This is a genomic window from Shouchella rhizosphaerae, assembly GCF_036700015.1.
Taxonomy (GTDB): domain Bacteria; phylum Bacillota; class Bacilli; order Bacillales; family Bacillaceae_D; genus Shouchella; species Shouchella rhizosphaerae.
In genome coordinates this window covers 2,183,447-2,241,117 of the sequence record NZ_CP144921.1, presented here as the reverse complement: position 1 = coordinate 2,241,117, position 57,671 = coordinate 2,183,447, and the positions used below count along the sequence as shown (strand labels likewise).

Genomic DNA, 57,671 nt, shown 5'->3' with positions numbered 1-57,671 from the left:
CACAAGCTCCGCTTTCGGGTTCGCGTCTACTTGTTTTGCAATCATTTTAGACAGCGCAAAGCCAGGGCGAATGTAAGGCACCCATACAAAGCGGTCACCAAATAGCTCTTCTGCCAATTCGCGGCCATTTTCAGCACAACATAGGCTAATGATGGCATCTGGGTGAGTGTGGTCGACATGCTTAAATGGCAGAAAAGCGTGAAGCAGCGTTTCAATCGACGGGCGCGGGTGACGAGGGTCGATTAGGCAATGCCCCAAATAGGCGACCATCTCCTCATCTGTCATTGCTTCCCGTTCTTTCAGCGGCAAGACATCGTCAAGCCGCAAGCCCGTAAAGTTGTTTGCTCCCATTGTAGCCAGATCAGAGCCACTGCCTTTGACCCACATAACGTCAACTTCATTGCCGCGAAAGTCAATTTCAGTCGTTTTCATCGACGTATTGCCGCCGCCCCAATTGCAGACAGATCGGTCGGCGCCAATCAAATTGGAGCGGTACACCAACTCATCGAGCCCTTGACACAATTTGCTTGCTTCTTCCACATTCCACAGATGTTGTACCATGACGATCCCTCTTTCTAGTAAATTAGCGTTGCTTCGCTTTTTCGCTTTCACGCTTCAGTTGGACTTGCTGTTCGTATTCCTTGACGACATCTAGCCACTCGGTTTCTGTCGGCACTCCTTGGCGTTTGCAATACTCATCCCACATGTCGCCAAACGGATACGTTTTTAGCTGTTCTTGCATGGCTAAGCGCGACGTGAAATCGCCTTCATCTTGCAACTGCTTTAAATGGCGATGGGGCATTAAGGCTGCATACAATAGCGCCTTTGCCATATTGCGCGTGCCAATGGCCCAGGCAGCGACACGATTAATGCTTGCATCAAAAAAATCAAGACCAATATGGATGTTGCCAAGAGCATCGTTACGGACTAGTTCAATCGCAATTTCTCGGAGCTCATCGTCAAAGGTGACTACATGGTCACTATCCCAGCGGACAGGACGGGAAACGTGCAATGCCAACTGATCGTGGAATAACAACATCGCTGATAGTTTGTTAGAAACGACTTCTGTTGGATGAAAATGACCGGTGTCAAGCAAATACAGCTTGTTGTTTTGGTTCGCATAGTTTAAATAAAACTCGTGTGACCCGACAACGTACGCTTCTGAACCGATGCCAAACAATTTGCTTTCAACGGTATCAAGAACAAGCATTGGGTCGTATTCGTCTGCATAAATCGCATCTAAAGACTCTTTTAAACGCTTCCGTGGCGTTAGCCGATCACTAGGCGTATCTTTATAACCGTCTGGCACCCAAATGTTTACTAGCGATGGCGTCCCCAACTGTTCCCCAAAATAGGCAGCAATTTTCCGGCATGCCTTACAATGGTTAATCCAAAATGTGCGGATTTCCTCATCTGGGTGGGCAAGCGTCAGTCCATCAGCAGCCTTAGGATGGCTGAACACCGTTGGGTTGAAATCAAGGCCAATGCCTAATGATTTCGCCCATTTAACCCACTTTTCAAAATGCTCAGTCTTCAATTGATCGCGTTCAATTGGCACGCCATCCGTTTCGGCATACATGGCGTGGAGATTGACGCGGTGCTTTCCAGGAATTAAACTTAGCGCTTTTTCCAAATCACGCCGCAGCTCTTCACCATTCCGCGCTCTGCCCGGATGATTCCCCGTTACATCAATGCCTCCAGACAACTCGTTCGCAATCACCTCTGTTCCATGAAGGTCATCTCCTTGCCAGCAGTGGACAGAAATGGGCACTTGTTTTACTTTCGCGAATGCTGCCTCGACATCTATACCTAATTGTTCATATTGCACTTTAGCGCTTTCAAATCGACTCGACACGTGCGATTCACTCCTTTGTGGTAGAAAGTAAGTAACAGGAAACGCTGTCCTGACTAGTGCACGACCTTCCTCTATGCGAGAAAGCTCTCCGTCTGCAATCGCTTGCACAAGCAGATTGCCAACAGCAGTTGCCTCAGTTGGACCAGCGATCACCGTTTTGTTCGTCCGGTTTGCTAAACGTTGGTTAATCTCCTTGTTCAGCGCCCCGCCGCCAATAATATGGATTTGCTCATATGGCTTTCCTGAAATAGCTTCAATTTCGGTTACAGCTTTGTCATAACTGGCAATCAGACTATCATAAATACACTTAGCCAAATCACCTGGCGATTCAGGAACAGCAAGCCCCTTTTCACGGCAAGCTTGTTGAATTTCCTCGATCATGTTTTCTGGCTTTAGAAAACGATGTTGATCGACATCCATTTCCCCGGTATACGTTGACTCACTCGCTGCTTGCGCCAGTTGAGAAAAGCTCCAATGCCCAGGGAGCAGCCTTTGTACTTCTTGGATCATCCATAAGCCCATGATGTTTTTTAAAAAGCGAATACGGGAGCCAACGCCGCCTTCATTCGTAAAATTGGCAGCCATCGCCTGCTGGCTACATATCGGCGTGCGGTTTTCAATGCCGATGAGCGACCACGTGCCTGAGCTGATGTAAACCGATGTTTGTTTTTCTGGGAGCGCCGCAATGGCTGAAGCTGTGTCATGGGTAGCGGGCACAATGACTTCGAGTTGGACGCCCAGTTCTTTTTCCATGCTTTCTGTCAAAGAACCGATCTTTGTGCCAGGATGCTGCAATGGCTGAAACATTCCACAAGGCAAACCGAACTCTTTCAGTAGTTGTCTATCCCAATCCTTTGTATGGACATTGACTAACTGGGTTGTCGTTGCGTTCGTATACTCATTGACTTTCACACCTGTCAGCAAAAAATGAAAATAATCGGGCACCATTAGAAATGCATGGGCTTGCTCAAGCAACTCCGGGTTTTGTTTTTTTAACGCCAATAGTTGGTAAAGAGTGTTAAAAGGCTGAAAAGCAATACCCGTCCGTTCGTATAATGCCTTTTTTCCGTAAGTCTCGATCACACCTTCCATCACCCCGTTTGTGCGCGGGTCACGGTAGGAGATAGCGTCTGTTAACCGCTCGCCTTTTTCATCGAGAAGGACAAAATCTACCGCCCATGTATTCATGCCAATGCTAACTGGCTGTAACCCTGATTGAACTGCCACTCGTATGCCTTTCTTGATTTCGCCAAACAAGTGGTCAACGTCCCAACAATAATGGCCGCCCATTAATTGAGCCTGATTGTCAAACCGGTAGACCTCTTGTAAATCGATGCCAGCCTCGCTTATTTTGCCGGCCATCACCCTGCCGCTTGAGGCGCCAATATCAACGGCCAGCCGATATTCCCCCAATGTTCCTCCCCCTTTCTCGCTATAGAACGATTACTTGTATCTTACGTGTTTGTCACGGAAGCCACTATAGCGTCATTCACCAAAATACTGTCGTTATTTGCAAATATTGAATCAATTAGACTGGTTGAAAACGCATGTTAGATAGGGAGGTCTGAAAAAGGAAGATAGGAATAGCACAGAGGGTTCATGAGTAGGTGACCGAGACAAACGGCGACGGGTCAAGCGCTTGTCTTCGGCCAAACGCATCATTGAGGAGGCGATGACGCGTGTTTTTTTCGATAAACGAGAGGAGTCGTATGAAAATGCTTCTTAAAAATTTGATAGAAATAGCTGAAGTTGTCATAGCCAATTTCTTGCGCAATAACGGATACAGGTAAGTCCGACTGAACGAGCAACTCCTTTGCTATGTCCAGTCTCCTTTCTTGTAACAGCGCTTTAAATGTTTTTCCCGTCTGCTTCTTGATGACTTTGCTAAGCAAGTAATGGGGCTGGTTCAGCCGTTCAGCAAGCTCATATAGAGAAGCGTGTTTGTACTGCTCATCGATATAAGCAAACGTTTGCCGAATCCATTGGTTGTGCAAAGACAGCTTTTGCTTTCCATCTAATGTATTCGCTTTCTTTGCCAACTCAATCATGAGCATGCCGACATACAACTTAATGGACGCTTGCGAATAAGCGTCTGGCTCCATCATTTCCTCAACCATTTTCCTCAGCAGTTGTTGCACAGACGCTTCTTTTGCACATTTAAAATAGAGGAACTGTCCTAGCGGTTCGCTACCATGAATGCTGTCGATGAGGAATGAATAAAACGGCCCTTCCACATTTAAAAAGGAGAAAATGTAATTAAAAAAAGACGGCTGAATAATAAAATTAATAATGATATCTTCTGTACCGCATGCCTCGATCTCGTGTTCAATATGCTGGTTTAATACAACCAGCTCCCCTTTTTGCAATTCGACTGCACGATCGCCAATCGTTTGCTTTAAACTGCCGTTATAGACATAATTCATTTCAATGTAGTCATGCCTGTGTGGAGGAAAATCAATAAAGCGCGTATGCTTGCGGATCATGATTTCTGTCCCTGGGGCAAGAAACTTATTGGCTTCAATAATAAATTGTTGCTTTGATGTATAACGTGCTTTCATTACACGCCGATATTCAAGAATGTCTTTTTCTTCTTCTGTAAGCGGCAACATTTTTTCAAGCAACCCCACCATTGGTCCTCCTTTTTCGTCTTGCTTGTCTAGTCTCTGAAGTTATGGACTACTATCTACTGGTCTTGTATCTGCTTTGTTCCTCGCCACGCCTAGCAGCATTTGTTCAATCATGCCACTACCGCTTTGCTGTCCTCGTATATATATGACTTGGCCCTTTTTAAATCAAATTCAACAAAGAAAAAGGAAAATCCTTCTTTTATTGGATATGAACTCAAACGCCACCATGAATATATATTCGTTTTCGGCAATTAAACTATTGATAAATACAAGGACAACGTTTAATATAATAAGAATTAATGCATTTTTATACAAAAATCTTATGCAACAGGAGCACAACAGACGATGAAGAAAAAAGGAATGACTACTACTGACTTCTTTGGACTGGCATTCGGCAGCATGATCGGCATCGGTTGGGTGATCTCTGTGCCCCAATGGATGGCCTCGGCAGGAAGCCTAGGCGCAATCATTGCCTTAGCAGTGACAATACTGCTTGTCATTCCAATTGGCTTTGTTTATGGAGAGCTCACGTCCAGCCTAAAATTAAGCGGTGGCGAATTTGCCTATACCCATTATGCACTTGGCAAATGGCCAGCATTTATTTGTGGCTGGTTTCTGATTTTAGGCTACCTTATTATCTTGCCATGGGTTGCGATTTCCGTGCCACTCTTGTTCGCTTACGTTTTTCCGCTATTAAACTCGTATCCCCTTTACACGCTAATGGGACAAGTCGTCTATTTGCCCCACATTCTGCTCAGTTTAGCGATGATCTTCGGTCTATCCTGGTTGAACTACCGTGGCGCGACATTGTCAGCACGCTTTCAAACGATTGCTACAGCGATGATGCTTGTCACATTCCTTGCTTTTTTAGGTGGCGGCTTTTTCCTAGGCGATCCTCAGAATGCAGCACCTTTGTTGCAGACAGAAAATGGGCATGCATTTAACGGCATTATTTTGGCGGTCTCCTCGATTCTATTTTTTATGAATGGCTTTGATACTGTTTCAAAAACGGTTGACGAGGCTGAAGCAAGCATTAACTACAAAAACTTAGGCAAAGTCACCGTCGGGACAATCCTTTTAGGCGGTGGGCTGTATATGGTTATTGTTCTTGCTTCTGCCTTTTTAATGCCTGCCTCTGAAATGGGGGAAATGGGGGCGCTCCCTCTTATCCATGCATTAGAAGCCCGTTCAGGTTCAATGTTGTTGCCGCTTATTGTCGTATTTGGCGTGCTGCTTGGCGTCATTACGACTTTCAATGGCTTTTTACTGGCCGGAAGCCGTCTGATTCAATCATTTGCGGCTCGCGGTTTTATCCCTAAAGGATTTGCAGCAAAGCATACTCGTTATAAAACGCCTCACAAAACGGTGTGGGCAATGGCGGCCTTTTCTATTGTCGGAACCTTATTTGGCAGTGGCGCCCTACTCCCACTCGTTATTATGGGAGGAATTGCTTTTCTCATTGCATGGTTTTGTATGGCATTTGCGGCCGTCACCATTCGCCTCAAACAGCCACATTTACAAAAACCATATAAAATGCCAGGCGGCATCTACATGGCTTATGCTGCTACGTTTTTTTCGGCGGTCTTGCTAGCCGCAATGCTGATTCCTGGTACGCCGATTTCGATGGGCATGACGGAGTATATCCTCTTTTTCATCTGGCTCGCAGCTGGAGCTGTCCTTTATGTTTGCTACACACGCCGAAGTGTTCCAAACAAGGTAGAAGTTACACATCTAGAAGATAAAGGAGTGCATCAAGCATGAAACCATATTCTACTTTTGGCATTGTCGGTTTCCCTTGGGATGGAGGGGCCTCCCTTGGACGGCCTGGGTCTCGGTTTGCTCCAGAAAAAATACGAGAAGCCTTTGCCTGGTTTGCCAATCGCATCGAAAACAACCAAGTGTACAATGTAGAAAAGCGAAAAACGTTCACATTGCCGAAAAACGCGTTAACCGATTATGGCAATATTGAAATTGCTGCCTACAGCACAGACCAAACGTTTGCACAGGCAGAGGCAAAACTGAAAGCAGTGCTTGCTGATCATGCCTTTCCCTTTGTGCTTGGCGGCGACCACTCGATTTCCTATCCGCTCATTAAGGCGCTGCACGACCAGAACCCTGGAAAACGGATAGGCATTATCCAGTTTGATGCCCATCTTGACCTCGTTGACGAATCCCCTGTCCAAGGGAGGTTTTCACAGAGCAGCCAAATGCGCAGAGCGATTGAGCTTGAACATGTTTCTGCTAAAGACATTGTCCAAGTAGGGGTACGCAGTTATAATTACCCTTGGTACGCCAACTATTTAAAAGATATCGGCATTCACCAAATTACCGCGCAGGAAGTTCACCAGTCAGATCCGTTGGCCATTGCCGAACAGATTAAATCCGTAATGGAAAACGTCGATCTTGTTTATTTAACATATGATATGGATGTTCTCGATCCGGCATACGCACCAGGAGTCGGCGCCAACGAACCAGGCGGGCTGACGCCAGTTCAAAGTTTCGCGATTCTAGATGCGTTGTACCCCATCGTTGATGCGTTTGATATTGCAGAAGTCAATCCACTGTATGACCATCAAGACATCACTACTGCTATGGCGGCGCGCATTATGTTTGATTGTTTTGTCGCTAGGATGGAATGTGGGGAAAACGCTCAAACATAAGCAACAACAGCGATTTAAACAAAACAGGTTTAAATCGCTGTTGTCTTTTATACAAACAAACTAATTAAATTCCCGTCTGGGTCTTGGACAATCGCATAACGTTGCCCCCAAAAGGCATCCCATGGCTCTTTATAGCCAACATAGCCTTTGTGGACAATCTTCGCATAAAGCTGGTCCAGCGCTTCCCTGCTTTCACAACGAAAGGCCAGCTCAACCCGGTGCCCCGTTGGCTCTTCCCAGCTGCCGTAAATTCCCTTTGCCATTTCCAGCTTATCAAACGCCAGGCGAACCCCTTCCTGGTCAATTTCAACGTGCATGTCGTCATTGTGCGTTTCCGCTATTTGAAAGCCAAGCAATCGGTAAAAATCAAGCGCTTCTCTCATATTGGCAACCACAATTCCGACCATATCTAATTTTATCGTCATAACAAATGACTCCTTTCAATAGGCTATAAGGCCATTATTGCCTATTATCCCAATCGGAGCTTGAAAAAACCGGACAACTTTTAACGATTTGTTGCTTGGCACGCGATTTGTGCCATTACTGTCTGTGGGGCCAATCCGTAAAAACGCTTAAATTGATTCGACAAATGGGCATGGTCGGCATAGCCGTATAATAGAGCCAAATCAGCAAGACGTGCATGGACGTTTTGCTGCAAGCCTACTAACAAACTTTGGAATTGGACGACTTCCAATACTTCTTTCGGGGAAACGCCAAGCTCATGGGCAAACGTACGGCGCACAGTCCGCTCACTGTAATGTTCCATTTCTGCAAGCTTACGGACAGAGAGCATACCTTTGTTTGCAAAAATATGACCCATGCAGCGCTCAAACAAGCGTTCCGGTCGATATGCCTTATCTAGTTTTTTTCGTAAGACCGCCTCAACGACCGCAATTCTCTCCTTCATATCGCGGGCTTGTGCGATCGTCTCGGCGATTTCAAAGGCTGGATTCCCCCATACTAGCTCTAGTTCAATGCCTCCGTCTCCAAAATCAGCAGGGTGGTGGCGCAATAATGTATGGACCGAATCCGAATAGAAGCGGATTCCGAAAGAAAAGGTTGGCTCTGTCAACGGCAAAACGTCAAATCGATTCATAAAACCGGCCACAAATGCCTGTGCGTTATTGTCAGTGATCGAAACAATTAAATCGACGCATCCATCTGGAAGAATACGATTGGTGTCGCGCTTTCCCTCCTTGGAACGAGCTCGTCCAATAACAGGCCACATAGGCGGATAAATCAAAGCTTGGCGCATACTCAGTATACTGGTAGCTATCATCGCTTTCTTGCTGCAACCATGGCGCCTGAACAGGACGAAACAAGCGCATACACGGATCCCTCTCTTCCAACGTACATGTAGTCTGCTTCTTGCCTTCATGATACAGTGCCTTTCAGCCAAACCAAAGATTACAAAGCTTTCACTAATCCGCCGTCGACGAGAAACGCTTGTCCAGTCACATACGTATTAGCTCCAGAGCAGAGAAAAACGGCATGCTTGGCAAACTCCTCTGGTTTGCCGTAACGCCCAAGAGGGATGCTTTTTTCTGAAGCCTGTTTTACGTCTTCGTATGACATTTGCTTTTCTTTTGCGGCTAAACGGTCAAGGCTTTCAACCCGGTCCGTGGCAATGCGCCCTGGACCTAACGTATTAATAAGAATGTTGTCTTTTGCCAACTCTTGCGCTAGGCTTTTGGCAAGGCCTAGTACCCCCGCGCGGAACGTATTTGACAACAGCAAATTGTCAAGTGACTGCTTTATCGATGAAGACGTGACATTCAATATATGGCCACCGCCTTGCGCCCTCATGTATGGCAGCACGCCACGGATGGCGCGCACGTAGCTTAGTAAGTTTAATTCGTAAGCATTTTGCCAGTCGCCATCTTCAAACTGGTCAATTCCCCCAGCTGGCGGGCCTCCAGAATTGTTAATTAAGACATCGATAGCCCCGTGTTTTTCGTTTGCAAAAGCCAGCGCTGCCTCAATATCTTCTGCTCTAGTCATATCGCAGCGGCAACACGCAATCTGGGGATTGCCTGTATGCGCCTGTATTTCTCCAACTGCTGTCTCCAATGCGTTAATATCTCGGCTAGCTAGAACAACGCTTGCTCCTTCTGCCGCAAATTCGCCAGCAATCGCCCGACCAATTCCTTTGCTTGAAGCAAACACAAGTACCGACTTGCCTTTGACGTTTAAATCCATATCCATGCCTCTCCTTCCCCATCGGTGATTTGGTTTCATTTTAATGTCAGTTCATTCACTTTTCAATCTGTTATCATCGGACTTGTTGGCTATTCATTAAACGTTTGATTAACTCATGCCAGCGCTCCCTACAATACTTGACGCCCTTTGCTCTCTATATTCTTCATTGACAGGGGCGCTCCTCCTTTTTTGAATGCGGAAAAACCTTGCACGTTGCGCGCAAGGTTCAGCCTGTAGATAACGGGTTTCCCGCAAGCGTTTTCTATTTAGGATAATGGTGCCTACTTATTGGCATTTATAAGGTTGTTTCAATTGATTCAACCGTCACGGACCCATCATCATGCATCACGGTGCCTATTGTAATCGCTGCCCCGTGCTCAAACTCCTTGTCAAGATCACGTTTTTGCAATTGTTTTGACAAGTCATAAATGACTTCTTGGTGGGGGATGTAAACAAGGATGCTTTGCTTGTTTTCTCCTGCATAGCCTAAAAAGGTTGCGTCCACAAACTGGGCACGTTCCCCTTCATCAGGGGTGTATGTAATAAAGAAGGTTGAAACTTCATTCTCGCCATTTTGTTCTGTAAAGTAGATGCTTAAAACCATGCCAGTACGCACGGATTCAAAACTTGACTCCAACCCTTCACTAAGGACAAACCATTTTGGTCCATACTCGGTTTCAATGGCAAAGCGATTTCCGTTAATTTCGACTACTTGGCCATGATTGTTCCATTGGATGATTTCCTGATTGGCCGGGCTCTCTTGCTGGTCTAAATTATTGCTTTCATTCTCTTGTTCACCAGTTTCATCTTGTGATGTTGATTCTGTTTCTGCCACGCCGCCACCATCCTTTTCTGCCTCATTATTGGTATTAACTGCAAGGCCTTCCAATTTATTTGAATAAGAATCATCATTTATCGTATCATTTGTCGTTTCTGTGCCGTGGCTACTCGAATCATCCTCTCCAGCAAGTGTTGTTGTTTCTTTTGAATGTGTTTGCTTCTGCGCTGGTTCCGCTTTGTCCAACTTGTTATGTTCAGATGTTGCTTCGAGACTACCTGTTTCATTATCGGTTTCGACACTTTCTTCATATGTAGGTTCACTGGTTGTTTTAAATCCATAAACATTCGTTTCTACGTCACCATCTTTAAGTGTATATAAAAATGTACCTGTATTGTCGGTTCGCTTCTCGACTAGTGAGGCCAGCAGCATTTTATACGCTATTGGCGATTGCCTAATGGCAGGAGCTTCTAAAAAACTCCCATGGGCCGCAATGGCTACTTGTTCAACACCAGTTCCAATTGTCGGTAAATCAGCAGAAGCCATAGCCGAACTTTGGGAGCAACCTGCCATTCCAATTGCTACAGAGGACAAAACACCTGCTTTCGTTCTTTCCATGCGTTGAACCCGCTTTTTTTGTTTATCCGTTCGGGCTGTTTCCACCCTAGATAACGTGGACATTCCAATCACTCCTCCCGTATTAAAGTCGCCTCTTAGTAGTAGGTCATAACTTCTTCTTTCCACCAAGCAATATAGCCCGAAATTAAAAGGCTTTCAATAGTCCAGAGTCCATAGTCGTATAGCCCAGCAAGCAAAACCGCTCATTTCGCTCGGCATCAGTTTGAATATAATGACTTTAATTACAAAATATACCTATAAAACTTTTTAATTGAAGTAAATTAAAGGAAATACCAGGTCCTAAATACCCACTTACCTTCCACATCAACTTGCCATCAAGCATGATCGTTCAAGCCTAAAGACTCTTTTCTGACTATATCTCTTCTTTACGCCAGATTAAAGAACGTACGTTCCTCTAAATGAAGGAATTTAGACTCATTATGCACCTCGTTTTGTGCTCTTTTTGCGCATACCGCTAACGTTTCCAGACCATAAAACAGTCTATTCTGGCAATATATTTTGTTACAAGAAAAATCCACTCGCTTAATTCAGGTATATATACTCAGGTCTTTTATCATTAGCGGGTATTTTTTCATGGAAAATATAAAAACTAAGTAAAAATTCCTGAGTTAAATGGCTATATTGTGATGGCAGTGTCTTTCTCATGCTTTAGGACTGCACTAGCTTTGGGCCGTACTTTTCCAACAGACGTTGTTTAGACATAAACACGTACATCGGGGAAGGGATTTTCCGTGATTTAGTAGGAAATTTTGACATAGACAGCAAAAAAATTGGATGTTGCGATAACCTTTTTAACCCCTTATAAAAGCGATTTCGAATAGGGTGTGCTTCAAATCCGAGTCGTTCACAGCCCCTGTTTAACATCGTTACGCCAATAATCCCTTTAATGTCCTCCACATTTTCTTGCCTCTCTATGTAAAAGGCGAGAGGAGGCATCGATTCTTTTACTTTTTGCACTAAAACTTTTGCCTTTTTTAAATCGTTATCAATAGTAAATAGTTCTTTAATTAAGCGGACATTATGCAAGTGAATTTTTACGAGCACATCATTTTTGCAAATTTCCTGTCCATCTGCCAAACAAACTTTCGGCCCTTTATAGCGAATTTGCTTGATTCGAAAAACGGTTGTATTGGTTTTCGCACTTTCTGGATAATGAAGCCGGGAAATATAAAAATAAATTGGATCAAGCACACTCCAAGTGGATAAAAAGTATAGTTTAAGTTTCATCACGATCTCCTATTTGCCAATGGGGTCCTTTCAGACATTATGATGCGAAATAGGAAAGATGAATATAGATGGGAAATTTAGGGGATGATGCAGCCTTCAAACCACCTATGTTTACTCGCGCTCTAGTATAGCTTGGACAATCTTTACGTCATTTTTCAATCGCCAACAAAAGCCTAATTTCTCCAAAGAGAAATTAGGCTTTTCACCTAAACAAAGACAGCCTTTTTACAAGCTAATCGCCCGTTTCCGCTCAGAAGACAAATAAATGCCTTCCAACATTTTCATTAATGCTAGCCCATCTTCGGCAGGAGCAGGAGAAGGAGCGCCAGTTAAGCACGCTTCCACAAACGCATCCACTTGTTTTTGGAACGCACTGTCAAAATGGAACGTGGGATGATCCAATTGCGGCTCAATGTTTAAAATCGTATTTTGTTCTTCAGCTACAAGGGTTAGTGCTGGTTCTAGCTCAGCACCGCCTTTCGTTCCGAATAACTGCATGGAAAGGTGGTCTTTTTTGGTATGAAGGGAGTACGAAACGTCAACCATAAGCGAGCTGCCATTTTCAAACGTTATTAAGGCATTGGCTAAATCTTCAACTGTATTCGTGGCTGCATCGTAGTCAGCTGTTTTATAGAACGAAAGGTGCTCAATGTTGCTGCGGTTTCCGAGTTTATCATAGACATGGCCCGTTACTCGTTCAACGTTTGGCCGCCCCATTAAGTACCAGCAACAGTCAATGATGTGAACACCTAAGTCAATAAGCGGGCCACCTCCAGACAGCTCTTTGTTCGAAAACCACCCGCCAGGATTGCCGACGCGCCGCAACAGTGAAGCCTTTGCGTAATAAATATCGCCAAGTTTTCCGTTATCAATGAACGCCTTCAGCACTTGAGTATTTGCCCCAAAACGGCGAACATAGCCGACTTGCAAGATCGTGTTCGCCTCCTGTGCTGCCGCTTGCACTTTTTTGGCCTCGGCGACAGTCAGCGCCAGCGGCTTTTCTACAAGAACATGCTTTCCTGCTCGGAGCGCCGCCACAGCCAAGTCTGCATGTGTTTTATTCCAAGTGCATATGCTGACCGCATCGACATTCGGATCGGCAAAGACATCATCTGCATCGGTAAATACGTTTGCAACGCCATAGAGCGCCGCTTTTTCATAGGCACGCCCTTCATTGACATCACACAAGCCATACAGCTCCGCGTTTGCATTGGCTGCGTACGATTTTATATGCATGTCAGAGATTGTCCCTAAACCAATTACTGCTACACGCATTCATTGCTCACCTCCTCTGCCGTTACTTTCCAGCCGTCTAGTGCCACTTCATTCCACAAACGCTTGACGTTATTCATAGCGATTCTCGAGCCGGTAAAGCAATCTTCCATCCCTTCAAATTCAACAGCGATGTAGCCATCATAATGGTGGACTTTTAGTAGGCGGATAATTTCTCGGATCGGCAATTCGCCGTGGCCGACGATGGCACCGCGCAAATAATTGCCGTTTACTGTTCGAAACCATGGCCCTTCCCCGGGATTCTCGTAGTATGGGCGCACGTAGAAATCTTTAAAATGGACGGTCGCTGCATCAGGCAAATTTTTACGGATGCCAACAAGCGGATCTTCGTCTGCACAAAGAAAGTTTCCAATATCAAGTGTCGTCTTAAAGTTGTCGCGATCAACAGCGCGAAGCAAGCGCTGGACACGGTCACTTGACTGGACATTGAAGCCGTGATTTTCAATTGTTGTTGTCATGCTATACTGTTTGGCATAATCAGCAATCAGCTGGCACCCTCGAACCATTTCCTCAAAGTGGTCGTCAAAATAATGGACTGTCCGCTGTTCCGGCGGGAGCGAAAACGCTGTCACGTCATGGCGCAAAAGCTTAATGCCCATATGATGGACGACATCGACATGTTTTTGGATACGTTCAACTTCTTCCTGAAAAGCTCGTTCCGTCGGCTGGATGAAATTGGCTGGCATGCAGTAGGCTGATAACTCAATCCCTGTTTCCGCTGCTTTGTCTTTCAACTTTGTCGCCAATTCGTAGTCATCTACAACCGAAAAGCCATAAGGGACGAGCTCCATATGGGTGCCGCCATTGTCGGCTACCCACTGAAGGGCATCCACTATTGTGGTGCGCCCATCTTTTAACGCTTGCAACAGGCTGTATGAACTCAATCCTACTTTCATATGTTTTACACACTCCTTCAAATGGGTTGGTGCTTCCCGGCAAGGCCGTTAAACGTCGCTATTCACTCCGCGTTGTTTTACAACAAACATTTCCACTCCCTTATCAAAAACGTCAAAGCATTGGTCCCATTCGTATATTTCGTCAAAAATGGCTTAATTCCCTGTGGGAAATATTTGCTCTCCTTTTACACTTTTTTGTGGTTTAGAAATGGCGCTGTTCATACAGTTGCGCATCTTCGTTATTATTTCGATATGTGCCCAATAGTTAGGCATGGTAGTTCTCTTTGAACAGCTCCAATTCGTTTACCGTACATAGCACGCCGGGCCTTTTCGCCATTCTTTCACACGCTTCTTTTGTGTCAATTGGCCAAACAATGAGCTGATAGCCACGCTCCTTGCACTGATCGGCAAAGGCCTCTGTATAGAAACGAAGTTCCATTGCAATAGAGGACGCCTGTATTTGTTCCATATAAGGAAACAATGCTGGCGATGCGTCACTTTTGATTAAGCCAATTTCCAAATCGGGGGCAACCTCCCTCAACGTCTTCATTGATTCGTGGTTAAATGAATTGACGTAGACGTCATTGGCCATTCCTTTTTCCTCTATTAATGCGGCTACCTTCCTCTCTAACCGGGGATACATGTTCTCGATTTGCTTTAACTCGATTGCGACTTTCACGCGCCCTTTTGCCAAGTCTAACACTTCTTCAAGTGTCGGAATCCGTTCGTTGCCGCTCGTTTTTAAACGGCGCAGCTCTTTTAATGTATAGGCATTAATTAGGCCAGTGCCATTGGTTGTGCGATCGACGGTTTTATCATGCATAATGACAGGCACTTCATCACGGCTTAAGTGAACATCTACCTCAATATGGGAAAATCCAAGATCTATGCTTGCTTCATAAGCGGCAAGTGTGTTTTCAGGATACTTTGCGGAATAGCCTCTATGGGCAATTGCTTGTACGTCCATCTTCTTTCCTCCCTTTGTCTTCTCATGTTTATGGTTTAACCGCGTTTTCATTACCCTTTGATGGAACCAATCATGACACCTTTTACGAAAAAACGTTGCAAAAATGGATACAACACCAACATTGGCAAGCTGGCTACGACAACAACCGCATATTTTAAGCCTTCCACTGTTAAGGCGTGGTTGTCTAATGTCGAATCGCTCACTTGTACCATTTCAGACAGTTGATCTTGGATCAGCATTTCCCTTAAGAACAGTTGAAGGGGAAAAAGATTTCTGTCCGTTAAATAAATCAATGCGTCAAAAAAAGCATTCCACTGGCTGACGCCGTAAAACAAAACCATGACCGCAATCACGGGCTTTGACAACGGCAACAATATCTTGATTAAATATTGGATGTTGGAACAGCCATCCAACTCTGCCGATTCCCGCAGTTCATTAGGGATATTCTGGAAGAATGTGCGAATAATAACGACATTGTACACCGATACTGCCCCAGGCACGATCACTGCCCAAATCGTGTTCAACATCCCTAAATCACGGACGAGCAAATAGGTTGGCACCATTCCCCCGCTAAAGAACATCGTAAAAACAAGAAAAATCGTCAACACGTTTCTGCCATAAAAGTCTTTTCGTGATAGCGGATAGGCGACCATAATCGACAAAAGCAAATTGAAGGCCGTTCCTAAAGTCGTATAGAGAAAAGTATTGCGAAACCCTATCCAGACGTCTTCATTTTGAAACACGCTTTTATAGGACTCGATCGTTGGATCGATTGGGAACAACCACAAATCCCCCCTTAAAATGGCTGCTGGATCGCTAAACGAAGCACTAAGCACATAAACGAGTGGATACAAAACGATTAATGTAATAAGCGCCACACACATGTAAACGGCTATACCAAAAAGGCGATCGCCTGTGCTTTGTTTCATGTACATTCCTCCCCTACCACAAACTCGTTTGGCTTGTTTTCTTTGCTGTGTAATTGACAAAAATCAGAATAAAAAAGTTAATCGCTGATTCAAATAGACCGATTGCTGCCGAATAACTGTATTGGGCGCCTGCGATTCCTGTTCGGTAAATATGGGTAGCGATCACGTCAGATGCTTCCATGTTGAGCTGGTTTTGCATTAAAAATACTTTTTCAAAACCAACGCTCACAATGCTCCCTGTCTGCAAAATCAGCAAGATGATGATCGTCGAGCGAATCCCTGGCAAGTTGACATGCCAAATTCGCCTTAAGCGGCTAGCGCCGTCGATTTTAGCGGCTTCGTGCAGCTGTGGGTCAATGCCGGCAAGAGCAGCCAAATAAATGATCGAGCTCCAACCCATTTGCTGCCATACATCGGAAAACACGTATGTCGTTTTAAACCATTCAGGCGAAGTCATAAAGGCAATTTCCGAAATGCCTAACAAGCCGAGAATCTGGTTAACGAGGCCATTAGGTGACAGCAGTAAAAACAGCATTCCTACGATAACGACAGTCGACAAGAAATGGGGCGCATACGTCACTGTCTGGACAAAACCCTTTGCTTTTTTATAACGAATTTCATTAATGAGCAAGGCAAGAATAATCGGAATTGGAAAGCCAATCACTAAGTTATAGAGGCTTAAGCCGATCGTATTTCCGATCAAGCGTTCAAAATAAAAACTTTCAAAAAAACGAATAAAGTGTTCCCATCCGACCCACGGGCTTCCCCAAATTCCTTCGGCGGCGATAAAATCTTTAAAGGCAATTTGCACGCCATACATAGGGTAATACTTAAAGATCAAAAAATAGACCACAACCGGAAGGACAAGCAAATAAAGATCCCAGTTGCGTTTGATCCCGTTCCATCTTCTTTTCGGCGGCGTTTTCAGCGGCTTTTTTACCTGTTCAATGCGATTTTCCACAAACAGTACCCCCTAAATAATGCTAGCTGACACGGCGACCGCGCCTGCATGAAGCGCGTTTTCCATTTCTTGCTTTGTTTTAAACAATCCGCCGGCTACAATTGGCACGGTAGTCATCTCAACTAATTCCTTTATGACCCTCGGCATTAACCCAGGCATCGCTTCTACTGCGTCAGGCTTGATTTTGTTAACCGTTTGTACAGCCTTTTCCATTGCTTGTGTGTCAATTAAAAAAACACGCTGAATCGTCTTTAACCCACATTTTTTCGCCTGGATAATCGATTGGCTCCTTGTGCTAATGATGCCATCAGGTGCGATCACTTCGGCGATGTAACGCATGCCATCAGGCGTGTGGCTTTCTATTCCAGAAATCAAATCGACATGGACGAACACTTTTTTGTTTTGTTTCTGGAAACAATAAACTTGGTCAGGCAGCAAATGCATCTTACCAGTAAGTAAAAAAATCGTGTCCACATTCGAATTGCGGCACCTTTTTTCTTGTTGGCTGTCTGTCAGTGCATGAATAAACGGTTGCGTAAACATACGGCTTTACCCCTTTATTGTTTGATAGATCTCTTGAACAGATGCATAGACACTAGTTGGGTGATGAGCCGTACCGAATAGCTGGTCTTTTGTTGTAACGCCTGAATAGACTAAAATGGTATCGATTCCTAATGCATTGCCGATCCCAATATCACTTAATAGCGAGTCCCCTATGATTACTGCATCGTCTATCTTTCCTTCCATTACGCGCAATAGCGCTTTTTGCATCCAATAAGATGGCTTGCCGACTGACACTGTCTGGTGGCCAAACCTTGGATGGTCTAGCAATCGGGCCAAAGAGCCCGTATCAATTAAAAACCCTTTTGGATGCGGGCAAAGTAAATCTTCATTGAGCAAAATAAGACTCGCCCCGTTTTGAATGAGCCAAAGTGCTTCTTGCAATTGGCGGTACGTCAAATCAGGCGACATGCCAAGCACCACAGCTATTTGCTCTGGCCCGTTTCCCCTTTCACAGTCACCTATATGCAAACCTAGTTCAAAGAGCTCTTCTCTAATCATGTTCGAACCGGCCACATAGAGTTTCCTGCTTGCCAAGCCATTCGAGTGCACGTATTCGATTAAGCCCATAACGGGGGTAAGCAACTGGTTATACGTAATCTCCAGCCCTAACTTTTGCAAATCAGCACTTAGTACTTTCCTAGAGCGAACAGGATGGTTCGTTAAAAAATAAACATGCTTGCCGTTGGCGCATAAAGCATCGACTAGCTCCTTTGCCCCTGGCAACAACATGCCCCCATGGAGCAATGTCCCGTCTAAATCAAAGAAATAATGGCTGTATTTGTCCATGCCCATCCTCCTTTTTTCCACAACAAAAAACCCTAATAAACACTGGTACACGTAGCTTAGGACCAGCATTTACAAGGGTTTTCTCATCGTCTCCACCCACATATTCAGTTTGTACCTTTCCCTTTTAGTATAAAAAAGGAATGTTAAGACAGAGTGAATCTGTCATTAAGATTTAGAGGCCCGCTATTAAACAGGCACTTACGAGTTGTCCTTTTAAAATAATTGAATGCGCTTCCTTTGTCAATGTCCAATCATTTAATTTGCTTATTATTTACAATTTTTTAATTGACATTCGCCTATGTTTAGCAGATAATATGGCGTAACAACAGTTCATATACGGGTGGAGTCTTTCTGGAGAAAACCCTAATTAGCGCCAAACCATGGCGTTAATTAGGGTTTTTCTGCGTATATGAGCGAACTTAATTGATTGGGGGACATATCGTTATGACGAAAAAGCATTGTTTGTTGATTGCCGTGGCCGCATTAGGAGTAGCCACAACAGCATGTGCAGACGCTGGCGAAGATACAGCGACAGAAAGCGAAAACAAAGACATCGTTAACGAATCAGGGTTTCCGATTGTGAAAGAGCCGATTGAATTGACGTTTTTTACTGGCAAATCAGAACCAAACTCCAACAACTTTGAGGAAACATATGTATGGAAAACGTATGAAGAAATGACAGACATGAAAATCAATTTTGAGCTTGCCGCTTTCGATGGATTAGCGGAAAAACGAAACTTGCTATTTGCAAGTGGCAACTACCCTGATGCCTTTTATTCTGCCAGGCTGACCGCGAGTGATTTGGCGACGTATGGCGAGCAAGGCATTTTAATCCCGTTAGATGACTTAATCGAAGAATATGCGCCTAACTTTAAATCAGCGTTAGACAAACATCCCGATTTACGCAAAGGACTAACGATGCCAGACGGACACATTTACTCGTTCCCGTCCTATTACGACCCCGATTTTTTGCCGATGCTGATTGGTGTGCCGCTATGGATAAACGACGAGTGGCTTGACGAACTAGGGATGGAACGGCCAACGACGACGGACGCGTTTTATGACTATTTAACGGCAGTAAAAAACACGCCAGAATTAGCTGAAGGAGAAGTAATTCCATTTTCAGGAACAAATATGACAGAAATTCGCGGACAGCTTCAAGGGGCTTGGGGATTTGGCAACCGGGGTGTTGGCCATAAATTTATTGACGTCGACCCAGAAAATGAGGGGGAACTGCGCTTTTTCCGTACCGATCCGAAATACAAAGAGTTTCTCGAATACTTGAATAAACTATATACGGAAGAGCTGATCGATCCTGAAGTTTACACACACGATAGCGCTCAACTGCTGGCAAAAGGAGCTGAAGGACGAATTGGCGCTGTTATAACGAGCAACCCAGAAACATTAATGAATCAAGATCATTATTCTGGCGGTGAGGCGTTAGAAGGCCCACACGGTGATAAGTTGTACAGCCATGTCAAACCACCTCTTGTCCATGTCGGCGCATTCGCGATTACGGACAAAAATGAGCACCCTGAAGCGACCGTGCGGTGGATCGATTACTTCTTTGGCGAGGAAGGCGCTACGTTTTATTTCATGGGCAAAGAAGGAGAAACGTACACGAAACAGGAAGACGGCTCCCTAGAATATACGGAAGAAATCACCGACAACCCTGATGGTTTGACGCAAGACCAAGCATTGGCATCGTACATTACTTGGCTTGGCGGCAGCTATCCTGGCTATGTGCAAGAACACTATTTTAAAGGCTCAGAGTCGCTGCCCAATTCAATTGAAAATGGTGAAAAAGCCGCCGCAAATGCCCCTGAAGAAATTTGGAATGCTTTTAACTACACAAGAGAAGAGCAACAATTCCGTGATTCCGTCGGCGCTGACCTTGAAACATTCATCAACGAAACAGAAGACGCTTTCATCACTGGCAGAAAACCACTAAGCGAATGGGACGATTATGTCGCCCAAGTTGAAGCGATGGGCTTGGAAGAATATATGTCGATCCAGCAAGCTGCCTATGAGCGGTACCAAGAAGTCGATTAAATGACGCCTACGGCGGGGCTTAAGTTGTTTTTAATACAGATTGTGGCCAATCCCGTTTATTGCTGATCAGCGAAACAGTTGGTATGCTTTCTTTAACGACCATAGCTTTGGCAAAGAAAGAAGGCACTGATGGATGGAATCTGACCGCACATGGAAAATTTGGCGAACATATGGGTGGCGGGCCACACTTTTAATCGGAACAGAATTCTTTTTGACGTTCAGCTTTTTTATGTTTGTTCCTTATATTTCGTTGTACGTCACTGGCGAACTTGGCTATTCCCTTAGCTTTGCCGGTTTGCTGCTGGCGCTTCGTTTAACAGGCCAGCAAGGGTTTATGATGTTCGGTGGTTATCTAGGCGATAAATTGGGCTATAAAACAATGATGTTTATTGGCTTTGTCTGCAGAGGCGTCGGATTCGCTGGAATGGGATTCGCCCAGTCCCCTGCTTTGCTGTTGTTTATGGCGGTAATTGGCGGTCTTGGAGGAGCTTTGTTCAGCCCAGCACTGAAATCTTTATTGATATACAAACAACCGAAAGCGCATCATAAAAAGTTGTTCTCTTACGTGAACATTACGGGCAATGCTGGTACAATTCTCGGCCCCTTATTTGGCGTGTTGTTTTCAGCGCAACAATTTCCGCTCCTTAGCATGCTTTCCGGGCTGTTGTTTGTTCTAATTGGTTGTACATTATTAGGGCTGCCGATCCAACAAGAATCAGCAAATAGCGACATTTCGTTCTTATCTGGATTGAAACGAATTGTCGCCAACCAGCCGCTGTTAATGATGATTGGGTTGATGATCCCTTACCATTTTATTCACCAGCAATTGTTTTTAACATACCCCGTCATTGCAACCAAGGTAAGCGGCAGCTCAGGCTGGATCTTTACACTTGTCACCGTGATTGTCATCACAACACAAATGAAAGTAACCGCATGGACATACCGTTTCACCGCTCGCCAATCGCTCCAAGCAGGTTACCTGATACTTGGAATAACGTTTTTGCCGCTGCTTGCCTTTGAACATGTCATTACGCTTACAGTTTCATTGATGGGTATTGCCTTATCGGTTACACTGATGCAGCCCACCTTTCACTCCTATATAGTCAGCCAAGCTTCTTCGCAAACGCTTGGTATTTTTCTCGGCTTTTCTAATCTGGCGATGGCTGTTGGCGGCGCGCTTGGCAACATTACTGGCGGCAGCCTCTACGAATGGTTTGAAACCAATCGCTTAGGTGGCTTCTATTGGGCTATTCTCGCGCTACTGTCCTTTATTGCTTATGTCACAGCAAAAACGCAAAAACAGTAAGCCCGTACTATAGCATCTTCCTACAAGCTCCGGCAGAGCGAGAGAAGATGGATAGAACGGGCGTTTTTCTCATATCATTCCATCACGTAAGACAATGGCACGGCTAGGATAGTCTGTCATGATCGTGCCTACTCCTTTTGCAAGCAACTGCCGTATTTCTTGGTCTTGGTTAACTGTCCAGGCGCGGATAACGGAAAGCAATCCTTCCTGCTCAAAGGCATTTCCTTCGGTTAAAAGAATCTTCCTGTCGACATGGAGCGACTCGAATTGAAAGCAGCTCATGTAATCAGCTGCCAACGGCAAATTGATGTTAAGCAACCACGCGATATTAGCTGTGTTGTTGAGTTGTTTGAGCCTTAGAAGCATCGGCATGTGAAAAGAAGAATAAATGATTTTCGTTTGACTTCCCCAGGCCTGGACCGTTTCGAGCACACGGCGCTCAATTCCTTTATGTTTTGCTAAATGTGGCTTCAGTTCAATATTGGCTTCGGTACCGAACGGCGCTAGAAAACAAAGCACTTCCTGTAAAGTCGGGATCCGCTCCTGATCCCAACTCGGTTCATATTCAGGGAAGTGGTTGAAACGGCAGCCTGCACTTAATGCCTTAAGCTTACGCAACGAATAATCGTGCACGTAGCCTGTGCCATCGGTTGTCCGATCTACCGTGTCATCATGGATGACGACAAGCTCCCCATCTTTCGTCACCTGAATATCCAGTTCCACTCCGTCTGCGCCTTGTTCAAGGGCTGCTTGAAAACTTAGCAGCGTGTTTTCTGGATGTGTACCCATTGCGCCGCGATGGCCATAAATGTTTGTTTTTTTCATTCTTATTTTTCCTTTCCCCAACGAACGGATCGCTTCCCTTGTTTGATTTTATGAATCGCCGCGTGCTTTATTCGCTTGCTCAATCGCCGCATTCACTTGTTTGACCGCTTCATCAAACGCTGTTTGCGCGTCTGTGCCATTAAATACATTTTCAAGTGCCGTCTCTATGATTTTTCGTTCTTCTGGAATCATATCCATAAGCGCTCCTTGTGTGGCAACAGACTTTTTCGTCGATTGGAGTTGCTGCACGGCTGTTTGCAGCTGAGGCATGTCTTCATATGCCTCCTGTACCACTTGTTCGTTATAAGCGTCAGGATTGATGGCAAAATAACCAGTTCCGACATGCCATTCAGCTTGCACTTCTGGCGTCGCCAAATATTTCATGAAGTCCCATGCTGCCTCTTGCTCGGCTTCCTCTTTGCCGCTTGACATCCATAAGCTCGCTCCGCCAATGACTACACCTTCACGCTCTACTTCTTCAGCGTGGGGAATAAAGGCGACACCGACATCAAATGGAGCATTGTCAATGACATCTCTAGATGTGGCCGACGATTGCATAAACATGGCGACTTCGCCTGCCAAAAAGCCAGCAACCATGTTGTCTGAGTTAGTGCCGTAATTCATAAACGTGTCTTCTTCAATCATCCGCTCAACCCACTCAAAAATCGAGCGGCCTTTGTCATTGTCGAATGCCACTTCAGTGGCGACATCGTCACGTCCGTTTTCATTGTTTAACAAATGCCCGCCTTGGTTGGCCAACAACTCTTCGAATAGCCATCCATATGCTTGTAAAGCAAAACCTTTCATGCCTTCATTGGCCACGACGATTTTTTTGCTTGCTTCTTCGATTCCTTCAAATGTTTCTGGCGGGCTGTCAGGGTCTAACCCAGCCGTTTCAAACGCATCTTTGTTGTAATACATAACAGGGGTTGAAGAATTAAATGGCATCGAATAAAATTGGCCATCAATATGATAGTAATTGATAATATTTTCTTCTAAACCGCTCATGTCATATCCTTCTTCATCAATGAACGGTTGAATCGGTACAATATGGCCGCTGTTAATCATCGACATTGTGCCGATCTCCTGCACTTGGATAATGGTGGGCGCTTCCTCCGTCCCACCAACGCTATGGAATTTTGGCAACGATTCCTCGTACGTGCCTTGGAACTCGGCATTTACGTGGACTTCATCCTGTGACTCGTTATAAGAAGAGACGATTTGATCAAGGGCAACCTGTGCCTGTCCTCCCATTGAGTGCCAAAAAGTGACAACGGTTTTGTCGCTATCTCCTCCGCTTGCTCCCCCTGAACTGCCACATGCGGCTAACATGACAAGCGCGGCGGCGCTGCTAAGTAGACCGATTCCCTTTTTCATAAAAAACACTCCTTTTTTCATTTATTTAAGCGCCCCTTCAGCTAGTCCTTGCTGCAATTTCTTCTGTCCGAGAAACAGCAAGATGAGCGTCGGGAGAATCACAATGACTGCCCCTGCCATGACAACGCCCCACTGGTTTAATGTTTCTTGCGATTGCAATTGCTTTAAACCGATTTGCACCGTTCGGACGGTGTCATTAGTGGTGGCTAGAAGTGGCCACAAATACATATTCCAAGAAGTTAGAAACCCATAAATGCCAAGTGTGACAAGGCTTGTACGCGCCATCGGCAAGACAACCGTTAAATAAAACTTAAAGTCGCCCATTCCTAAAATTTCACTCGCCTCTTTTAGCTCAACGGGGATTTGTTTAAACGTCTGCCGCAACAAAAATGTCCCAAATGCCATCGCAAAAAACGGCAATGTCAAACCAGGATACGTATTGACAAGCCCTAATTCACGGATCGTCTGGAAGTTCGGAATGATCGACGCTTCAAACGGAATCATCATTGTCGCCACAAATAAAAAGAACAGCGTATCCCGGCCTTTAAACGTTAAAAACACAAACGCATAAGCAGCTAAGCTTGATAAAATTAGTTGGCCGACCATAATTGCGAGCGAAACAAGCAAACTGTTAAACGAGTAATTCAACAGCGGAAACCGTTGAAACGCTTGAATATAATTGTCGAACGTCCACACAGATGGGATCACTTTTCCTGTCAGTGTGTCTGCACTTGTCATAAAACTCATCAAAAATGCTAAAATCGCTGGTGCAAATAGCACAAACGCAGAAACGATAAGAAGCAAATAAAAGACAAGCTTTTTATGCCATGTCAACGTCATTGGTAATGCACCTTCTTTTCACCAAGCTTAAATTGCACAATCGTCATAAGCAAGATGATCGCAAACAGCACAACTGCTTGGGCACTTGCGCTTCCATATTGGTAATTGACAAAAGCTTCCCGATAAATGGAATAAACGATCAAGTTTGTTTCATTTTGCGGCCCACCCCTCGTGAGCATGTCAATTTGCCCAAATGTCTGAAACGCATTAATCATCGTGACAGTGACTACAAAAAATAGCGTTGGCGATAACATCGGAATGGTAATCCGCCTTAATTTGTAAAAATAGCTAGCGCCGTCAATCTCGGCACTTTCATACAAGTAACGGTCAATCGACTGCAAACCGCCGAGCAAAATGAGAAAGGTAAAGCCTATATTCATCCAAATCGTTGAGACAGAAACGGAAAATAACGCCCATTTCGGATCTGTTAGCCACCGGATTGAGCCGACGTTCAGCCAACTAAGCAGCTGATTCAAAAACCCGATGCTGGGATGGAACAAAAACAGCCAAAATACAGATGCTGCCGCTACTGATATGCCCATCGTCGAAGAAAACACCATCCGAAATAAACCGATTCCCCTTAGCCGCTCGTTGGCGATGATAGCCAAAAACAAACTGATCAGAATCGTTCCTGGCACCGTGTAAACCACAAATAAAAATGTCGATGTGAGTGATTTTAAAAAAAGATCCGATGTAAAAATACGCATAAAATTCTCTAAACCGACAAAGACTGTTGCCATTCCGCGGTTATCTGTCAGAAAAAAACTTAAATACAACGTCCGTATCATTGGGTAAAACAGAAACACAGTAAATAAAAATAATGAAGGAAATAAAAACAGCATGCCTTTAGGAAAATGCCTCGTACTGCGCTTTCCTCTTTTCGCTGTGCTCGTCTGTTCAGGTATATAGACATACGGTTCCGTCATAAAGCGACAACCTCTTGTTGGACATTGGTGGTTGCAGGCTTCAAAAGCTTGCCTGTTACTGAGTCAAAGAAACTGATATGGGCCAAATCAATCGCGACTGGTACGAGGTCGCCGGCTGTAATTGCCCATTGCCCACTCCACTTGGCTGTCCATAACTCCTTGCCGACTTCGAAAACAACAACAGTCTCATTCCCTAGCTGTTCCACACTAGCAACAAGCAATGTGACGGTCGGCTTTTCTTTCTCAAATCGGATGTGCTCAGAGCGAATGCCAATCGTCAATCGCGGTTCTACTAGATTGCTGTCTAATGGCTGTTTGATTGGCAAGGCAATTGTCTCTTCTATGAGCAGCTGCCCATTCTCCGATACGAAACGGGCTTTTCCTATGTTCATCTTTGGAGAACCAATAAACGTAGCAACAAATAAGTTCGCCGGTGTGTTATACAACTCAATTGGTTTGCCTACTTGCTGGATATGCCCTTCGTTTAGCACCATAATACGATCGCCCATTGTCATCGCTTCAATTTGGTCATGGGTCACATAGATCATCGTTAGCCCGAGCTTTCGCTGCAATCTCCGGATTTCAATGCGCATATGCGCCCTTAGTTTAGCGTCAAGATTTGAGAGCGGCTCATCCATCAAGCACAGTGGAGCTTCACTGACAACAGCGCGTGCTAGCGCTACCCGTTGCCGTTGACCGCCTGAAAGTTCCCTCGGCTTTCGCTTTAACAGCGTCGTAAGTCCCATCATCTCGGCCGCCTCTTGCAAACGCCGTTTGCCTTCCTCTTTGTTCACTTTTTTTGCATGTAAGCCAAATAGAATATTTTGTTCTACAGATAAGTGAGGGTATAACGCATAATTTTGGAAAACCATCGATAGGTTGCGGTCTTTCGGGGCAAGCCTATTTGCTTCCCTGCCGTTTATTTTTAAGATCCCCCCCGTCATTTCTTCTAGACCAGCTATCATTCTGAGCAATGTGCTCTTGCCACAGCCAGAGGGGCCAACTAGCACAAAAAATTCCCCTTGTTCAATTTCAAGGTCAATTTCATTTAGGACATTTGTCTCTTTGTCATATGACTTTGTTGCATTGATTAATTCCACTTGTTTCATGGAAGCACGTTTCCTCCTTAGCCGGAATGTACGTCCATTTAACCATAGCTTTTTTATTAAATACGGAAATTAACCGAAGACTTACATTTTTTTAAAGAAATATAAAGTTAATCTCGCTTTACAAACAACGACTGCCACCACTTTTTAGCTGTTTTCTCCCATTTCCTCTCTTAAAAATGTTTACACATCATTTACCTCGCTACTGGCGCCTCTTTCATCATCATTTAATGATTTCAATTATTTTTTGAAAACGCTTGTTTTTTCTCCGCTTGTCTCTTTTTTTATGGTAGATGCGCATCAACTCATTCATAAGGGAGGGAAGCTCGAAATCAAATTTTGATCCTGTTCAGGTTGGGGAAACGCCATTTTTGAGCACAAAACAGCAGAAAAAACTTACGAAATGGAGCTTGTATGAATATGTTGCAGAGTATTGCTAAATATGAAGGAGGATTCTTTCCATGCATGTCGATAAACCAACACCGGCTCTGCTAATTACTGAAATACACCCAGATAATTACGACAGAGACGACTATGAGTTTTTTGAAATATACAACAACTCTTCCATCAGCTTGTCTATTGGAAATCGGGATTCGTCCGCTGATTACCATTTGCTCTTCCGCTATCCTGAAGATAGCCGTGGTGATCGTCCTTTTGAACTTGAAACAATTACGATCCTGCCCAAACAAGCACATGTATTTTGGCTGAATACGAGCGGACAAACCCTTGAGGCATTTAACCGCAGGTACATGAGCCAATTAAGCTCAAGCCAAGTGAGTGAGGTGTCAGGAAATATCCCTGCTTTCTCCAACAGTGAAGCACGAGCTGTCGTCATTGTTGACAACTTGTCAGGGCAAGAGGTGGTTCAAGCAGGTTATCAAGCTACAGACATTTCCGCTGGTTTTGGAGTTCATTTCGCGCTGCCTCCTGCCGGGAGTACAGAACAAACGGTTTTCCTGCCAATGAGCCCAGCAACCCCTGGGTCAGTCTATGCGGAACAATCGCTGCAAACAGGGGCCTTAGACACGCCTATTCCTAGAGTCGTGATTTCCCAGTACATGTACGATGCCCCCGCTGCAGACGATGGCAAAGAATTTATCGCTATAAAAAACGTTGAGGACAAAACTGTTGATTTAAGTGGATTCAAAATAGGCGATGCCCTTTTTCTCGGGGAAGGAGAAGGAATGGCGCAATTTCCAGATGGCACTTTAATTCAACCTGGACAAGAGCTGTTTTTATCCCAGTCTAGTTTCATCTTTAAGGCCATTTATGGTGCGGTTCCAGACTTTGAATTCCCATGGTTCAGCACAAATCGCCTTTACGATGACCCTGATGTGCCGACAATGCTAGATGCGAACTGGTCCACAGGCGAAATACGCCTTGCCAATAACGGCGACAAACTATTGCTCATGGATCGACATGACCGTATCGTTGATTTTGTCCCTTACTTGCAAAATATTACCTACCGGGGAAAACAGTATCGTGGCGTAACAGCGCGTGCGGATGGCAATGGCCAATCGATTCACCGCATTTCCGAGTCTAGCGATTTGCGGACTGCTTTTCGCGCTGGGCCGATCCGCCGGCCGTCAAAACGGATTCCTGTCTCACCGAGCAAGTCGCTTTTAATTACGGAATTTATGTACACGCCCTATTTTGATGAAGGCACAAACGAATATGTCGAAATCGCCAATATAACTGGCGAAACGATTGATCTTAGCGGTTTTTATTTCGGTAATAAAGTGGAAGAAAACGGCGTTGCGAATAAAGCGATGTATAATTTCCCGGAAGGAGCGGTGCTTGCCCCTTATTCTGCTGCTTTAATTGCCCGCAATGCCCAAGCCGTTAAAAAATTATATGGCGTTACTGCTGATTTTGAAATGGAAGCTACCATTAGCGCTGTCCCTAAGCTTATTCCAAACTGCGATTGGGGCTGCGGAAACTTCCAAATGGCCAACGGCGGCGATGCTGTCGTATTGCTTAACCGGGATAAGGAGCTTGTCGATGCCGTTGTTTTCAAGAACGCCCTTTGTATGGGCCTCTCTTCTCATCCTGGCGTTTTTGCCAAAGGTCACTCCCTTGAACGGGTCAGCGCCATTGACACGAAAAACCCTGCAGTTGATTTTGTGGAACAGCCACATCCAACTCCAGGCAAACTGCTTTTCGGCCCTAATGGCGATCCGTCCCTTGTTCCGAGACCTTCTATTAAAGAAAAAGTGCTAGAAGTCAATGAGCCAAAAACGGCTCTTGTCGCAAGCCCTACAATCATCGATAGCGCGACCGGTATGCCTGACGCTCTGCCTCCCAATGTTCCTTCTATTCTGTTCAAAGCGGAATGGCGAAACGGCAATCTTGTCGCTAGCAATCGTGGCGTACTGCTTGAGGAGGCACTAGATACGGTTACACAAAAAATGCTGCCCATGATCGAGATCAATGAGCATTTCCTTGTTCCTTATGTCCATCAATTGCTTAAGACGAAAGGGATAGACGATGTCTTTATCCTTTCTCGCCAAGCATCCATTATTGAAGCAATGCGAACATGGAACAATGAATACCGTGGGGCCTTGCGTCTTTCTGGGTCGACGTTGCCTAAGAAAAAAAGAGACGATGCCATTCGTGCCATCCGCCAATGCCAATGTTTTACAATACTAGTACAAGCGGAAGCACTCTCTGCTGAAATCATTCATTACTTCCGCAGCCGGGCGATTACAATATGGGCATATGAGGCTAACAGTGAATTAGCGTTACACCGGTTAGCTGCCATTGGCGTCCAAGGCATCGAAACGCCATTACCTGAAAAAGCCGTTGCTACTTTACAAGCGTACCAGTTGGAAAATAGCACAAATCAACAGCCTTTGTTGATTGCCCACCGTGGCGTTTGTTCCTTAGCGCCTGAAAATACAATGCCCGCAATCGAACTGGCAGCCGAGTTGGGCATTGAAGCAGTGGAAATTGACATTATGATGTCTAAAGATGGCATTCCAGTCGTCATCCACGATTACACGGTAGACAGAACGACGGATGGAAGCGGTTATGTGAGGGATTTAACACTCGCACAGTTAAAGCAATTGACAGCGAACAGAACCGATAATTCCGACTGGGTGGAGCGTTACAAACTTTATCCAGACGCCAAAATCCCGACACTTGAAGAAGTGCTTGTTTATGCCAAAGAAAAAGAATTAATACTATCTATCGAAATCAAAACAGACGGTTTGGAAAAACAAGTAGCTGATTTAATCCGCCAGTATGAGATGGAACCCCATGTCTATTTAAGTGGTTTCAACCCGGTTGTCATGGCTGCGATCCAAGCGCATCACCCAGCCATTGGGGCCATGCATATTTTAGCCGGGCTTTCACCTCAGGGAATGACTGCGCTACAATTTGCTGAAAAAACGGCGCGCCACTTAACAAAATTAGGGATGTTTAGCATGCCAGGCGACGGCACGATGACTCAAGCTTTGCTCTCCTATGCAAAACACCGTGGCATCCCTCTTGTCGGCGGTACGAGCAACAGCAAAGCGAGCATTCAAGCAAAGAAAAAACGGGGCATTACGATGATCTACAGCGACTACCCGCAATGGTCCGAACAGATGCCTATTTGCGTCAATCCCATTCCGTTATACAAGGTCGTCAAAGAAGGAGACGTGCTGACTCTAGCTGAAATGGGCGCTACTGTCCATGAACGGTATGGCGTAGCAAGCACGCTGCGCGGGGGCATTCGCATAATTGGTGAAAACGAGGGTGTTGCCTATACAGATGGCAGTAGCTTAATGGCATTGAAAGCAGGGGAAACCCTTTTCCACCTTTACCATGAATATGAGCCATTTAACTACGAAACAGAAGGCGATCCTGCAAAGTTGCCAGACAAATGGCGCATGTATTCAAACCCTGTGCGGCTCGTTGTCTTGAACAAAGCAGACCTATCAGCCAAACACTTAGTGGAAGTCGTACAACGCTATCGCCAAGAAATGACTGTGATCGCTTATGCTTCCCTACTGTCTTTATGTCAAGTGGCGTTCCTATTTGAAAAATGGCGAGCTAATCAGTTAGCAAAGCGCTCCATTGAAAAGATTGAAACCGCACTAATGAAGTATGTGGCAGCTGGCCACTTAACGGTTGAAGCATTTGATGCATTACAGGCCCATATCGCAATCCTTCAAGAGGAATGGAAGTAATGCAAACGTATGATACCTTTCTGCTAAGCTTTTCGTCGTGACAGACAGTTACTAAAACCGCTATTGCCCCTATAGTTGCCAGTTTTACTGGCGTAATAGACTAGAAAACGCACGAATGTCCCTTTGCAAACATTCGTGCGTTTTGTTTATGGGGCAATAATGCTTTTAAGAAGAAGCAAGCGTCCCCGCAGGACCGAAAAATTCATAATGGATTTGTTCTTCTGGAACGCCCCAGTTGTTCAAGATGTGGTAAACCGTCTTCATAAAAGGAATAGGCCCACAAAAATAAAAATCAGCGTGATGATCTTCAATCATGGAACGGAGGAATTGCTCATCAATATACCCTTCCTTCTTCATATAAGGATTCATCTGGTCTTCTGACGTAGGGCGTTCATAGCAGACAGCGTAGTGGACATTTTCTTTCTGACTCGCTGTCTGGGCTACATGGTCATGCATCGCATGGTAGGTTCCATCAATGGCAGCATGGATAAACGTCACCTTTTGTTTGGTTCCTTGCTGCATAAGGGTATTAAACATGCTCATAAGTGGCGTGATGCCAACGCCGCCGCTGATTAAAACGATCGGGCGTTCTTCTCCCTGTTTTAAAGTAAAATCACCAGCAGGAGCGGTCATTTCTAGTACGTCGCCTTCACGAATATGTTGATGTAAATAATTGGAGACGACACCTGGAGGGCACTCAGTGTTGCCCTCTTCCCGCTTTACGGAAATTCGATAATATCCTTTTCCCGGAGCGTCTGACAAGCTGTATTGGCGCATATGCGTATACGTATCACCAGGGATGTTCACTTTTACCGTCATGTATTGGCCTGGCTGGTAAGAAGCGATCTCATTTCCATCTTTCGGCTTTAAATAAAACGATGTAATCGCCTTGCTCTCCTGCTTTTTTTTCTCTACCACAAAAGAACGAAATCCACTCCACCCGCCAGGAGCTTTGCCGGCCTGATCGTACATTTGCTTTTCTACTTCAATAAACACACCGGCAATGATTTCATACGCCTCTCTCCACGCCTCAATTACATCATCGGAAGCTGCCTCTCCTAATACTTCTTTCATGGCGGCAAGGAGATTTTCGCCAACAATCGGATATTGTTCCGGCTTAATATTTAAGCTGCGGTGCTTATGGGCAATCCGTTTTACAACTGGTAAAATCGCTTCTAAATTGTCGATATGCTGGGCGGCAGCATAGATCGAATTGGCCAGTGCCTGAGGTTGCCTGCCTATTTTTTGATTGGTTCGGTTAAATACGTTTAACAGTTCAGGATGATGGTGAAACATTCGCTTGTAAAAATGCTTTGTGATCGTTTCTCCGTGTGCGGCTAAAATAGGAACAGTTGCTTTCACCAATCGTTTCGATTCTTCTTTTAACATCACAGTACTCATGAGTGATCGCCTCACTTAAAATAAGTATTTTATATATATATTTAAAGTATGACATTCACCCTCTTAAATCAATATTTAAAATGCATATTATATGCATTGTTGGAAATTCGCCACAAACGGGCGCCCCTTTCCTCCTACATGGCAAAATTATGGTATGCTGTAGAAGAGATGACTTTCTGGAGTGAAAAATATGCAATTAACCTCTTATACGGATTACTCGCTTCGTCTCCTTTTGTATTTAGCTTTACAACCAAAGCATAAACTGTCCAGCGTCAAACAAGTAGCTGATATTTATCGCATTTCTTATAATCATCTAACAAAAGTCACCCACGAACTAGGAAAGCTTGGTCTGATTGAAACGATCAAAGGACGAAACGGTGGCATTCGCTTGGCAAAAGAGCCAGAGGAAATCAACATTGGCGAAGTCGTCAAACAGACAGAAGACAACCTTGAGCTCGTTGAATGCTTTAACCGCGAGACAAACACCTGTATATTAAATCCCGCTTGCCGATTAAAAGGCGTATTGCATGAAGCGCTCGCCGCCTATTTGCAGGTGCTTGAGCAATATACAGTCAAAGATTTGGTGCTAAACGAAGACGACTTACGGGCATTGTTACAATTTAAAACAACAGAGCAGTGAGATGTGAAAAAGATGGATGTGCCTTTTCCATAATGACAAACAGCCTGCCGGTGCAGGCTGTTTGGGTGCAACAATGCTTGCGGCATTGCCTTTCTACTTATTTGATTTTCACTCGTCATATGCAAATCGAATATTACAGTGAGAATAGGCACAAGCAACATGCCCATTAACGATGGAAGGCTAGCCCAACAAGATTGGAGTTCACTCATTTATGATAGCTTTTTTGGAATCCTTGTCTGATTTAAGCCACTTGATCCTAATATTTTGTTCATTTGTTTTTTATAGAAAGCTCAAGAAAACTAAGCAGGAAAGAAAACGTACCCCTTTTGAAATTGTCCTTATGATTCTTATCTTATTTGGCATTTTTTCTTGGGCTGTATCCTTTGCTTTATTACAAACACAGTAGGGTGATTTTCACCCTACTTTTTATTCATGTGCAACAGTTCATGGGTAAATGCCTCGTGGGCAGTTCACTATTGTAAACATTTTCTTCTTTGGTTTCGATGTGCTTCTCCTGCCTGAGCCATCTCATGGGCTTTCTCCGATTGATAAGACGTCTTCCCGCTCGCATATCGTCGTTCCCGAGAAATCGTGGACGGACTTTGCCCAAGGTTCTTGGCGATCTGCCGAAGAGATAGCCCAAGACGAGTCATCGCTTCAATACGTGCGCGATCAAATGTGGTAAGATGGTGGTTAGCAGCTCATGGTGCCCTCCTTGATCGTTTGTGTGGTTACGAACATCTTACACGAGGGTTCCATGAGCTGTCTTTCTTAAGGTGTTGCACTTCATATTCCAATTCGTCTTTTAAATAAGATTACAGCCCTTTACAATTTTTAGTATATTTATTCTACTTGGACTGGCCAAAGGAGGACGTAGATTGATGAACCTGATACCGGCTGACCAAATTAAGATCCCGCAGGGTTTGTGGGAAGGACTTGGACGATTAGGGATAACGGCCGACGAAGTAGCCCGCCAAGCCCGATTGCCATTGACCATTATGTCTGAGCCTGCTGTAACGACAACTCAATACTTTGCAATTTGGCAGGCTTATTTTGACCTTGCGGGAGAAACTGCGGCAGCCATCATCGAGCTTGCGACCGCCTATGAGACTGCCCAATATCCACCGTCACTCTTGGCAACCTATCACGCTCGCAATTATCACGATGCCCTACATCGAATGACACAGTATAAACAGCTATGCCCTCCCGAAAACCTGCGCATCACCGAGGATGGCGAGCTGTGCGCCATCGAATTGGAGTGGCTTTATGGCGGACGCGAGTTGGCTGGTCCGCCTATGCTGATAGGCTTAACTTTGGCATGTCTTCTGGAGCTTGGACGACGAGGGACAGCAACAAACCTGTCTGCCTATCGCGTTGAATTCACCCAACCGATGGGTGATTCTCGGACACTTGAAGCTTACTTCGGCTGCCCGATCTGCACCAATGCCACAGGAAATCGGCTAATTCTCCACCGAAGCGATTTGGATCGACCGTTTGTCTCCTATAACGAAGAACTGCTGGAGATTTTGACGCCTGCCTTGGATCGCACAATTTATGAACACGACAACCTCCATTTCATTGCCGAGAAGGTGAAGTCGATCATTAAGCTTCGTCTCGCCGATGGATGTCCTGACATTGGGGGGACCGCGCACGAACTCGGAATCAGTGACCGCACCTTGCAGCGCCGACTTGCGGAAGAACATACAAGCTTCAAGCAGTTATTAACGCAAGCTAGACATGAACTAGCTCTTGCTTACCTGGCAGACCCTTCGCTTGATATTAAACAAATTGCTTCCTTGATCGGATATGAAGACCAGAACTCCTTTTACCGTGCTTTTCGCATATGGGAAGGCGATACGCCGGCACATTGGCGGTTAAAGCAGTTAGGAAAAACAGCGTTTTAACAAGTTTTTGCCTAAGACTTGGTATTTTAGGCCCAACCATCTTGCCGTTTGGCGTATTCTGCAAGAATGTTGGCGGAGGCGGCTAGTTACTGGCTGATGAAGACAAGTTATGATAGTCTCTATCCGAAACAGAAGGAGCAATGACAAGATGGAAATGGCATTAACAAATAAAACGGCTTTAGTGACAGGATCGACGAGAGGCATCGGAAAAGCGATTGCCCTGGAGCTTGCTAAAGAAGGGGTTCACGTCCTCATTAACGGACGGAACCAGGAAGCGGTCCAACAAACGGTAGAGGAGATCAAAGCGAAATATCCATCCACCTCGCCTCAAAATGCAGCGGCTGATCTCACTAATAAAGAGCAAATGGAAACGCTATGTCAGCAGTTCCCGAGCATCGACATTCTCGTTAACAATATGGGCATTTATGAAATCAAGCAATATGAACATGTGGACGATGAAGGGTGGGAAACGTATTTCCGCACAAATGTGCTAGCAGCCAACGGGTTGGTTAGATGTTATTTGCCGACAATGCTGAGCCAAAACTTCGGCCGAATCCTTTTCATCGCAAGCGAAGAGGCCGTCATGCCTTCAGGTCTTATGCCTCATTATGCCGCGACTAAATCGATGCTGCTGTCATTGGCAAAGAGCCTGTCCAAATTAACAGCAGGCGCCGAAGTGACAGTCAATACTATCCTGCCAGGTCCTACGCTATCGGAAAATGTAGCTCAAATCATTGAAGGCATGTTCATGGATGAGGAACCGTCGTTGTCCTTTTCCGAAAAAGAAAAAAAATTTATGGCCTCCAATGTGCCTCAGTCCGAAATTCAGCGCTTCATCAGGCCAGAGGAGATTGGTAGACTCACTGCTTTTATGTGCAGCCCTCACGCCTCAGCCTTCAAAGGCTCCCCGATTCGGATGGACGGGGGAATCGTGCCGACGATTTTTTAGTGCCGCAATTAACCATCCATGTCCTTTACGACATTGGTACAAGTTCTTGGCCTTAGATCAGGACCAGAACTTGTACCAATAAAACAAAAAGCCGCTAAAACAGCGACTTTCATTTGGAGCATGTCCCCCGATCTCGACCATGGAAGTACATGTGTAGCCCATCCTAGCAATTACAGCGATTGTTGAATTAGCTGGTAATGCTTCATATTCTTCATGTGTTACCTGCTTATCACATTGTGGAAAGACAACCAAACTTCATACAGCAGTCGATGGAATTAGCTATATCCCCTTACGAATGCTCCTTATACTACGTATCCCCCGGTTAGCCATTCTCTTTTAATCAAGAAGAATCTTGAAGGCATGTGACCGATTAAGATTAATAACCCCTTTATTACCAGATTTAATTTTTCCTAAAATAATTTAATATGGTTTTTTTCACTTCAATATCATTACCATAAATCTCAAAAAATGAATAATCAAAAGCACGAATTTCTATTTCTGCTAATTTTCGACCGTTTACCTGAAACTGAAGAAACATTCGCAAACAACGCCGCTATTCCTAACCCTCCTGCTGCACCAATGGCGCTCAAGCCAAACTTGGCATCACGGCGTTTCATTTCGGATGCTAGACGGCAAACGTTTATCGCCCCAGATGCCCCGTACGGGTGCCCTATGGCTAAAGCGCCGCCGCTGACATTTAGTTTTTCTTTGTCTAGGCCAAGCTCTTGTTGGAGCGCTACCATCTGAACCGCGTACGCCTCGTTCAACTCAATCAAATCAATGTCTGATAGATTCCGTTTTTGTTTTGCCAACAGTTTGCGGATCGCAGGCACTGGGCTCATACTTGCAAAGTGGGGATCGTAGCCTGCTCTTGCAGCATCGACAAATGCAAGCATTGGTTTCATACGGTAACGCACGCACGCTTGCTTTGACATGAGCAATACGAGAGCCGCTCCATCCGATTTTGCGCATGAGTTGGCTGCTGTTACGGTCCCTCCGTTGTAAAGCGGCGGCACTCGTTTTAAAAGCCGATCGGGCATTTGCCGAATGCCTTCATCAGCAAGATCACGGTGTGCTGCAATTTTTTCGTCACGAAAAAGGCCCTGTTGTTCTGCTGCCCATGCGCGCCTGTAACTCTCAGCGGTGTACTCGTCCTGTGCATCCCGGCCAATTTTCCTTTGTTCAGCCACATTCTCTGCCGCTTCAGCCATATCGGGGTCCCCTAGCGATTCCGGCGAGAAGCGGGCACGTTCGATTGTCTCGTGCCACTCTCGTCTATTTCCGTTCATGTTAACGGCAATCCGTTTCGGCTCAAGACTTGTGCTTTCTACGCCGCCGGCCAAATAGACATCGCCATCTCCTGCTTGTATATGCCTTGCCGCAACGATGATCGCTTCTAATCCAGAACCACATTGGACATCGACCGTTACCCCTGGCACGTCAACAGGCAGACCGCTTTCTAACAACGAGAGGCGTGCTATATTTCCCCCTTCGCCAACAGCGTTGCCAAGCACCACTCCATCAATCTCAGGAAAAGGAAGGCCAGCAACGATTTCTTTTATGACAGAGGCGGCTAACACTTCTGGACGCTGCGTGGCTAGAATGCCGCCAATTTTGCCAACAGCTGTCCGTTTTGCCCTTACGATGAACACATCACTCATAACGGCCACTCCTTAATGCTTGGCGGTCCACTTTTCCGCTCGGCAAAAGTGGAAACGCCTCTACAAGGTGGAGACGCCGTGGACGTTTAATCGGAGGCAGCACCTCTTTTAGGCGTGTACGAATCTGCTTTTTGTCTTCTTGCGACAAATACCGGCCTTTTATGTAAAGTTCCATTTGGCTGCCCCAATAGGGATGGGCCTTGCCGATCGCAATCGCTTCTTCAACGCCTTCGATCTCTTTTGCCAACTGTTCCACTTCCTCAGGGTAGACATTGATGCCGCCAATGATGAGCATATTGCCTTTTCGCCCTTTTACGTGAACAACCCCTGTTTTGTCAATAAAGCCAATGTCGCCAACCGTTTCCCACTCTTTTACAGGCGCCCCTCCTTTGTAGCCAGCAAACAAATAAGGGCTCTTTATATGCAACATCCCTTCATCGTCCGCTTGGATCGTCACCCCTGGAAATGGCCGCCCTACTGCCGTCGGAGGAAGAGTGCTTTGGCTACGGTGGTGCAAACTAGAAATAAAACTTAGCTCAGAAGCACCATAAAATTCATACAGCTTTGCGTTTGGAAACTGTGTTTGCGCCCGGCCAACCTGGATTTTCGACCATTTTGCCCCTGACACAATGATGGTATCGACTTGCTCAAGAGTCTCGTTGCTGCTTGCCTTCACAAATGCTTCAATCATTGTGGGTACACCATAAATCACATCGACTTGCTCACCCTTTATCGTTTCTAAAACGTCAAACGGCGAAAACGTCGGTTCCAAATAAAGAGTCGCCCCCATATGGAGCGTATGGACAGCGGCAAACAAAAACAGTGAGTGGAACAGTGAACCAGGCACACTCACTCGGTTTGTGCTTTGCAGCTGAAACGTTTCTGCCGCTGGTTGGAAACTTGTTGTCCATGAATGATGCGTACGGACATACGCTTTTGGCGCTCCTGTGCTGCCAGAGGTAAACCCTAGGTAAAAGAGATCGTTCCCTTGGGCGAATCGATCTGCCTCTATTTCAGTCGTTTCGTTGACCTGTCTGCTGTCCCACACTGCACATTCGGCTTCGGAAATGGGCCTATCCGTAAAGAGCACATCTGCTTCAGCACGCGCTAATGCCTGCAAACGTTCATTGTTTGTCCATTTTCTGTTTAACGGAATGCCTGTCCACCCTAAGCTTGCTGCTGCCAAAAACACAAGCAATAGCTCATCTTGGTTTTCAATGTCAATGGCAAAAGCAAGCGGGCGAACGAACCCACATTCCTTTGCTTTAGCCGACAAGGCGTTTCGATAGCTGTGCAAGTCTGTCTCCACGTCACGATACGTACGTGTCCGGTCTTTATAGACCAATGCGGTTTTATGAGGCAGCATGCCTCCATTTTTCAAAATCTGATCGGCGATATGCACGTACGTTCCACCTCTTTGTCCATTGAATGGTGCCATCGTAGGCGATCGTGACAAAATTGTCAACCGATAGATCATTGACGTTTACATAAATAAAAGGAAAAGCAAAATTTCCCTAGTTTATCATCAAGGGTAGAGACAGTACTCTATTAATGTACAATAAAAAGACGGTACACCGCTGTACCGTCATCAAATCAAGCTTATCAAACTTTACCGTCTTCCTCCTATAAAAAACGGCTTTGATTGAACAGTTCCTTCCGCAAAGCACGTTTTAGAAATTTGCCGACCGATGTTTTCGGCAATGCCTCCATGAAGACGACGTCGTCAGGCAGCCACCATTTGGCAAATTGTGGTTTCAAGTAGTCGACAATTTCTTCTTTAGTCGCCTGTTTGTCTTTTTTTAATACAACGCAAGCGACTGGGCGTTCTTGCCACTTATCATGGGGCACAGCGACCACTGCTGCTTCGAGTACAGCTTCGTGAGACATAATCGCATTTTCCAAATCAACGGAAGAAATCCATTCCCCGCCACTTTTGATTAAATCCTTCGTGCGATCAACGATCTTAATGGCTCCCTCCTCATCAATCGTGACTACATCTCCAGTATGGAACCAACCGTCTTTGAATGCTTCTGTACTCCGTTCATCGTGAAAATAACGGTCGGCAACCCAAGGGCCTCGGATGAGCAACTCGCCCATTTCTTCTCCATTCCAAGGGATCTCCCCATTGGCGTTCACGCCTTTGATGTCGATTAACGGAACGGCCATTCCTTGTTTTGCCTTCGCTTGATATTGCTCGCCTTTGCCCCACTTTTTCTGGTGGCTTTTTAAACGGGAAAACGATACGAGCGGGGCCGTTTCTGTTAAGCCATAGGCATGGTAAAACGGGACGTTCAACTTACGTTCAAATCGCTCGATCATGCTTTGCGGTGCCGCAGAACCACCACAAATGACAGCACGCAAGCTGCTTAAATCATAATGATGATGTTCAAGTACTTGCAAGAGGCCGAGCCAGACAGTCGGCACGCCGCCGGTAAAGGTAACCCGTTCTTTTTCGATCAACTCAGCAAGGAGCTGAGGGGTAAATGCTGGACCTGGCAACACTTGTGTCGCTCCATAGAACGTAGCACTAAACGGCAAGCCCCAGGCATTTACATGAAACATTGGCACTACGGGCATGCACACGTCGTTTTCGCTAATTGCCGTCGTGTCTACATGCCCCTGCACTAAACTATGAAGCACAATGCCGCGATGGGAATACTCGACCCCTTTAGGCATCCCCGTTGTTGCCGATGTGTAACACATAGCTGCCTGTTCATTTTCATCAATGTCATCGCAAAACGCAAAACAGTCATCCCCCTCTGCAAGCAATGCTTCATAAGAATAGAGCGGTTCCAGTGTGGACGAAGGCAACTGATCTTTGTCGGTCATCACTACAAACGTATGCACCGTCTCCAGTTGCGGCCTAATCGCTTCTACGAGCGGCAGCACATCTTCATCAATCAGCAAAATCTGGTCGCTTGCATGGTTAATCACAAAGGCGAGATGATCAGGCGGCAAACGCATATTAATCATGTGGAGGACGCTCCCTATACCAGGTGCAGCAAAATATGCTTCCAAATGGCGATGGTGGTTCCAAGCGATCGTCCCCACCCGTTCCCCCCGTTTTAACCCTAGTTTCGTCAATGCGCTCGCAAGTGCTCTTGCGCGTTTGCCGATTTCCTCATACGTATACCGGTAGATGTTGTCATGCGTTCGTGATACCACTGTTTTGTTTGGAAAATAGCGCTCTGCCCGTTCCAACATCGACGAAATCGTTAAAGGCGTGTTCATCATCGGCAATTCCTCCTAAATGATTATAAGATGAGGACAAGTCTTCCTTTTAAAGCGCTTACATTTAATATGACCATACTTGATTTTTTTGTCAAAAGCAATCTGTTTGATGTATCGGTTCATGTCGTTTTTTACGATATGAACTAAAAATTATGAGACATGTAATTTTTGAACACCTGCTAATTTATAAAAAGGGATTTACGAACGGTGGTAATGAGGTGATTTTCGATAGTCTACTAATACTTTTATTGGTTGGTTCGTCCTTTGTTTAAATGGCGAAGCATTGGTAAATGTAAATTAGAAACTTCTAGGGAAGACTGTTTAATAGTCAATTAGCAAAGTTAGCTCCGAAATACACAAAGAAAGCAATTATAGCAATTCCTGCAAAGGCTATGAACGAAGCTATGATTGGTATTACCTTGTTCTCTGTCTTTGAACAAAAACAAATTACTGCTAAGACAAATATAGCAATTATACTTAAGGGTATGAAAGAACCATATAGTTTTAACGTGAATTGATTAACATATTGCGAAATAAAGTCCAACAACAGAATACTTAGGACAAGGAGTACACTAATAATAAGAATACTATAAGACCGCCAAGTAATTCTTTTCATTTTTTCCTTCCTCTTAAAATCCCTTATTGTCAAAACTTCTATAGTAAAAAGTTAATCATTCGTTCATTTATAGGGGTTTAAATGCCAAAAACTTGCTACCCCCATCGTTATAGATTAAAAGTGAGGTTACCACGCGCACAAACTTGTACCCTCAATTATGTACTAAGATCAGATGATCCGTACCCTGCAAACTCTTCTCATCGGTAAAAACATGTTTGAGAAGCTAATCGCACATCCGGCCATAATTTTTAAAAAATAGAATTACCTTCCCTTTCATACCCACTTTCAGAAGAAATAAATCTGTTTTTGCAAAAATTTTTTCGTTTTCTACTTCCACTATGTATATGACAAACAAATGAAAAATGAATGGTCTTGATTGTAATGCATTAAAAAAGACAATAGAAGCTTTGTTCCATTGTCCTTATGACGCTTCCCTAGGCCTATTCCTTACCAAGTTTACTTTAAATCTCTATCTCTGTAGTTTGTGAGTGGCAGCGTTTTTTAGTTAGGCATGAACGGCCAATCGTTCATGTCGTTCATTAGCGCTTACTTCAATCCGATTGCCGGCTTCATCAAAAAAGTGAAGATGCTCTGGCGGAATCGAGAGATCGACTTTTTGCCCGGTTGTATAAGATTCTGTCCCTGCCACGACTTGGATAGTGACGCCATTGATGGTGAGGTAATGGACATAGCGTGAACCAATGTATTCCTTGCGAACATATTCCCCGTGAAGGACACACGCTTCTGGGAGCTTCTTAAACATAATGTGCTCGGGCCTTACACCTATTTCTGTAACTCCGGGAATCATCGCCCTGTCGGCAAATGCATCAGCTGGCAGCATATTCATTGGCGGCGTGCCGATAAAAGTGGCGACAAATCGTGTTTTGGGCTTTTCGTAAATGTCTTCAGGCGTCCCAATTTGTTCGATAACACCGCCATTCATCACGGCGATCCGCTGTCCAATTGTCATTGCCTCTAATTGGTCGTGCGTGACATAGACCATCGTTTGTTTCAAGCGGTTATGAAGTTCAATTAAGTCATTGCGTGCGGACACACGCAAAAGCGCATCAAGATTGGACAATGGTTCATCCAACAGGAAAAACGGCGCTTGTTTAACGACCGCTCGGGCAAGGGCGACCCGTTGACGTTGGCCGCCGGAAAGTTCGGCAGGTTTGCGCCCTAAATACGGCTTTAATTCGACCAGTCCGGCGGCATATTCAACTGCTTCGCGTATGTCTTGCTTTTTCTTTTTGCGAATCGTGAGCGAAAAAGCGATGTTATCAAACACGGTCATATGGGGATAAAGGGCATAGTTTTGGAAAACCATTGCCACATTGCGATCGGCAACGTCAACCCCTGCCATTGCTTGCCCGCCCATTAAAATCGTGCCTGACGTAGGCTGTTCCAGACCCGCGATCAGTCGCAACAATGTCGACTTGCCGCATCCAGAAGGCCCAAGAAGCACAAGGCGTTCGCCGCTGTTAATCATTAAATCCATTGGCGGAATGACATTTGTCTGCCCAAAGTTTTTCTCTACTTGTGTAAACACAATGCTTTTATCTTCTGTCATCGCTACTTCACCCCTGTATGCAAAAAGCTGCTCATAATATGTCGCTGCAACAACAAATACACAGCGAGTGGCGGGACAGACGCAAGAAATGCGACAGCCATCATCGGCCCCCACGATGTGCCCCCTTCTGCACTTATAAATTCTTGCAAAGCCAGAGGCATCGTCATCAAGTCGTTGTCGTTAATCATTAGTAACGGCCATAAATATTCGTTCCATGTCGTAATAAAAAAGAGAATGCCTAGAGCAATCACCGATGGCTTAACCGACGGGAATAAAATTTTCCAAAGCCTGCGCCAATCCCCTGCCCCGTCCACGCGAGCAGATTCAATTAGGCTGGCAGGAACAGACCGAAACGATTGCCTTAACAGGAAAACGCCGATCCCATTTGCGATTTGCGGCACTATTAAACCGAAATAGGTATTTACAAGCTCTAAATCACTTAACAGAATATAGTTTGGCAGCATCGTCACTTGAATAGGAATGAAGATGCTCGCAATAACCAAGTAAAAGCAAAACTCTCTTCCACGGAATTGAAATTGAGTAAACCCGTAAGCAGCAAGGATGCTAGTGAACAGTTGTATCAATGTAACCACTGTTGCGACGAAGAAAGAGTTGCCCATATAGCGTAAAATCGGGATCGACTCCCACACTTGGCTAAAATGGTCTAATGTAGGCGGAATCGGCAATAATTGCAAACCACCTGCAAACAACTGGCTTGTTTCAAGAAAAGCGGTTGCCGCCATTGTCAAAACCGGAAAAAAACTAAGGACCAGGCAAATCGCCAATAACAAATGCCATCCGTTAACTTTCATAATGGACCCTCCGATCAAGCACTTTAGCCTGAAGCAAAATGATCAGAACAAAAAACAAAAACGTTAACACGGCAGTTGCTGACCCAAGTCCTGTGCGAAAAAACTGGAACCCATACTGATACGTTAAGAACACCAAATTGCTTGTTGATTGGTCTGGGCCGCCATTGGTTAGCATTTGAATCGGCACAAAAGCAAACTGGATGCCCATTACGGTCGTTAACACAAATACGAACAAAATTGTTGGTCCTGTAAGCGGAAAAACAATCCGGCGCAACATGCCAAGTTTGCTTTTCATTCCTTCTACACGGGCCGATTCCTTCACTTCTTCAGGGACACTTAAAATTCCAGCAAGCAACACAATAAAGTGATAGCCAAACGTATTCCAGGCCACGACAAGCGTAATCGCAAACAGCGCCCAATTGGCATCATTTAGCCAGTTGACATCGGGAAGTTGAAAGAAACGGAGAATTTCATTCACTGAGCCAATCAATGGATTGTATAACCATAAGAAGATGACAGACGCAACGGCAAGGGACAGCACGTGCGGTACAAAAAGAGCGCCACGATAAAAATGTTGCCACCGCCCTGAAACTTGCGTGACTCCGTAGGCTGTCATGTAAGGAACAAACAAGATTAGGACGAGCAGCATGCCCATGTACCATAGCGTATTCGCTGATGCGTTTAAAAACTCGCGATTTGAAAACAATTCGACGTAATTGTCTAAACCGACCCATGTTTTGGTTGGACTAACCATATTCCATTCTAAAAAGCTCCAATAAATCGAGCGAACTAGAGGAACGAAAATAAAGAGAACAATCGGCAGCATCGCAGGAGCGATAAACAAAAGCGGCTTTATCCGCTGCAGCCAACCGCTTGCTGGTTTCATCTTCATACGTTTATCTTCCCAACCACTTTTCCTGCTTGTAAAAGCTCGTTGCCGTGGCGCTTCAACACTTCTAGTGATGCTGACTCGTCATATTCTAAAATTAATCGCAGAGAGTGTGTTTGCTCGGCAACGGCCTGCCAAATCTCATTCCAGCGTGTCACTCCTGCGCCAATTGGCAAATGCAAGTCATTTTCGCCGTCATTATCATGCAAATGAAGAGCAGACAGCCTTGTCCCTAGCGCTTCAATCACATTTGCTATATCCCAATTGTTAATTGTGGCATGGCCGACATCAAGCAATGCTTGAATCGCCGGAATTTCCTCGAACAATTGGACAAATTCCCGTTCATCAAACAGCATCTTATCGTGAAAACCGACATTTTCAACCAATAGCATGATGCCCTTTTGTTCAGCGATATCACCGAGCTGTTTTATGTAATGCTTCGATAAAGCTTGTGCTTCTTCTCGGTGAAACAAAGGCATGTTGTATAGATGAGTGTGGAGCACAGCATGGCTTGCAAATGTAGAAGCCCATTCTAAGTACGTACGGTATGCTTCAAAGGAATAGGCCGCATATTGAGGGAACTGGACAGAGGCCAAGTTTAATTCCCAAATTGGCAAGTGGACGCCAATGTCACCTGCATAGGAAGCAAACCGCTCTTTCTCCTGAGCCCAATCGGTATCGCCATGCCAATGGGGGCCGTCTGTCGAGATTTCAATTCCGCCACCCCAATCCTGTAAAAAAGCTGGGGCATCGTTAATTTTTTTCATAAAAGGAAGCAGGTTGATATATACACTCATTGCATGTCCGCCTCTCGCTTATTGGATGTATCCATTGATTTTTGATTCTGTTTCTTTCAAAACCGATTCCGCATCGGCACCGTCAAAAATTTGATCCCTTGCATCTAGAATCGCTTGCTCTGCCTGCAAACCATTTGCACCTGGAAAGTTGATCCAAGGGACAATCGATTCCATTTGCCGATTAGCGGTTTGCATGATCGGATTTTCGTCAAAAAAAGGACCTAACGTATCTGGATCTTCTGCCAGTCCTTTGACCGGCGGTAGATAACCAGTCCCTTCAACCCAAATTTCCATGGCTTCTGGGCTTGATAAATACTTCATAAATTCCCACGCCGCTGCCTGTTTCTCTGGATCCTGTGAAAATGAGAACAGCGCATTCCCGCCAGCAGCTACTTGGCGCTCTTTATCCCCAAAGGTTGGAATTTCGACGGAACGCAAATCAAAGTTGCTTTGTTCTTCAATCGCAGCCCGGCGGCCTACGGTTGTCATCATCATCCCGACTTTTCCTGTGGCAAATGCCTGTATGCCTTCTTCCCACGTCACATGGAGGGCATGTTGGTCTTCAATCATGCGTCCAAGCATATCAAACACTTCCACACTTTCCGTGGAACCGATGGTTGATACAACTTCGTCGCTACTAACATCGAGGAAATCCCCGCCATTTGAACGAACAAGTGAGTACTCCGCCCAGCTATCTGGGGGCTGTTGAACATAGAGGCCGTACTCCCCTGTATTTTCCTTTACCATTTTGGCCATTTCCTGCATCTCATCCCATGTTTGCGGCAGCTCGTCTACATTCCAGCCAGCTTCTTTTAGTAAATCTGCATTGACATACATAATTGGATTGCTTAAGGCATAAGGCAATCCAGCCAATGTTTCTTTATCGTTGGAATACCCAAGCGCTTTAATATTGTCGAGATAAGATTCGTTTAAAAACGCTTCCCCCTCTTCATCATTAGCCGCTAGTTCGGACACAGGGACATAAGGCACGTTTTGGTCGACATAAGCTATGTAGTTGTAGCCAATTTGCGCGACATCTGGTGGATTGCCTCCACTTAGCGCCGCCTGGGCATTTTGCAACAGCCCTTGATAATTTCCAGGCTGAAAAGATTCCTTTACTTCAATACGGTCCTGGGAAGCATTAAACTGTTCGACCAGCTCTTTAATTGCTTTGCCGCCCCAGTCTTCGTTGTTTACATGCCAATACTCAATCGTGACTTTCTCTTCACTCGTGGTTGCCCCTTCCGTGCCGCCACAAGCTGCTAAAACAGTGACCGTGCCTAGTGTCGATAACAAGGCTGCATGTTTCTTCCACACAGTCTCTCCACCCCTTTGTTGGTTAAATACATGTCTAGTATAAAGACAGGCTATTAATTTCTAATGAGAGGGAAGCAAATATTTTGTAAAACGTTTGTAAAGGAAGTGGACAAAAAAAAGACAAAGAGCCATTGCCCTTTGTCGATTTCAATCTTTTCCCGCTCTATGAGTTTAGAGGCTTTATATGTTCTGGAAGAGGATAGGCACCGTCTTCGTCATGAACTTCTTCGCCTGTAACGGGTGGATTAAACACACAGACCATGCGCATATCCGTCTTCGCCCGCAGTAAGTGCTCATCATTTTTGTCGAGCACATAACATTCGTATTGCTTGACTGGCCATACTTTTCCATCTTTTACCGTCTCCACTTCGCCTTCCCCTTCAATCACGTAAACCGATTCAAGATGGTATTTGTACCAAAGATGCGTTTCTGTGCCAGCTTTAATTTGCGTGTCATGCAAAGAATAACCCATACCGTCTGAATCGACAACAATCCGCTGGCTCCGCCAATTGCCGCCGTCTACATCCCGGTTCGTGCCAATAATGTCTGCCAGTTTGACTACTTTCATTTTCTCTCCTCCAATGATTAAGTAACTAACGCTTGTTTAAGTGGTGACAGGCTCTTTTACGCCAAGGACGGCGCGTACACTTTCTTCTATAATGGCAAAGCCTTTTTCTAAGTCCTCATCTGAAATGGTGAGCGGCGGGAACAGCTTAAAGACTTCATCTTCTGGACCGGCCGTTTCCATGATTAAGCCGCGCTTAAATGCTTCAGCCGCTACTTTTCCAGCTAGGCCGTCTACTTTTGAACCGATTCCAGCCATAAAGCCCCTTCCTTTTACACAACCATCCATTTCTGGATATGAGTCAACAAGTTTCGTTAAGAAAGCATGGATTTTCTTTGACTTGTCTTTAATCGCTTGTTCAAACGATGGGTCTTCCCAGTAGGACAATGCTGCCGTTGCTGTAATAAAGGCGTGGTTGTTTCCACGGAATGTGCCATTATGCTCGCCCGGAGCCCAAATATCAAGTTCAGGTTTGAAAAGGGTGAGAGCTAATGGCAATCCATACCCGCCAATTGATTTAGACAGGCAGACAATGTCAGGCGTAATGCCTGCTTCCTCGAAGCTAAAAAACGTCCCTGTGCGTCCAATTCCCGCCTGAACATCATCAATAATCATTAAAATGTCGTATTTCTTGCAAATGCGCTCTAATTGCTGTAACCATTCCATACGTGCGGCATTAATGCCGCCCTCTCCTTGAACAGTTTCGAGAATGACGGCCGCCGGAATGTCTACTCCAGAGCCATTGTCATGTAAAAACTGTTCGAGATAACGAAGTGTATCGACTTCTTCATCTCCAAATTTGTCATACGGCATCGTTACAACATTAGTCAAAGGGATGCCTGCCCCTTTTCGTTTAGAAGCATTCCCTGTTACCGAAAGCGACCCGATTGTCATTCCGTGGAAGCCATTTGTAAAACTGATGATTTCTGTCCTCCCTGTCACCTTGCGAGCCAGCTTCAGGGCTGATTCAACTGTATTTGTGCCTGTTGGACCAGGAAACATCACTTTGTAATTAAGCTTTCGTGGCTTTAAAATCACTTCGTTCAATTTTTTTAGGAATGCTGCTTTTGGCTTTGTTGCCATATCGAGTGAGTGGGTAATTCCGTCATCGGCAATATAATCGATAAGAGCACGCTTCATTTTTTCATCATTGTGGCCATAATTGAGCGCCCCTGCTCCAGCAAAGAAGTCGATGTATTCCGTTCCGTCCTCATCCCACATTTTCCAGCCTTTTGCTTTCGTGAAAACAGCCGGGAAGCTGCGGCAGTAACTACGCACTTCTGATTCCAATTCATTGAAAATGCTCATTGTTTCATTCACTGTCTGTTGTTCCTCCTTCATTTTTTCGTTTAAGAACGAAGTGGTCCAATGCGAAACGTGTTTTCTTGTTCATGGCTATCTCCAGGAAATAACTGTTCCGAAAAACAACTAGACACTTGGCAGTCTGTTTGATGGCTTCGGGCTAATTTCCTGAATAACGCTTGCGAAGCTTTGTTCGAAGGTGTTACCGTTGCTTCCACGTAACGGATATCCTTGCTTGCCTCTCGCTCAATCAGCTTATTGATCAAGTCAAGGCCGAGCCCTCGCCCCCGTTGGGACGCTGCTACCCCGATTTGCCAAATAAACAACGTATCTTGCTGTTTAGGAGGAATAAAAGCGGTAATAAATCCTACTACTTCGTCGCCATCTTTTGCCACAATACATGTATCGTCAAAATATTCGCACATCATAATGTACTTGTAGGACGAGTTTGTATCGAGCGAAGACGATTTCGCCAGTTGCCACATGGCCGCGCCATCTTCCACGGTTGGCTTTGTTAACGTTAGTACTGGTGTCTGGACCATAACAGCCTCCTTTTCGTTTATCATTTCGTTTTTGCCAGACACTGTTTCCTTACCCGTCTCTCATCATTCTAAACGTTCGTTTTTGAAAAATTTTATGAAAGAACATAGGCAACTTTCTTTGCCTTCTATAATGATAGGGGGGCGTGGCAACAAATGCAAACGCTTAATCGTTGGATATAATTGGATTGATGTGGCTGAGTCGTGCTAAGTCGAGCAGAGAGTAGGCTCCTTTTCATATCCTCCTTAAAAGTCACGTTTCCTTCCATATTCGCCTTTTGCTTATGAAAAACAAAAAAAGGAGGGTTCCCCCTCCTTTCAGCCAGTCGCCAAGGGCTCGCATACGTCGTCGTTTGGCTGGACTATGCTGACTACCCCTCGACCTATTCCCATTTTTTCTCGTCTACATTTTAAATCAGTTTGATTGATGTTACTGTCACACGCACTGAAATGAAGCAATTCGCTCAGTGTCAATGCCAAAGAATACCCAACGGAAGAAAAACCAACGCCAGCCTGCTACAGAGCGCCGGCCTACAAAAGTAGGGTAAAACCAAAACGATTCGCCGTTATTTAGGCGGATAAACGTATAACGAAACAGGCAGCCTGCGATCGCTCCAGGATCAACAGCAAAAACAGAAGGCGCCCCTAAAGTGCTTAAAGCAGCTTGGGAAGGAGGCGGGCCAGGCGGCGCCCCCGTTCCTTGACCTGTGGAAGTCGTCGGGGGGCCTCCCTGGCCTGGGAAAAACCCTCCTTGTGTGGGCGGGGGTCCAGGTGGGCCACCTTGTGTTGGCGGAAATGGAAACGTGCCTGGGCTAAAGCGCATTGGGTAATCATGCCCATTGTACATAAACGAGCAACTCCTTTTTATAACCTTTTTGCTAGCCTACGCAACTGCCCATGGAATGGTGAACAATATCCATTTTTTGTGTATAGCATCGTCTTAATTCCTAATACTAATTGGAAACTAACAACAGATAAGGAAGAAATGGCATGAGGACAACGGATCAAAATGCATGTGCTGCGGCCATTAAAAGTGCTTTTTACCAATCAAACAGCGTGCAAACACTGGAAATTCCGATTTTAGAGACAGACCAAGCGCTTGTGCTATTCATTCAAGAGATTGTCGACCAAAATAAGTTGCATGCGTTAATCGTTGATCCCCTTACTCGTTTCCGTCTCGCAAAGCAGTCATACCCGACTGAATCTGTTACGACTTGGCTGAAAGACGGCACCCCGCTACCAAATGCCACTGTGGAACAAATAAAACGGGAAATGATGAACGGCCAAGCAGTTGTATTGTTGAAAAACGAACAGCCTGTTTTAATCGATTGCGCGATGTGGAATGTCCGCAGCGTCAGCGTGCCCCTTACAAGCAGCGTGTATGAAGGGCCAGCATCGGCTTTGACGGAAAGCCTTGACGTTAACATGAATTTGCTCCGTAATTATTTTCGTAGCCCGGAATTAGCGATCGAAACATTAGAAGTCGGAGAAAACGCTGCAAAAAAAATGGCGATTGTCTCGCTTCACGGAAAAACGAATCCAGACCTTGTCAAAGAAGTCCGCGAAAGGCTTAAACAAGTGCATGTAGCCGAATTCATCATTTCGCAAATTGCAACTGACGCGCTCGAAGGGAAAGGGTTTCTGTTCCCTCGGACAATGGCGAACGACCGCCCAGATGCGTGCGCATTGGCATTGGCAAAAGGGAAAATTGTCTTGCTCGTAGAAGGATCGCCATTGGCGATTCTGGCACCAAGCCTGTTTTTTCATTTCTTCCAAAACCAAGACGATTACTTATCCGAATTTGGCCGCTTTGGCGCACGTCCTCTTCGGTATTTGTATTTTTTTATTGCCACCTTTTTTCCAGCTATTACTGTAGCGATCATCCGTTTTCATCTCGATCACATACCGACGGAAGTGGCTAACCAGCTTGTGAAAACCCATGAAACCCTTGCCCCCTATACAATCGAGCTTGTCTTTGTCATTCTTTTATTGCAGCTTATTATGGATGGCTCCTATCGCTTGCCTGGCAATACGATTTTTGCAGTGACGTTTATCGGCACAATGCTCATTAGCGATATTGCTACAAATGTTAGCCTATTCCATCCGATTACCATCGTCGTCATTGGCGTTTGTTATATAACTAGTTTTCCTGTATTAAACCGCGGGCTGCTTTCTCCGATTTTTTTTATTCGCATAACGTTGATTATCGTAGCCCATTTCTTTGGCTTTGCAGGAATGTTTGCTGTGACAACCGCCGTCATCATCCATATGGCCCATTTAAGGTCCCTTGGCATTCCATATCTCTATCCGTTTATTCCGTTTCAGCCTGATAAATGGCATGACACGATTTTCCGCCCTACTTTGACGATGGCCATCAACAAACCGACGCCGCTGCCTTTTAAAAAAGCAGAGGCTGCCCAGAATCGAAGAGGCAGCTACTGAGGAACGAGATGAATTAATTGTGGGATGAGGCGAATCTCAAAGCATCGCCTTTCTTTAAATAACATATGATTAAACCACCCATTCCCGCGGAGGAATGGGTGGTTCTCTTTAAAGTTGCAACGATATATATTTCACTTCTACATATTCTTCAATGCCCCAATGGCCACCTTCACGGCCTAGGCCGCTTTCTTTCATGCCGCCGAATGGCGCTTGGGCGACCGAAGGCAAACCATCATTCAGCCCGACAATGCCGTATTCAAGCCTTTCCGCAATCGTAACAGCTTCCGATAGGTCATTTGAATACACATATGCTGCTAAACCGTAAGGGGAATGGTTGGCCCTTTCAATCACGTCTTCCGTTGACGTGTACGTGGCAATCGGCGCAAGCGGTCCAAATGTTTCTTCCTTCATGCAAAGCATGTCATCGGTCGCATTGGCAATAAGGGCAGGCGTTTGGAAGTAGCCATTTGTGGCATCGGCTTCTTGGCCAAAGATCACTTCGCCTCCTTTTGCCTGTGCATCCTCAATATGCTTTTGCACTTTTGCAACCGCTGCTTCGTTAATAAGAGGGCCAATGTGGCTGTCTGGTTCCATGCCGTTGCCTACTTTTAGCTTTTTCATTTCAGCAGCAAAAGCCTCTACAAAAGGCGCTTTTATCGACTCGTGGACGTAAATGCGGTTTGCACAGACGCATGTCTGTCCGCCATTGCGGTACTTTGAAGCAATGAGACCGTCTACTGCCTTTTGAATATCAGCCTGTGCAGTTACGATAAAAGGAGCGTGACCGCCTAATTCGAGCGACAGTTTTTTGACAGTATCGGCTGCCTGCCGCATCAGCAGTTTGCCGACACGAGTTGAACCAGTAAATGACACTTTTCGCACCCGTTCATCGGCCATCCACGTTTCCCCAATTTGTTGGGCGTCTCCTGTAATCATATTAACGACACCCTTTGGAATGCCTGCTACTTTAGCCAATTCCACGATCCGGTAAGCAGTAAATGGCGTTAACTCTGATGGTTTCATAACGGCTGTACAACCTGCTGCCAAAGCAGGCCCTAGCTTCCTCGTTAACATGGCAGCGGGAAAATTCCATGGCGTAATCGCAGCGATAACACCAATGGCTTGCTTTTGCACAAATATACGCTTATTGGTTGCTGCCGCAGGGACCGTTTCGCCATAAACACGTTTCCCTTCTTCTGCATACCAAGACAAGAAACTGTTGGCATAGCGGACTTCACCAAGGGCTTCTGCAAAAGGCTTCCCTTGTTCTAGTGTCATTAACTTGGCAATTTCTTCTTCCTCCCGTTGAATTAACTCGTACCACTTTTGCAAGTACGCGCCTCGTTCTGCCGCCGTTTTTGCTCGCCATTCTGGCAATGCCGCCGCCGCAGCGTCGACTGCTGCTAAAGCTTCCTGTTTTCCCCCATTTGCAACGGTGCCAATCACTTCTTTTGTCGCGGGATTTTCTACTTCGATCATGTCGTCTGTCGCTACACACTCATTGTTGATAAACAGTGCATGATTCATCACAAGCTCACTCCTTTTCATGTTCGAAAAACACCATTTCCGTTTTTCACTGCACACACTACACTGACCGCCCTGCCCATGCTCGTTCATAAATCGACAAAATGGTATCACGCTCAAGCGGACGGGGGTTGTTCTTTAAGAGCCGATCGATTTTGCTTGCATCTTCTGCCATAGCCGTAAGGTCTGCACGTCTTATGCCAAACTCTCTAAGGTTGCTTGGAATATGGACTTGATCACAAAGACGCTCCATGGCGCTTATCGCCTGGTCAGCCCCTTCACTCGCTCCCATCCCTATCTCCTTTACGCCTAACACTTCTGCGATAACAGCAAGCCGGTCGACGCAGGCAACTTTGTTCTCCCTCATTACATAGGGCAACAGCACGGCGTTACTGACACCATGGGCCATGTTAAACCTTCCCCCAAGAGGATAAGCGAGGGCATGGACAGCGCCAACTCCGGCGTTGCCGAATGCCATGCCAGCCATTAAGCTGGCAACGGCCATTTCTTCCCGTGCTGCGAGGTTTGTTGGCTTTGCGTATGCTTCCGGTAAATTCCGGGCAATTTTTTCAATTGCCTGAAGAGCGAAAGCATCTGTAAGGGGCGATGCATTTACAGATAAGTACGCTTCAATTCCATGGACAAGGGCGTCTATGCCGCTCGCAGCTGTAACAGCAGGAGGGGTTGTCCTCGATAATTCTGGAGAAACGATTGCCACATCAGGAAGCAAATGGTCACTAACCATCCCTTTTTTTAGCTTAGCGTCATTGTCGGACAGAATTGCAATATTCGTTACCTCGGAGCCTGTTCCCGCTGTGGTCGGAATGGCAATGAGTGGGACCCCTTTTGTAGGAACTAAATCAGTGCCAATCAAATCAGCAAGTGCACCGTTATAACGAACGTAAGCCGCCGTCGCTTTCGCTGTATCAAGGGCACTGCCGCCTCCTATGGCAATCACGCCATCATGGCCCCCAGCGACAAATGTTTGTTTGCACGCTTCCACAACTGAAAATGCTGGTTCTGGCTCCACTTCTAAAAATATGCCATAGCTACGCCCAGCAAGTGCCACTGTTACTTCCTCAAGCAGCCCGGCCTTCTTAATCATTTTATCAGTTACGACAAGGGGGTGGTTCATTTTTAACCTTGCTATTTCACTACCTAAATGGGAAATCGCTCCTACGCCTGTCATAATTTTGTAAGCGCTTTTAAAAATGTGCACCATTTTATTGCCTCCTTGTTTCAACATTTTAGCAGAACATCCCTTTTTCTGGGGAGGGCACCGCCTTTTTTTACTCTTTCACACTATTAATTGAGCACACCTGTGTTTTTATTGGTCTGTACACAGCTTAAAACATGCTGAGTGAATAACGTTTGGCCATCATTTCCAGCAATTTGATCCCGGCAATGGAGTTGCCTTTTTCATCGAGAGACGGCCCACAAATGCCAATCCCGCATTTTTTCGGTACGGCCCCCATAATTCCGCCTGACACTCCGCTTTTGGCTGGAATGCCGACATTGATGGCAAATTCACCTGAAGCATTGTACATGCCACATGTGACCATAAATGTTTTGCATATTCGGGCAACGTCTATAGGCAAAAGCTGTTTGCCTGTGTCAGGATCGCATCCGTCCATGGCCAAAACACAACCGACCCTCGCTAAATCGATACAATTCATTTCAATCGCACATTGTTTTGTGTAAAGGTCCATAAGCTCTTCTACATCTTCATCAATGACGCCATGCTCCTTCATAAAATAAACAAGCGCCCTGTTTAAATGGGCTGTTTCAAATTCTGATTTGGCGATTTCTTTGTTATACGTAATGGTCTCATTTCCTGTCAAACAACGGATAAAGTCCAATAAACGTTCAAACCGCTCCCCTGCTGTGTTTCCTTTAATCATATGAGTAACGGCAAGAGCCCCGGCATTAATCATTGGGTTGAGCGGTTTGGAAGGCTTGTTGGTCTCCAATTTAGCGATTGAATTAAAAGGGTCGCCTGTCGGTTCTTTTCCAACACGGGTGAACACGCATTCTTCCCCTTGATCGATAAGCGCCAACGCTAAGGAAAGCACTTTTGAAATGCTTTGGAGCGTGAAATTTTCTTCCGTATCCCCAGCCATAAATCCTTTACCATCAGGATAATACAAGGCTACCGACAGCTCATGTTTATGAGCAACAGCTAAAGCAGGTATATATTGAGCCACTTCTCCTTGCCCAGCAAACGCTCTTGCCTGGCTAATGAGCAATTCCAGTTCATCATTTGAACGGCATAGCATGCGAATCTCGCCTCTCTTTTTTCGGTCTCTTTCATTAGCTTGGCTGCTTTGGCGGATTGCATACAAAAAACCGTTTCCTTTCCAAATCCGTGTTCCTTCACTACTGACAATCACTTCGTTAAAGCGGTGAAAATCAAACAAACGCCCCCTTATATAAAAACAGCACCTGCAATTGAACGATGCTGTCTTTCAATTGCGGTGCAGTTTAGGATTAGTAAAAAAACGTGTAGAGCGCGACGGCAATGGCAAGTGCGACAGTCGGTAAAAGGGTGCACACTAAGAAAATAGGCCCATATGCTCGTTTATGGGTTTCTCCGCATATAGCTCGAATCGTCGTGACGACAAAACCGTTATGAGGCAGTGAGTCTAGCCCACCCGAAGCTAGCGCGGAAATACGGTGCATCGCTCCTGGGTCTACGCCCCTTTCCATATAATCAGGGGCAATGAGCGGCAAAGCAATGCCGAGGCCGCCCGATGCAGATCCGGTAATTCCGCAAATGACTGTGACAAACAAAGCTAGGCTAACGAACGGTTGGCCTGCTGCATTCAATAATGCTTGTAAAAACAAATCAAAAGCAGGCACTTGCGCAGCGACACTGCCAAAGCCGACAACAGCACATGTATTGGCAATTGCGACAAGAGCATTTTGGGCGCCTACGGCGAGTGACTCTCCGACTTGCGTTACAAATTTCAAATTAAACAGCCATGTCGTTCCGATGCCAAGAAGCAGCGCGACCAATACAGCCGTTTTGGCGGCTATATAAAGCGACAGCACATTTAAAGAAACAAGCACAATCACTAACGGCAACAACGCAAACAATGGCTTTGGCAATAGGCGCTCTTTTGCCGCCGCCAGTTCATCAAGCGCTTTTCCCTCTAGCCCGTATAGAGGGCTGTCTTTTGGGAGCGAAAAACGCTCGCCTTTTTTCAGCGCTGCCCTCAACATATGCCTGACCCAAAGGCCGCCTGCAATCATAATAAAGACCGCAATTACAACACCAATCCAGCCACCAGCAGTTGGTTGTGTGCCAAAAAACTCGGTTGGAATAATGTTTTGGATTTCAGGTGAGCCAGGTGAAGTCATTGTGAACGAAATGGAACCGAATACGATGGCAACCGGTATAAAACGGTGCGGGTAATCGGCGAGCTTAAATAAGGATACAGCAATTGGGTAAACGGTAAAACCAACCACAAATAAACTGACGCCTCCGTAAGTCATAATCGCACATGCGGCTATTACCGCAAACAGCGCCCACTTTGCGCCTAATTTCCGCTCAATCCAATCGGCAATTGCTTCCGCGGCTTTTGTGTCCTGAATGACTTTGCCAAAAATCGCGCCTAATAGAAAAACCAAAAACCAAGAAGCAAAATAGTTTGTAAACCCCTCCATATAGTAGCCGCCCATTGCCGCGTTTAAGTTAAGCCCTCCAGTTAAAGCAAGAAGAACAGAAGAAAGAAGAGCGGCAATAATAATATTAACCCCTCTTAATGTGAATACGATTAAAAGGGCCAGTGCGCCTAATAAGCCAATCATGCTGATCATTTTGTCTATGCCCCCTTAATGGAAAACGGCCGGTTTTTGTTGAAAGAGGGCCTCATACAGCTCAATCAACTCTCGTTTTGACGGGACACGCGGGTTGTTTTGCGGACTTCCGCTTTCAAGCGCATCGTCAGCCATTTTAGAAAGCATTGGCATAAATGCCTCTTCTTGAACGCCCCAGTCTGGCAATGTAGGAATATCGACTTTCGCGCACAGTGCTACGATTTCTTCGACAACGGCATTAGCTAATGTTTCAGTCCCTTCGCCGCTTTTTCCTGGAAAGAGGACACGGCCGATTGAAGCAAGGCGCTCCTGGCAACTTTCCTTTGTATATTCAAGCACAACCGGTAAAAGCATAGCGTTGGAAACACCGTGTGGTACATGGAAGAGAGCGCCAATTGGCCTTGACATCCCATGGACAAGACAAACGGATGAATTGGAGAAAGCCATGCCTGCAAGCAGCGAGCCATACAACATTTCATGCCTTGCCTTCATGTCGTTGCCGTCTTTATAGGCGGGCAATAGATAGTGGAAAATCCGCTCCATTGCCGATAGCGCCAATCCATCGGTAAACGGATGTGCTTTTTTGCTAATATAAGCCTCCAACGCATGGGTAAGCGCATCAATTCCAGTAGCCGCAGTAATGTGTTTAGGCGTCGATTTTGTCAGCATTGGATCAACAATAGCCGTCCGTGGCATAAAGGCTTGCTG

At 45.4% G+C, this 57,671-nt stretch carries 48 protein-coding genes and 1 pseudogene (2 of these 49 running past the window's edge); 9 read left to right on the top strand and 40 right to left on the bottom strand.

The annotated features are described in order from the left end of the window. From V5G21_RS11200 to V5G21_RS11185, 4 genes and pseudogenes are all read right to left on the bottom strand, one after another. A protein-coding gene (locus tag V5G21_RS11200; protein ID WP_073305410.1) for a bifunctional aldolase/short-chain dehydrogenase crosses the window boundary here: on the bottom strand, nucleotides 1-561 show its 5' portion. 1,512 nt of this gene lie to the left of the window's left edge; the window shows 561 of its 2,073 coding nt (coding positions 1-561); it begins with the start codon at nucleotides 559-561; its stop codon lies off the left edge, out of view. Nucleotides 562-583: 22 nt separating this feature from the next. Further along, nucleotides 584-1,855, bottom strand: a complete 1,272-nt coding sequence (gene rhaA / locus V5G21_RS11195; protein ID WP_073305657.1) for an L-rhamnose isomerase — start codon at nucleotides 1,853-1,855, stop codon at nucleotides 584-586. A 96-nt stretch (nucleotides 1,856-1,951) separates the two neighbouring features. Beyond that, nucleotides 1,952-3,217: pseudogene (gene rhaB, locus V5G21_RS11190) on the bottom strand (rhamnulokinase); the annotation flags it as partial. A 296-nt stretch (nucleotides 3,218-3,513) separates the two neighbouring features. Continuing rightward, nucleotides 3,514-4,485 (bottom strand): AraC family transcriptional regulator, encoded by a 972-nt coding sequence (locus V5G21_RS11185; RefSeq protein WP_035205472.1) that lies wholly within the window; start codon nucleotides 4,483-4,485, stop codon nucleotides 3,514-3,516. A gap of 342 nt (nucleotides 4,486-4,827) precedes the next feature. Here V5G21_RS11185 and V5G21_RS11180 point away from each other — a divergent pair, with 342 nt between their 5' ends. Together V5G21_RS11180 and V5G21_RS11175 are read left to right on the top strand one after the other, a co-directional pair. After that, on the top strand, nucleotides 4,828-6,243 hold the full coding sequence (locus tag V5G21_RS11180) for an APC family permease (RefSeq protein ID WP_011245233.1): 1,416 nt from the start codon (nucleotides 4,828-4,830) through the stop codon (nucleotides 6,241-6,243). Further along, a complete protein-coding gene (locus tag V5G21_RS11175; RefSeq protein ID WP_035205474.1) occupies nucleotides 6,240-7,142 on the top strand; it encodes an agmatinase family protein in 903 nt (300 codons plus the stop codon). Before V5G21_RS11180 ends, V5G21_RS11175 begins: the two co-directional genes overlap by 4 nt. Before the next feature lie 47 nt (nucleotides 7,143-7,189). On the opposite strand, the gene V5G21_RS11170 is transcribed toward V5G21_RS11175, so the two are convergent. The 12 genes from V5G21_RS11170 to V5G21_RS11115 all read right to left on the bottom strand — a co-directional run bounded on the left by V5G21_RS11170 (nucleotide 7,190) and on the right by V5G21_RS11115 (nucleotide 18,381). Further along, the gene (locus tag V5G21_RS11170; RefSeq protein ID WP_035205476.1) at nucleotides 7,190-7,567 is read right to left on the bottom strand and encodes a VOC family protein; all 378 of its coding nucleotides are present in this window, start codon (nucleotides 7,565-7,567) and stop codon (nucleotides 7,190-7,192) included. Between the two features lie 80 nt (nucleotides 7,568-7,647). Continuing rightward, nucleotides 7,648-8,421 carry a helix-turn-helix domain-containing protein gene (locus V5G21_RS11165; protein ID WP_167369585.1) on the bottom strand — a complete coding sequence of 258 codons (774 nt, stop codon included), beginning with the start codon at nucleotides 8,419-8,421 and terminating at the stop codon, nucleotides 7,648-7,650. Nucleotides 8,422-8,549: 128 nt separating this feature from the next. Then, nucleotides 8,550-9,341: an SDR family oxidoreductase gene (locus V5G21_RS11160; RefSeq protein ID WP_035205477.1), complete on the bottom strand. Its 792-nt coding sequence runs from the start codon at nucleotides 9,339-9,341 to the stop codon at nucleotides 8,550-8,552. Nucleotides 9,342-9,636: 295 nt separating this feature from the next. After that, nucleotides 9,637-10,800 (bottom strand): hypothetical protein, encoded by a 1,164-nt coding sequence (locus V5G21_RS11155; protein WP_011245228.1) that lies wholly within the window; start codon nucleotides 10,798-10,800, stop codon nucleotides 9,637-9,639. Nucleotides 10,801-11,406: 606 nt separating this feature from the next. Continuing rightward, nucleotides 11,407-11,985, bottom strand: coding sequence for a YkoP family protein (locus tag V5G21_RS11150; protein WP_011245227.1), 579 nt, complete (start codon nucleotides 11,983-11,985; stop codon nucleotides 11,407-11,409). Nucleotides 11,986-12,210: 225 nt separating this feature from the next. Continuing rightward, on the bottom strand, nucleotides 12,211-13,260 hold the full coding sequence (locus tag V5G21_RS11145) for a Gfo/Idh/MocA family protein (protein ID WP_011245226.1): 1,050 nt from the start codon (nucleotides 13,258-13,260) through the stop codon (nucleotides 12,211-12,213). Further along, complete coding sequence (locus tag V5G21_RS11140) at nucleotides 13,251-14,174, bottom strand: sugar phosphate isomerase/epimerase family protein (protein ID WP_035205478.1); 924 nt, start codon at nucleotides 14,172-14,174, stop codon at nucleotides 13,251-13,253. The genes V5G21_RS11145 and V5G21_RS11140 overlap by 10 nt, the downstream gene beginning before the upstream one ends. Nucleotides 14,175-14,439: 265 nt before the next feature. Next, nucleotides 14,440-15,141, bottom strand: coding sequence for a glycerophosphodiester phosphodiesterase (locus V5G21_RS11135; protein WP_035205480.1), 702 nt, complete (start codon nucleotides 15,139-15,141; stop codon nucleotides 14,440-14,442). 50 nt (nucleotides 15,142-15,191) lie between these two features. Then, a complete protein-coding gene (locus V5G21_RS11130) occupies nucleotides 15,192-16,070 on the bottom strand; it encodes a carbohydrate ABC transporter permease (protein WP_011245223.1) in 879 nt (292 codons plus the stop codon). A 13-nt stretch (nucleotides 16,071-16,083) separates the two neighbouring features. Next, complete coding sequence (locus tag V5G21_RS11125; protein WP_011245222.1) at nucleotides 16,084-17,031, bottom strand: ABC transporter permease; 948 nt, start codon at nucleotides 17,029-17,031, stop codon at nucleotides 16,084-16,086. A gap of 12 nt (nucleotides 17,032-17,043) precedes the next feature. Further along, nucleotides 17,044-17,574 (bottom strand): glycerol-3-phosphate responsive antiterminator, encoded by a 531-nt coding sequence (locus V5G21_RS11120; protein WP_011245221.1) that lies wholly within the window; start codon nucleotides 17,572-17,574, stop codon nucleotides 17,044-17,046. A gap of 6 nt (nucleotides 17,575-17,580) precedes the next feature. Beyond that, entirely contained in the window at nucleotides 17,581-18,381 is an 801-nt protein-coding gene (locus V5G21_RS11115) for an HAD-IIA family hydrolase (RefSeq protein ID WP_011245220.1), read from the bottom strand. 444 nt (nucleotides 18,382-18,825) lie between these two features. Here V5G21_RS11115 and V5G21_RS11110 point away from each other — a divergent pair, with 444 nt between their 5' ends. Together V5G21_RS11110 and V5G21_RS11105 are read left to right on the top strand one after the other, a co-directional pair. After that, the gene (locus V5G21_RS11110) at nucleotides 18,826-20,433 is read left to right on the top strand and encodes an extracellular solute-binding protein (protein WP_338464709.1); all 1,608 of its coding nucleotides are present in this window, start codon (nucleotides 18,826-18,828) and stop codon (nucleotides 20,431-20,433) included. A gap of 133 nt (nucleotides 20,434-20,566) precedes the next feature. Beyond that, on the top strand, nucleotides 20,567-21,739 hold the full coding sequence (locus V5G21_RS11105) for an MFS transporter (RefSeq protein ID WP_011245218.1): 1,173 nt from the start codon (nucleotides 20,567-20,569) through the stop codon (nucleotides 21,737-21,739). A gap of 69 nt (nucleotides 21,740-21,808) precedes the next feature. Here V5G21_RS11105 and V5G21_RS11100 read toward each other — a convergent pair whose 3' ends face one another. The 5 genes from V5G21_RS11100 to V5G21_RS11080 are packed head-to-tail and all read right to left on the bottom strand — an operon-like array spanning nucleotide 21,809 to nucleotide 26,816. After that, nucleotides 21,809-22,564 (bottom strand): glycerophosphodiester phosphodiesterase, encoded by a 756-nt coding sequence (locus V5G21_RS11100; RefSeq protein WP_338464706.1) that lies wholly within the window; start codon nucleotides 22,562-22,564, stop codon nucleotides 21,809-21,811. Nucleotides 22,565-22,612: 48 nt separating this feature from the next. Beyond that, nucleotides 22,613-23,941, bottom strand: a complete 1,329-nt coding sequence (locus V5G21_RS11095) for an ABC transporter substrate-binding protein (protein WP_338464705.1) — start codon at nucleotides 23,939-23,941, stop codon at nucleotides 22,613-22,615. Nucleotides 23,942-23,962: 21 nt separating this feature from the next. After that, nucleotides 23,963-24,781, bottom strand: coding sequence for a carbohydrate ABC transporter permease (locus V5G21_RS11090; protein WP_338464704.1), 819 nt, complete (start codon nucleotides 24,779-24,781; stop codon nucleotides 23,963-23,965). Further along, nucleotides 24,778-25,707, bottom strand: a complete 930-nt coding sequence (locus V5G21_RS11085) for a sugar ABC transporter permease (protein WP_338464702.1) — start codon at nucleotides 25,705-25,707, stop codon at nucleotides 24,778-24,780. The genes V5G21_RS11090 and V5G21_RS11085 overlap by 4 nt, the downstream gene beginning before the upstream one ends. Further along, nucleotides 25,704-26,816, bottom strand: a complete 1,113-nt coding sequence (locus V5G21_RS11080; protein ID WP_011245213.1) for an ABC transporter ATP-binding protein — start codon at nucleotides 26,814-26,816, stop codon at nucleotides 25,704-25,706. The genes V5G21_RS11085 and V5G21_RS11080 overlap by 4 nt, the downstream gene beginning before the upstream one ends. Before the next feature lie 458 nt (nucleotides 26,817-27,274). Between V5G21_RS11080 and V5G21_RS11075 the strand changes: the two genes are divergently transcribed. Further along, nucleotides 27,275-30,985: a lamin tail domain-containing protein gene (locus tag V5G21_RS11075; RefSeq protein WP_095237040.1), complete on the top strand. Its 3,711-nt coding sequence runs from the start codon at nucleotides 27,275-27,277 to the stop codon at nucleotides 30,983-30,985. A gap of 165 nt (nucleotides 30,986-31,150) precedes the next feature. Here V5G21_RS11075 and hmpA read toward each other — a convergent pair whose 3' ends face one another. Then, entirely contained in the window at nucleotides 31,151-32,386 is a 1,236-nt protein-coding gene (hmpA, locus tag V5G21_RS11070) for an NO-inducible flavohemoprotein (protein ID WP_011245211.1), read from the bottom strand. A gap of 190 nt (nucleotides 32,387-32,576) precedes the next feature. Between hmpA and nsrR the strand changes: the two genes are divergently transcribed. Further along, nucleotides 32,577-33,026, top strand: coding sequence for a nitric oxide-sensing transcriptional repressor NsrR (gene nsrR, locus V5G21_RS11065; protein ID WP_011245210.1), 450 nt, complete (start codon nucleotides 32,577-32,579; stop codon nucleotides 33,024-33,026). A 473-nt stretch (nucleotides 33,027-33,499) separates the two neighbouring features. Here the strand turns inward: nsrR and V5G21_RS11060 are convergent, their stop codons facing one another. After that, nucleotides 33,500-33,679 (bottom strand): helix-turn-helix domain-containing protein, encoded by a 180-nt coding sequence (locus tag V5G21_RS11060; protein ID WP_073305403.1) that lies wholly within the window; start codon nucleotides 33,677-33,679, stop codon nucleotides 33,500-33,502. Nucleotides 33,680-33,907: 228 nt separating this feature from the next. Here V5G21_RS11060 and V5G21_RS11055 point away from each other — a divergent pair, with 228 nt between their 5' ends. Next, a complete protein-coding gene (locus V5G21_RS11055; RefSeq protein ID WP_338465522.1) occupies nucleotides 33,908-34,930 on the top strand; it encodes an AraC family transcriptional regulator in 1,023 nt (340 codons plus the stop codon). A 148-nt stretch (nucleotides 34,931-35,078) separates the two neighbouring features. Next, a complete protein-coding gene (locus V5G21_RS11050; RefSeq protein ID WP_338464693.1) occupies nucleotides 35,079-35,879 on the top strand; it encodes an SDR family oxidoreductase in 801 nt (266 codons plus the stop codon). Between the two features lie 476 nt (nucleotides 35,880-36,355). On the opposite strand, the gene V5G21_RS11045 is transcribed toward V5G21_RS11050, so the two are convergent. The 12 genes from V5G21_RS11045 to V5G21_RS10990 form a co-directional block, all read right to left on the bottom strand. Beyond that, on the bottom strand, nucleotides 36,356-37,540 hold the full coding sequence (locus tag V5G21_RS11045) for a thiolase family protein (protein WP_338464691.1): 1,185 nt from the start codon (nucleotides 37,538-37,540) through the stop codon (nucleotides 36,356-36,358). After that, the gene (locus tag V5G21_RS11040; protein WP_035202313.1) at nucleotides 37,533-38,942 is read right to left on the bottom strand and encodes an AMP-binding protein; all 1,410 of its coding nucleotides are present in this window, start codon (nucleotides 38,940-38,942) and stop codon (nucleotides 37,533-37,535) included. The genes V5G21_RS11045 and V5G21_RS11040 overlap by 8 nt, the downstream gene beginning before the upstream one ends. Before the next feature lie 221 nt (nucleotides 38,943-39,163). Beyond that, nucleotides 39,164-40,774: a long-chain fatty acid--CoA ligase gene (locus tag V5G21_RS11035; RefSeq protein WP_338464688.1), complete on the bottom strand. Its 1,611-nt coding sequence runs from the start codon at nucleotides 40,772-40,774 to the stop codon at nucleotides 39,164-39,166. 1,118 nt (nucleotides 40,775-41,892) lie between these two features. Next, nucleotides 41,893-42,957: an ABC transporter ATP-binding protein gene (locus V5G21_RS11030; RefSeq protein ID WP_211182820.1), complete on the bottom strand. Its 1,065-nt coding sequence runs from the start codon at nucleotides 42,955-42,957 to the stop codon at nucleotides 41,893-41,895. Between the two features lie 2 nt (nucleotides 42,958-42,959). After that, on the bottom strand, nucleotides 42,960-43,769 hold the full coding sequence (locus V5G21_RS11025) for a carbohydrate ABC transporter permease (RefSeq protein WP_011245201.1): 810 nt from the start codon (nucleotides 43,767-43,769) through the stop codon (nucleotides 42,960-42,962). Further along, entirely contained in the window at nucleotides 43,759-44,661 is a 903-nt protein-coding gene (locus V5G21_RS11020) for a carbohydrate ABC transporter permease (RefSeq protein ID WP_235360804.1), read from the bottom strand. The genes V5G21_RS11025 and V5G21_RS11020 overlap by 11 nt, the downstream gene beginning before the upstream one ends. After that, complete coding sequence (locus V5G21_RS11015) at nucleotides 44,658-45,455, bottom strand: sugar phosphate isomerase/epimerase family protein (RefSeq protein ID WP_095327246.1); 798 nt, start codon at nucleotides 45,453-45,455, stop codon at nucleotides 44,658-44,660. Before V5G21_RS11015 ends, V5G21_RS11020 begins: the two co-directional genes overlap by 4 nt. 18 nt (nucleotides 45,456-45,473) lie before the next feature. Beyond that, nucleotides 45,474-46,772 (bottom strand): ABC transporter substrate-binding protein, encoded by a 1,299-nt coding sequence (locus V5G21_RS11010; RefSeq protein WP_251225718.1) that lies wholly within the window; start codon nucleotides 46,770-46,772, stop codon nucleotides 45,474-45,476. Between the two features lie 163 nt (nucleotides 46,773-46,935). Beyond that, nucleotides 46,936-47,340, bottom strand: a complete 405-nt coding sequence (locus V5G21_RS11005; protein WP_338464681.1) for an ectoine synthase — start codon at nucleotides 47,338-47,340, stop codon at nucleotides 46,936-46,938. A gap of 36 nt (nucleotides 47,341-47,376) precedes the next feature. Continuing rightward, nucleotides 47,377-48,657: a diaminobutyrate--2-oxoglutarate transaminase gene (gene ectB / locus V5G21_RS11000; RefSeq protein ID WP_011245196.1), complete on the bottom strand. Its 1,281-nt coding sequence runs from the start codon at nucleotides 48,655-48,657 to the stop codon at nucleotides 47,377-47,379. A gap of 29 nt (nucleotides 48,658-48,686) precedes the next feature. Further along, nucleotides 48,687-49,181 (bottom strand): diaminobutyrate acetyltransferase, encoded by a 495-nt coding sequence (gene ectA, locus V5G21_RS10995; protein ID WP_338464679.1) that lies wholly within the window; start codon nucleotides 49,179-49,181, stop codon nucleotides 48,687-48,689. 433 nt (nucleotides 49,182-49,614) lie between these two features. Then, complete coding sequence (locus V5G21_RS10990; RefSeq protein ID WP_011245194.1) at nucleotides 49,615-50,025, bottom strand: hypothetical protein; 411 nt, start codon at nucleotides 50,023-50,025, stop codon at nucleotides 49,615-49,617. A gap of 143 nt (nucleotides 50,026-50,168) precedes the next feature. On the opposite strand from V5G21_RS10990, the gene V5G21_RS10985 reads away from it, so the two are divergent. Beyond that, nucleotides 50,169-51,620: a spore germination protein gene (locus V5G21_RS10985; RefSeq protein ID WP_338464678.1), complete on the top strand. Its 1,452-nt coding sequence runs from the start codon at nucleotides 50,169-50,171 to the stop codon at nucleotides 51,618-51,620. 108 nt (nucleotides 51,621-51,728) lie between these two features. Here the strand turns inward: V5G21_RS10985 and V5G21_RS10980 are convergent, their stop codons facing one another. The 5 genes from V5G21_RS10980 to V5G21_RS10960 form a co-directional block, all read right to left on the bottom strand. Beyond that, entirely contained in the window at nucleotides 51,729-53,147 is a 1,419-nt protein-coding gene (locus V5G21_RS10980; protein ID WP_011245192.1) for an NAD-dependent succinate-semialdehyde dehydrogenase, read from the bottom strand. A 58-nt stretch (nucleotides 53,148-53,205) separates the two neighbouring features. Then, complete coding sequence (locus tag V5G21_RS10975) at nucleotides 53,206-54,366, bottom strand: iron-containing alcohol dehydrogenase (protein ID WP_011245191.1); 1,161 nt, start codon at nucleotides 54,364-54,366, stop codon at nucleotides 53,206-53,208. A gap of 124 nt (nucleotides 54,367-54,490) precedes the next feature. After that, nucleotides 54,491-55,420, bottom strand: a complete 930-nt coding sequence (glsA, locus tag V5G21_RS10970) for a glutaminase A (protein ID WP_095327256.1) — start codon at nucleotides 55,418-55,420, stop codon at nucleotides 54,491-54,493. 211 nt (nucleotides 55,421-55,631) lie between these two features. Further along, nucleotides 55,632-56,963 carry a GntP family permease gene (locus V5G21_RS10965; RefSeq protein WP_063609440.1) on the bottom strand — a complete coding sequence of 444 codons (1,332 nt, stop codon included), beginning with the start codon at nucleotides 56,961-56,963 and terminating at the stop codon, nucleotides 55,632-55,634. Between the two features lie 15 nt (nucleotides 56,964-56,978). Next, nucleotides 56,979-57,671, bottom strand: partial view of an iron-containing alcohol dehydrogenase gene (locus V5G21_RS10960; protein WP_338464676.1) — the 3' portion only. 492 nt of this gene lie beyond the right edge of the window; 693 of the gene's 1,185 nt are visible here — the last part of the coding sequence; its start codon lies off the right edge, out of view — the gene reads right to left on this strand; the stop codon is at nucleotides 56,979-56,981.

What these genes read in the sequence shown, in the direction of transcription:
- V5G21_RS11185 (WP_035205472.1), bottom strand. Translation starts at nt 4,485, where the DNA reads ATGGTGGGGTTGCTTGAAAAAATGTTGCCGCTTACAGAAGAAGAAAAA.
- V5G21_RS11180 (WP_011245233.1), top strand. Translation starts at nt 4,828, where the DNA reads ATGAAGAAAAAAGGAATGACTACTACTGACTTCTTTGGACTGGCATTC.
- V5G21_RS11175 (WP_035205474.1), top strand. Translation starts at nt 6,240, where the DNA reads ATGAAACCATATTCTACTTTTGGCATTGTCGGTTTCCCTTGGGATGGA.
- V5G21_RS11170 (WP_035205476.1), bottom strand. Translation starts at nt 7,567, where the DNA reads ATGACGATAAAATTAGATATGGTCGGAATTGTGGTTGCCAATATGAGA.
- V5G21_RS11165 (WP_167369585.1), bottom strand. Translation starts at nt 8,421, where the DNA reads ATGATAGCTACCAGTATACTGAGTATGCGCCAAGCTTTGATTTATCCG.
- V5G21_RS11160 (WP_035205477.1), bottom strand. Translation starts at nt 9,341, where the DNA reads ATGGATTTAAACGTCAAAGGCAAGTCGGTACTTGTGTTTGCTTCAAGC.
- V5G21_RS11155 (WP_011245228.1), bottom strand. Translation starts at nt 10,800, where the DNA reads ATGTCCACGTTATCTAGGGTGGAAACAGCCCGAACGGATAAACAAAAA.
- V5G21_RS11150 (WP_011245227.1), bottom strand. Translation starts at nt 11,985, where the DNA reads ATGAAACTTAAACTATACTTTTTATCCACTTGGAGTGTGCTTGATCCA.
- V5G21_RS11145 (WP_011245226.1), bottom strand. Translation starts at nt 13,260, where the DNA reads ATGCGTGTAGCAGTAATTGGTTTAGGGACAATCTCTGACATGCATATA.
- V5G21_RS11140 (WP_035205478.1), bottom strand. Translation starts at nt 14,174, where the DNA reads ATGAAAGTAGGATTGAGTTCATACAGCCTGTTGCAAGCGTTAAAAGAT.
- V5G21_RS11135 (WP_035205480.1), bottom strand. Translation starts at nt 15,141, where the DNA reads ATGGACGTACAAGCAATTGCCCATAGAGGCTATTCCGCAAAGTATCCT.
- V5G21_RS11130 (WP_011245223.1), bottom strand. Translation starts at nt 16,070, where the DNA reads ATGAAACAAAGCACAGGCGATCGCCTTTTTGGTATAGCCGTTTACATG.
- V5G21_RS11120 (WP_011245221.1), bottom strand. Translation starts at nt 17,574, where the DNA reads ATGTTTACGCAACCGTTTATTCATGCACTGACAGACAGCCAACAAGAA.
- V5G21_RS11115 (WP_011245220.1), bottom strand. Translation starts at nt 18,381, where the DNA reads ATGGACAAATACAGCCATTATTTCTTTGATTTAGACGGGACATTGCTC.
- V5G21_RS11110 (WP_338464709.1), top strand. Translation starts at nt 18,826, where the DNA reads ATGACGAAAAAGCATTGTTTGTTGATTGCCGTGGCCGCATTAGGAGTA.
- V5G21_RS11105 (WP_011245218.1), top strand. Translation starts at nt 20,567, where the DNA reads ATGGAATCTGACCGCACATGGAAAATTTGGCGAACATATGGGTGGCGG.
- V5G21_RS11100 (WP_338464706.1), bottom strand. Translation starts at nt 22,564, where the DNA reads ATGAAAAAAACAAACATTTATGGCCATCGCGGCGCAATGGGTACACAT.
- V5G21_RS11095 (WP_338464705.1), bottom strand. Translation starts at nt 23,941, where the DNA reads ATGAAAAAGGGAATCGGTCTACTTAGCAGCGCCGCCGCGCTTGTCATG.
- V5G21_RS11090 (WP_338464704.1), bottom strand. Translation starts at nt 24,781, where the DNA reads ATGACGTTGACATGGCATAAAAAGCTTGTCTTTTATTTGCTTCTTATC.
- V5G21_RS11085 (WP_338464702.1), bottom strand. Translation starts at nt 25,707, where the DNA reads ATGACGGAACCGTATGTCTATATACCTGAACAGACGAGCACAGCGAAA.
- V5G21_RS11080 (WP_011245213.1), bottom strand. Translation starts at nt 26,816, where the DNA reads ATGAAACAAGTGGAATTAATCAATGCAACAAAGTCATATGACAAAGAG.
- V5G21_RS11075 (WP_095237040.1), top strand. Translation starts at nt 27,275, where the DNA reads ATGCATGTCGATAAACCAACACCGGCTCTGCTAATTACTGAAATACAC.
- hmpA (WP_011245211.1), bottom strand. Translation starts at nt 32,386, where the DNA reads ATGAGTACTGTGATGTTAAAAGAAGAATCGAAACGATTGGTGAAAGCA.
- nsrR (WP_011245210.1), top strand. Translation starts at nt 32,577, where the DNA reads ATGCAATTAACCTCTTATACGGATTACTCGCTTCGTCTCCTTTTGTAT.
- V5G21_RS11060 (WP_073305403.1), bottom strand. Translation starts at nt 33,679, where the DNA reads ATGACTCGTCTTGGGCTATCTCTTCGGCAGATCGCCAAGAACCTTGGG.
- V5G21_RS11055 (WP_338465522.1), top strand. Translation starts at nt 33,908, where the DNA reads ATGAACCTGATACCGGCTGACCAAATTAAGATCCCGCAGGGTTTGTGG.
- V5G21_RS11050 (WP_338464693.1), top strand. Translation starts at nt 35,079, where the DNA reads ATGGAAATGGCATTAACAAATAAAACGGCTTTAGTGACAGGATCGACG.
- V5G21_RS11045 (WP_338464691.1), bottom strand. Translation starts at nt 37,540, where the DNA reads ATGAGTGATGTGTTCATCGTAAGGGCAAAACGGACAGCTGTTGGCAAA.
- V5G21_RS11035 (WP_338464688.1), bottom strand. Translation starts at nt 40,774, where the DNA reads ATGATGAACACGCCTTTAACGATTTCGTCGATGTTGGAACGGGCAGAG.
- V5G21_RS11030 (WP_211182820.1), bottom strand. Translation starts at nt 42,957, where the DNA reads ATGACAGAAGATAAAAGCATTGTGTTTACACAAGTAGAGAAAAACTTT.
- V5G21_RS11025 (WP_011245201.1), bottom strand. Translation starts at nt 43,769, where the DNA reads ATGAAAGTTAACGGATGGCATTTGTTATTGGCGATTTGCCTGGTCCTT.
- V5G21_RS11020 (WP_235360804.1), bottom strand. Translation starts at nt 44,661, where the DNA reads ATGAAGATGAAACCAGCAAGCGGTTGGCTGCAGCGGATAAAGCCGCTT.
- V5G21_RS11015 (WP_095327246.1), bottom strand. Translation starts at nt 45,455, where the DNA reads ATGAGTGTATATATCAACCTGCTTCCTTTTATGAAAAAAATTAACGAT.
- V5G21_RS11005 (WP_338464681.1), bottom strand. Translation starts at nt 47,340, where the DNA reads ATGAAAGTAGTCAAACTGGCAGACATTATTGGCACGAACCGGGATGTA.
- ectA (WP_338464679.1), bottom strand. Translation starts at nt 49,181, where the DNA reads ATGGTCCAGACACCAGTACTAACGTTAACAAAGCCAACCGTGGAAGAT.
- V5G21_RS10990 (WP_011245194.1), bottom strand. Translation starts at nt 50,025, where the DNA reads ATGTACAATGGGCATGATTACCCAATGCGCTTTAGCCCAGGCACGTTT.
- V5G21_RS10985 (WP_338464678.1), top strand. Translation starts at nt 50,169, where the DNA reads ATGAGGACAACGGATCAAAATGCATGTGCTGCGGCCATTAAAAGTGCT.
- V5G21_RS10980 (WP_011245192.1), bottom strand. Translation starts at nt 53,147, where the DNA reads ATGAATCATGCACTGTTTATCAACAATGAGTGTGTAGCGACAGACGAC.
- V5G21_RS10975 (WP_011245191.1), bottom strand. Translation starts at nt 54,366, where the DNA reads ATGGTGCACATTTTTAAAAGCGCTTACAAAATTATGACAGGCGTAGGA.
- glsA (WP_095327256.1), bottom strand. Translation starts at nt 55,420, where the DNA reads ATGCTATGCCGTTCAAATGATGAACTGGAATTGCTCATTAGCCAGGCA.
- V5G21_RS10965 (WP_063609440.1), bottom strand. Translation starts at nt 56,963, where the DNA reads ATGATCAGCATGATTGGCTTATTAGGCGCACTGGCCCTTTTAATCGTA.